Origin of the sequence: Streptomyces sp. NPDC048352 (assembly GCF_040651895.1) — a bacterium.
GTDB lineage: Bacteria > Actinomycetota > Actinomycetes > Streptomycetales > Streptomycetaceae > Streptomyces.
Genome location: NZ_JBEZKZ010000044.1, coordinates 1 through 56,005 on the forward strand (window position 1 = coordinate 1; position 56,005 = coordinate 56,005).

The 56,005-nt window shown below is 74.0% G+C and carries 51 protein-coding genes and 2 pseudogenes (1 of these 53 cut by a window edge); 21 read left to right on the forward strand and 32 right to left on the reverse strand.

Annotated elements, in window-relative coordinates:
* From AB0D45_RS22055 to AB0D45_RS22065, 3 genes are all read right to left on the reverse strand, one after another.
* The coding region (locus AB0D45_RS22055; protein WP_362461614.1) for an ATP-dependent helicase at window positions 1–3,089 on the reverse strand (3,089 nt) is incomplete at its 3' end.
* Window positions 3,090–3,132: 43 nt separating this feature from the next.
* Window positions 3,133–6,963, reverse strand: coding sequence for a UvrD-helicase domain-containing protein (locus tag AB0D45_RS22060; protein WP_362461617.1), 3,831 nt, complete (start codon window positions 6,961–6,963; stop codon window positions 3,133–3,135).
* A 222-nt stretch (window positions 6,964–7,185) separates the two neighbouring features.
* Complete coding sequence (locus AB0D45_RS22065; RefSeq protein WP_362461620.1) at window positions 7,186–7,533, reverse strand: MGMT family protein; 348 nt, start codon at window positions 7,531–7,533, stop codon at window positions 7,186–7,188.
* A gap of 119 nt (window positions 7,534–7,652) precedes the next feature.
* Between AB0D45_RS22065 and AB0D45_RS22070 the strand changes: the two genes are divergently transcribed.
* Window positions 7,653–10,355, forward strand: a complete 2,703-nt coding sequence (locus AB0D45_RS22070) for a lysylphosphatidylglycerol synthase transmembrane domain-containing protein (protein WP_361601440.1) — start codon at window positions 7,653–7,655, stop codon at window positions 10,353–10,355.
* 269 nt (window positions 10,356–10,624) lie between these two features.
* The gene (locus tag AB0D45_RS22075; protein ID WP_362461623.1) at window positions 10,625–12,178 is read left to right on the forward strand and encodes an alpha/beta hydrolase; all 1,554 of its coding nucleotides are present in this window, start codon (window positions 10,625–10,627) and stop codon (window positions 12,176–12,178) included.
* A gap of 106 nt (window positions 12,179–12,284) precedes the next feature.
* Here AB0D45_RS22075 and moeZ read toward each other — a convergent pair whose 3' ends face one another.
* The 7 genes from moeZ to AB0D45_RS22110 form a co-directional block, all read right to left on the reverse strand.
* Window positions 12,285–13,463 (reverse strand): adenylyltransferase/sulfurtransferase MoeZ, encoded by a 1,179-nt coding sequence (moeZ, locus tag AB0D45_RS22080; protein ID WP_361601446.1) that lies wholly within the window; start codon window positions 13,461–13,463, stop codon window positions 12,285–12,287.
* Window positions 13,464–13,525: 62 nt separating this feature from the next.
* Window positions 13,526–14,281, reverse strand: coding sequence for a spherulation-specific family 4 protein (locus tag AB0D45_RS22085; RefSeq protein WP_362461626.1), 756 nt, complete (start codon window positions 14,279–14,281; stop codon window positions 13,526–13,528).
* The gene (locus tag AB0D45_RS22090; RefSeq protein ID WP_362461629.1) at window positions 14,269–15,306 is read right to left on the reverse strand and encodes an NAD-dependent epimerase/dehydratase family protein; all 1,038 of its coding nucleotides are present in this window, start codon (window positions 15,304–15,306) and stop codon (window positions 14,269–14,271) included. Before AB0D45_RS22090 ends, AB0D45_RS22085 begins: the two co-directional genes overlap by 13 nt.
* A 31-nt stretch (window positions 15,307–15,337) precedes the next feature.
* Window positions 15,338–16,336: a hypothetical protein gene (locus AB0D45_RS22095; RefSeq protein ID WP_362461632.1), complete on the reverse strand. Its 999-nt coding sequence runs from the start codon at window positions 16,334–16,336 to the stop codon at window positions 15,338–15,340.
* Window positions 16,333–17,958, reverse strand: coding sequence for a DUF3492 domain-containing protein (locus tag AB0D45_RS22100; protein ID WP_362461635.1), 1,626 nt, complete (start codon window positions 17,956–17,958; stop codon window positions 16,333–16,335). Before AB0D45_RS22100 ends, AB0D45_RS22095 begins: the two co-directional genes overlap by 4 nt.
* A gap of 185 nt (window positions 17,959–18,143) precedes the next feature.
* Complete coding sequence (locus AB0D45_RS22105) at window positions 18,144–19,571, reverse strand: DUF3152 domain-containing protein (protein WP_362461638.1); 1,428 nt, start codon at window positions 19,569–19,571, stop codon at window positions 18,144–18,146.
* Between the two features lie 4 nt (window positions 19,572–19,575).
* The gene (locus tag AB0D45_RS22110) at window positions 19,576–20,571 is read right to left on the reverse strand and encodes an alpha/beta hydrolase (protein ID WP_361610570.1); all 996 of its coding nucleotides are present in this window, start codon (window positions 20,569–20,571) and stop codon (window positions 19,576–19,578) included.
* A gap of 132 nt (window positions 20,572–20,703) precedes the next feature.
* Here AB0D45_RS22110 and AB0D45_RS22115 point away from each other — a divergent pair, with 132 nt between their 5' ends.
* The 4 genes from AB0D45_RS22115 (at window position 20,704) to AB0D45_RS22130 (ending at window position 22,496) form a co-directional block, all read left to right on the forward strand.
* On the forward strand, window positions 20,704–20,919 hold the full coding sequence (locus tag AB0D45_RS22115; RefSeq protein WP_361610568.1) for a hypothetical protein: 216 nt from the start codon (window positions 20,704–20,706) through the stop codon (window positions 20,917–20,919).
* A 156-nt stretch (window positions 20,920–21,075) separates the two neighbouring features.
* Window positions 21,076–21,714: a TetR/AcrR family transcriptional regulator gene (locus AB0D45_RS22120; protein WP_361610566.1), complete on the forward strand. Its 639-nt coding sequence runs from the start codon at window positions 21,076–21,078 to the stop codon at window positions 21,712–21,714.
* A 120-nt stretch (window positions 21,715–21,834) separates the two neighbouring features.
* Window positions 21,835–22,065, forward strand: a complete 231-nt coding sequence (locus AB0D45_RS22125) for a DUF3107 domain-containing protein (RefSeq protein ID WP_361610564.1) — start codon at window positions 21,835–21,837, stop codon at window positions 22,063–22,065.
* 128 nt (window positions 22,066–22,193) lie between these two features.
* Window positions 22,194–22,496, forward strand: coding sequence for a hypothetical protein (locus AB0D45_RS22130; RefSeq protein ID WP_361610572.1), 303 nt, complete (start codon window positions 22,194–22,196; stop codon window positions 22,494–22,496).
* Window positions 22,497–22,553: 57 nt separating this feature from the next.
* Here the strand turns inward: AB0D45_RS22130 and AB0D45_RS22135 are convergent, their stop codons facing one another.
* On the reverse strand, window positions 22,554–23,312 hold the full coding sequence (locus tag AB0D45_RS22135) for a ferritin-like fold-containing protein (RefSeq protein ID WP_361610562.1): 759 nt from the start codon (window positions 23,310–23,312) through the stop codon (window positions 22,554–22,556).
* Between the two features lie 485 nt (window positions 23,313–23,797).
* On the opposite strand from AB0D45_RS22135, the gene AB0D45_RS22140 reads away from it, so the two are divergent.
* From AB0D45_RS22140 to AB0D45_RS22150, 3 genes are all read left to right on the forward strand, one after another.
* The gene (locus tag AB0D45_RS22140) at window positions 23,798–25,768 is read left to right on the forward strand and encodes a DEAD/DEAH box helicase (RefSeq protein WP_362461643.1); all 1,971 of its coding nucleotides are present in this window, start codon (window positions 23,798–23,800) and stop codon (window positions 25,766–25,768) included.
* Window positions 25,769–25,865: 97 nt separating this feature from the next.
* Window positions 25,866–26,723 (forward strand): alpha/beta fold hydrolase, encoded by an 858-nt coding sequence (locus AB0D45_RS22145; RefSeq protein ID WP_362461646.1) that lies wholly within the window; start codon window positions 25,866–25,868, stop codon window positions 26,721–26,723.
* A gap of 95 nt (window positions 26,724–26,818) precedes the next feature.
* Entirely contained in the window at window positions 26,819–26,971 is a 153-nt protein-coding gene (locus AB0D45_RS22150; protein ID WP_183067205.1) for a hypothetical protein, read from the forward strand.
* Between the two features lie 66 nt (window positions 26,972–27,037).
* Here AB0D45_RS22150 and AB0D45_RS22155 read toward each other — a convergent pair whose 3' ends face one another.
* The 5 genes from AB0D45_RS22155 to AB0D45_RS22175 all read right to left on the reverse strand — a co-directional run bounded on the left by AB0D45_RS22155 (window position 27,038) and on the right by AB0D45_RS22175 (window position 32,065).
* Window positions 27,038–27,643 carry a MarC family protein gene (locus tag AB0D45_RS22155; RefSeq protein ID WP_361603154.1) on the reverse strand — a complete coding sequence of 202 codons (606 nt, stop codon included), beginning with the start codon at window positions 27,641–27,643 and terminating at the stop codon, window positions 27,038–27,040.
* 61 nt (window positions 27,644–27,704) lie between these two features.
* Window positions 27,705–28,571, reverse strand: a complete 867-nt coding sequence (locus tag AB0D45_RS22160) for a PHP domain-containing protein (RefSeq protein ID WP_362461649.1) — start codon at window positions 28,569–28,571, stop codon at window positions 27,705–27,707.
* Between the two features lie 580 nt (window positions 28,572–29,151).
* Complete coding sequence (locus tag AB0D45_RS22165) at window positions 29,152–30,165, reverse strand: hypothetical protein (protein ID WP_362461652.1); 1,014 nt, start codon at window positions 30,163–30,165, stop codon at window positions 29,152–29,154.
* Window positions 30,166–30,784: 619 nt separating this feature from the next.
* Window positions 30,785–31,423 (reverse strand): DUF6758 family protein, encoded by a 639-nt coding sequence (locus AB0D45_RS22170; RefSeq protein WP_361603163.1) that lies wholly within the window; start codon window positions 31,421–31,423, stop codon window positions 30,785–30,787.
* Window positions 31,424–31,480: 57 nt separating this feature from the next.
* Window positions 31,481–32,065: a suppressor of fused domain protein gene (locus tag AB0D45_RS22175; protein ID WP_361603166.1), complete on the reverse strand. Its 585-nt coding sequence runs from the start codon at window positions 32,063–32,065 to the stop codon at window positions 31,481–31,483.
* A gap of 377 nt (window positions 32,066–32,442) precedes the next feature.
* Here AB0D45_RS22175 and AB0D45_RS22180 point away from each other — a divergent pair, with 377 nt between their 5' ends.
* Entirely contained in the window at window positions 32,443–33,558 is a 1,116-nt protein-coding gene (locus AB0D45_RS22180) for a magnesium and cobalt transport protein CorA (RefSeq protein WP_362461655.1), read from the forward strand.
* A 44-nt stretch (window positions 33,559–33,602) separates the two neighbouring features.
* Window positions 33,603–34,115 carry a hypothetical protein gene (locus AB0D45_RS22185; protein WP_362461658.1) on the forward strand — a complete coding sequence of 171 codons (513 nt, stop codon included), beginning with the start codon at window positions 33,603–33,605 and terminating at the stop codon, window positions 34,113–34,115.
* 16 nt (window positions 34,116–34,131) lie between these two features.
* On the opposite strand, the gene AB0D45_RS22190 is transcribed toward AB0D45_RS22185, so the two are convergent.
* Window positions 34,132–34,938, reverse strand: a complete 807-nt coding sequence (locus tag AB0D45_RS22190) for a hypothetical protein (RefSeq protein WP_362461661.1) — start codon at window positions 34,936–34,938, stop codon at window positions 34,132–34,134.
* A gap of 179 nt (window positions 34,939–35,117) precedes the next feature.
* On the opposite strand from AB0D45_RS22190, the gene AB0D45_RS22195 reads away from it, so the two are divergent.
* From AB0D45_RS22195 to AB0D45_RS22205, 3 genes are all read left to right on the forward strand, one after another.
* On the forward strand, window positions 35,118–36,389 hold the full coding sequence (locus AB0D45_RS22195; RefSeq protein ID WP_361603178.1) for a CBS domain-containing protein: 1,272 nt from the start codon (window positions 35,118–35,120) through the stop codon (window positions 36,387–36,389).
* A 166-nt stretch (window positions 36,390–36,555) separates the two neighbouring features.
* Window positions 36,556–37,062, forward strand: coding sequence for a DUF1003 domain-containing protein (locus AB0D45_RS22200; RefSeq protein WP_362461696.1), 507 nt, complete (start codon window positions 36,556–36,558; stop codon window positions 37,060–37,062).
* 88 nt (window positions 37,063–37,150) lie between these two features.
* A complete protein-coding gene (locus AB0D45_RS22205) occupies window positions 37,151–38,266 on the forward strand; it encodes a P-loop NTPase (protein ID WP_362461699.1) in 1,116 nt (371 codons plus the stop codon).
* A gap of 87 nt (window positions 38,267–38,353) precedes the next feature.
* Here the strand turns inward: AB0D45_RS22205 and AB0D45_RS22210 are convergent, their stop codons facing one another.
* From AB0D45_RS22210 to sigE, 5 genes and pseudogenes are all read right to left on the reverse strand, one after another.
* Window positions 38,354–39,094, reverse strand: coding sequence for a hypothetical protein (locus AB0D45_RS22210; protein WP_361603181.1), 741 nt, complete (start codon window positions 39,092–39,094; stop codon window positions 38,354–38,356).
* A gap of 133 nt (window positions 39,095–39,227) precedes the next feature.
* The gene (locus tag AB0D45_RS22215; protein ID WP_362461664.1) at window positions 39,228–39,677 is read right to left on the reverse strand and encodes a sec-independent translocase; all 450 of its coding nucleotides are present in this window, start codon (window positions 39,675–39,677) and stop codon (window positions 39,228–39,230) included.
* A 136-nt stretch (window positions 39,678–39,813) separates the two neighbouring features.
* Complete coding sequence (locus AB0D45_RS22220; protein WP_362461665.1) at window positions 39,814–41,127, reverse strand: trypsin-like peptidase domain-containing protein; 1,314 nt, start codon at window positions 41,125–41,127, stop codon at window positions 39,814–39,816.
* Window positions 41,128–41,406: 279 nt separating this feature from the next.
* A pseudogene (locus tag AB0D45_RS22225) lies at window positions 41,407–41,868 on the reverse strand (zf-HC2 domain-containing protein); the annotation flags it as partial.
* Window positions 41,865–42,662, reverse strand: a complete 798-nt coding sequence (gene sigE, locus AB0D45_RS22230) for an RNA polymerase sigma factor SigE (RefSeq protein ID WP_361603190.1) — start codon at window positions 42,660–42,662, stop codon at window positions 41,865–41,867. The gene sigE and the pseudogene AB0D45_RS22225, both read right to left, overlap by 4 nt.
* A gap of 167 nt (window positions 42,663–42,829) precedes the next feature.
* On the opposite strand from sigE, the gene AB0D45_RS22235 reads away from it, so the two are divergent.
* Window positions 42,830–43,492 carry a class I SAM-dependent methyltransferase gene (locus AB0D45_RS22235; RefSeq protein ID WP_361603193.1) on the forward strand — a complete coding sequence of 221 codons (663 nt, stop codon included), beginning with the start codon at window positions 42,830–42,832 and terminating at the stop codon, window positions 43,490–43,492.
* Window positions 43,493–43,625: 133 nt separating this feature from the next.
* On the opposite strand, the gene AB0D45_RS22240 is transcribed toward AB0D45_RS22235, so the two are convergent.
* The gene (locus tag AB0D45_RS22240) at window positions 43,626–43,793 is read right to left on the reverse strand and encodes a DUF3117 domain-containing protein (protein WP_003966491.1); all 168 of its coding nucleotides are present in this window, start codon (window positions 43,791–43,793) and stop codon (window positions 43,626–43,628) included.
* 332 nt (window positions 43,794–44,125) lie between these two features.
* Here AB0D45_RS22240 and AB0D45_RS22245 point away from each other — a divergent pair, with 332 nt between their 5' ends.
* Window positions 44,126–44,929 carry an enoyl-CoA hydratase-related protein gene (locus AB0D45_RS22245; protein ID WP_362461668.1) on the forward strand — a complete coding sequence of 268 codons (804 nt, stop codon included), beginning with the start codon at window positions 44,126–44,128 and terminating at the stop codon, window positions 44,927–44,929.
* Window positions 44,930–44,933: 4 nt separating this feature from the next.
* Here AB0D45_RS22245 and AB0D45_RS22250 read toward each other — a convergent pair whose 3' ends face one another.
* Window positions 44,934–45,515 carry a DNA-3-methyladenine glycosylase I gene (locus tag AB0D45_RS22250; RefSeq protein WP_361603199.1) on the reverse strand — a complete coding sequence of 194 codons (582 nt, stop codon included), beginning with the start codon at window positions 45,513–45,515 and terminating at the stop codon, window positions 44,934–44,936.
* A 47-nt stretch (window positions 45,516–45,562) separates the two neighbouring features.
* Window positions 45,563–45,847: pseudogene (locus AB0D45_RS22255) on the reverse strand (DivIVA domain-containing protein); the annotation flags it as partial.
* 76 nt (window positions 45,848–45,923) lie between these two features.
* Here AB0D45_RS22255 and folP point away from each other — a divergent pair.
* Window positions 45,924–46,784: a dihydropteroate synthase gene (gene folP, locus AB0D45_RS22260; protein WP_361603205.1), complete on the forward strand. Its 861-nt coding sequence runs from the start codon at window positions 45,924–45,926 to the stop codon at window positions 46,782–46,784.
* Window positions 46,785–46,825: 41 nt separating this feature from the next.
* On the opposite strand, the gene AB0D45_RS22265 is transcribed toward folP, so the two are convergent.
* Window positions 46,826–47,593, reverse strand: a complete 768-nt coding sequence (locus AB0D45_RS22265) for a TIGR00730 family Rossman fold protein (protein WP_362461672.1) — start codon at window positions 47,591–47,593, stop codon at window positions 46,826–46,828.
* Between the two features lie 64 nt (window positions 47,594–47,657).
* Window positions 47,658–48,737: a succinyl-diaminopimelate desuccinylase gene (gene dapE / locus AB0D45_RS22270; RefSeq protein ID WP_362461675.1), complete on the reverse strand. Its 1,080-nt coding sequence runs from the start codon at window positions 48,735–48,737 to the stop codon at window positions 47,658–47,660.
* A gap of 87 nt (window positions 48,738–48,824) precedes the next feature.
* On the opposite strand from dapE, the gene AB0D45_RS22275 reads away from it, so the two are divergent.
* Together AB0D45_RS22275 and AB0D45_RS22280 are read left to right on the forward strand one after the other, a co-directional pair.
* Entirely contained in the window at window positions 48,825–49,826 is a 1,002-nt protein-coding gene (locus AB0D45_RS22275) for a hypothetical protein (RefSeq protein ID WP_362461678.1), read from the forward strand.
* A 278-nt stretch (window positions 49,827–50,104) separates the two neighbouring features.
* The gene (locus AB0D45_RS22280; RefSeq protein ID WP_361603217.1) at window positions 50,105–50,446 is read left to right on the forward strand and encodes an ATP-binding protein; all 342 of its coding nucleotides are present in this window, start codon (window positions 50,105–50,107) and stop codon (window positions 50,444–50,446) included.
* Window positions 50,447–50,540: 94 nt separating this feature from the next.
* Here the strand turns inward: AB0D45_RS22280 and dapC are convergent, their stop codons facing one another.
* Window positions 50,541–51,635, reverse strand: coding sequence for a succinyldiaminopimelate transaminase (gene dapC, locus AB0D45_RS22285; RefSeq protein WP_361603220.1), 1,095 nt, complete (start codon window positions 51,633–51,635; stop codon window positions 50,541–50,543).
* 111 nt (window positions 51,636–51,746) lie between these two features.
* Window positions 51,747–52,079, reverse strand: coding sequence for a ferredoxin (gene fdxA, locus AB0D45_RS22290; protein WP_007266339.1), 333 nt, complete (start codon window positions 52,077–52,079; stop codon window positions 51,747–51,749).
* Between the two features lie 116 nt (window positions 52,080–52,195).
* On the opposite strand from fdxA, the gene AB0D45_RS22295 reads away from it, so the two are divergent.
* On the forward strand, window positions 52,196–53,182 hold the full coding sequence (locus AB0D45_RS22295; RefSeq protein ID WP_362461682.1) for a GNAT family N-acetyltransferase: 987 nt from the start codon (window positions 52,196–52,198) through the stop codon (window positions 53,180–53,182).
* Window positions 53,179–53,970 carry a transglutaminase-like domain-containing protein gene (locus AB0D45_RS22300; RefSeq protein WP_362461685.1) on the forward strand — a complete coding sequence of 264 codons (792 nt, stop codon included), beginning with the start codon at window positions 53,179–53,181 and terminating at the stop codon, window positions 53,968–53,970. The genes AB0D45_RS22295 and AB0D45_RS22300 overlap by 4 nt, the downstream gene beginning before the upstream one ends.
* Window positions 53,971–54,015: 45 nt before the next feature.
* Here AB0D45_RS22300 and AB0D45_RS22305 read toward each other — a convergent pair whose 3' ends face one another.
* The 3 genes in view from AB0D45_RS22305 to AB0D45_RS22315 are tightly spaced (at most 4 nt apart) and all read right to left on the reverse strand, a layout consistent with a single transcriptional unit that may run on beyond the window.
* Window positions 54,016–54,642: a response regulator transcription factor gene (locus AB0D45_RS22305; protein WP_361610756.1), complete on the reverse strand. Its 627-nt coding sequence runs from the start codon at window positions 54,640–54,642 to the stop codon at window positions 54,016–54,018.
* The gene (locus tag AB0D45_RS22310) at window positions 54,639–55,889 is read right to left on the reverse strand and encodes a sensor histidine kinase (RefSeq protein WP_362461688.1); all 1,251 of its coding nucleotides are present in this window, start codon (window positions 55,887–55,889) and stop codon (window positions 54,639–54,641) included. The genes AB0D45_RS22305 and AB0D45_RS22310 overlap by 4 nt, the downstream gene beginning before the upstream one ends.
* 4 nt (window positions 55,890–55,893) lie before the next feature.
* Window positions 55,894–56,005, reverse strand: partial view of an ABC transporter permease gene (locus AB0D45_RS22315; protein ID WP_361610760.1) — the 3' portion only. The gene runs 653 nt beyond the window's last position; 112 of the gene's 765 nt are visible here — the last part of the coding sequence; the start codon falls outside the window, past its right edge — the gene reads right to left on this strand; it ends in the stop codon at window positions 55,894–55,896.

Below are 56,005 nucleotides of genomic sequence, written 5' to 3' on the forward strand. Positions count from 1 at the left end.
GCGGGGACGGCGCTCACCGCGTGCTCCACCGAGGGCAACAGCGGCGCCGGCAGCCCGGCCGGCTCTACCCCCACCCCGCCCCTTCCCGAAACCGGGGCTCCGCCCCGGACCCCGGCGGGGACGGCCCCGGCTGCGCCGGGGAGGCCGCCCGGGGCTCCGCCCCGGAGCCCGGCGGGGTACGCGGGGGTCACGGCCCACGGGTCGGCCGCGTCCTCGGCCGCCCAGAGGTCGGCGTCCGCCGCGGGGGACCCCGGCCGGGGGCTGGTCGCGGCCTCGGCCGCCCAGGGGTCGGCGTCGGCTGCGGCGGGCCCCGGCCGGGGATCCATCGCCTCGGCCGCCCAGGGGTCGGCGTCGGCTGCGGCGGGCCCCGGCCGGGGGTCCATCGCCTCGGCCGCCCAGAGGTCGGCGTCCGCTGCGGGGGGTGCCGTGCGGGGGGCCGGTACGGCTTCGGCCGGCCAGTCGTCGTCCGGCGTGCCGGGCTCGTCGGCGTAGGACGGGTCCTCGCAGTGCGGGGGCCACAGGTACGGGTCGTCCGCCCCGTCCGGTGGCGTGGCCGGGGACGGGATGCGGCCCCGCGCCGTCAGGTGGGATTCGACCAGGGCGGCCGCCTCGCGGCGCAGGGCCAGGGAGGCCGGGTCCAGGGGCAGGGGCCAGGAGTGGTCGGGGGTGGAGTCGGTGGCCAGCGCCGGGTTCTCGGCGTCGGCGGCCGGCTCCTCCGCCCAGACTTCGATCTCGCCGGAGCCGGAGGCGCAGTGGTCGTGGAGGGCCGTCAGGAAGGACGACGGGCCCCGCCGGCGCTTCTGGGTGGGGCCCCACCAGTGGCCCGAGGCCAGCAGCAGGGAGCGGGGCCGGGTGAAGGTGACGTAGCCGAGGCGGAGCTCCTCCACGGCCTTGTGGTCCTTCAGGGCCGTCCTGAAGGACTTCAGGCCCGCCGAGGTCCACTCCGGGTCCCCCGGCAGGGTCGGGGCGTCACCGCGCAGGGCGTACGGGAGGACCTTCGGGTACGAGGTCCAGGCCTCCGGGGCCTTCTCCTTCGGGAAGGACCCCGCGCAGAGGCCGGGGACGACCACCACGTCCCACTCCAGGCCCTTGGACTTGTGCGCGGTCAGGACCTTGACCGTGTTCTCCCCGCCCGGCAGGGCGTGGTCGAGGCCCTTCTCGTACTGGGCGGCGGTGCGCAGGAAGCCCAGGAACGCCAGCAGGGTCGCCTCGCCGTCCAGCGCCGCGAAGCCGGCCGCGACGTCCATGAAGTGCGAGAGGGTCTCGCGCCGGCGGGCCGCCAGCGCGTGCGGGGAGGCCGACAGCTCCACGTCCAGGCCGGTCGTGGCCAGGACCCGGTGCAGGACGTCCATCAGCGGGTCGGAGAGCGAACGGCGCAGGTCCCGCAGCTCCTGCGCGAGGTGCGCGAAACGGACCCGGGCGGCCGCCGAGAACGGCAGGTCCTCGGCGGCGGAGCCGTCCAGGAACGTCTCCAGCGCGTCGGCCAGGGAGACGACCTCGGCCGGGTCGACCCCCTCGACCGCCGCCGCCAGCCGGCCGTCGGGCCCGGTGTCGGCGCCGGGGCGGGCCACCAGCTGCCGGGCCCGGCGCCCGAGCAGCGCGAGGTCGCGGGCGCCGATCCGCCAGCGCGGGCCGATGAGCAGGCGGACCAGGGCGGCGTTGGCGCCGGGGTCCTGGAGCACCTCGCAGACGGACACGAGGTCGGCGACCTCCGGGAGGTGCAGCAGGCCGGACAGGCCCACGACCTCCACCGGGACGTCCCGCTCCACCAGGACGGCCTGGATCTGCGCGAAGTCCGCGGCGGACCGGCACAGCACCGCGATCTCGCCCGGCTCGGTACCCGTGCGCACCAGGTGCGCGACGGAGTCCCCGAGCCACTCCAGCTCTTCGGCGTGGGTGTCCAGCAGCGCGCAGCGGACGACGCCGTCGCGCTCGGCGCCGGGCGCCGGGCGCAGCGCCTCGACGCCCTCGTGCAGGGCGCGCAGCGGCGCGGCGAGGCCGTTGGCCAGGGCCAGCAGGCGGCCGCCGCTGCGCCGGTTCTCGCTGAGCGAGAGGCGGGTCGCGGGGCGGCCGTCGGCGTGCGGGAAGTGCTCGGGGAAGTCGTCCAGGTTGGCCACGGACGCGCCGCGCCAGCCGTAGATGGCCTGGCAGGGGTCGCCGACGGCGGTCACGGCGTGCCCGGTGCCCGCGCCGAAGAGGCCGGACAGCAGCAGCCGCTGGGCGACGGAGGTGTCCTGGTACTCGTCCAGCAGGACCACCCGGAACTCCTCGCGCAGCAGGGCGCCGACCTCGGGGCGGGTGGTGGCGAGCTGGGCGGAGAGGGCGATCTGGTCGCCGAAGTCGAAGAGGTCGCGGGAGCGCTTGGCGGCGCGGTAGCGGGAGACCAGTTCCAGCAGCTCCAGGCGGCCGCGTACCGCCTCGGGAACCTTGCGCAGGTCGTCGTTGGTGAGCTTGGCGCCGGCCAGTTCGTCGAGCAGCGCGGTGTCGTACGCGCGCAGCGCGGCCGGCTCCACGAGGTGCTCGGAGAGCTCCGCGTCGAGCGCGAGGAGGTCGCTGACCAGGTCGGGGACGGATTTGGTGAGGGCGGGGTAGGGCCCGGGGGCCTCGCGGAGCACCTTCGCGGCGAGCTGGAAGCGGGTGGCGTCGGCGAGGAGGCGGGCGCTGGGCTCGAGGCCGATGCGCAGGCCGTGGTCCTTCAGGAGCTGGCCGGCGAAGGCGTGGTAGGTGGCGATGCGGGGCTCGCCGCCGGCCGCCCCGGTCTCGACGTCGGCCGGGGAGGGGTCCGGGTCGGTGATGCCGGCCCGGGCGAGGGCCTTGCGCACGCGCTCGGCCAGTTCCCCGGCGGCCTTGTTGGTGAAGGTCAGGCCGAGGACCTGCTCGGGGGCGACCGTGCCCGTGCCGACGAGCCAGACCACGCGGGCGGCCATGACGGTGGTCTTGCCGGAGCCGGCGCCCGCCACGATGACCTGGGGGGCGGCCGGGGCGGCCGCGCAGGCCAGCTGTTCGGGCGTGAACGGGATCCCGAGGAGCTCCTTGAGCTGCTCGGGATCGTCGAGGACGGGGGCGCGCCCGGTCACGTACGCGGTCACCTCAAAAGGCTAGCCGCACCCGCCGACAGTCCCGGCCGGCGTCTCACTCCACGGTCTGACGGCCCTCGGGCAGGGCGCTGCACGCGCTGCGGAAGGTGCAGCGGGTGCAGTGTTCGCCGGTGGCGGGGGCGAACCGTTCGTCCAGTACCCGGCCGGCGGCGGTGGCGAGCAGGTCGCCGACCCATTCCCCGGAGGTGCCGCCGGACAGGGCCTCCTGGGCCTGGATCTTCGGGACCTGGTCACCGCCGTCGCGCTTCGCGGCGCCCTGGCGCAGCTGGACGAGTTCGGCGCCGCCCGGTTCGGGGCGCCGGCCGTCGAAGACCTCGTCGACGGCTCCCTCGCGGACGGCGAGCTGGTAGACGGCGAGCTGCGGGTGGCGGGCGACCTCGTCCCTGGTCGGGGCGCCCTTGCCGGTCTTGAAGTCGACGACGTAGGCGCGGCCCTGCGGGTCGGCCTCGACGCGGTCCATGGAGCCGCGGATCCGTACGGCGTACTCGCCCGCGTCGAGGGTGACGTCGAAGTCGTGCTCGGTGGCCACGGCGGTCCGGCCGCCGCGGTCGGTGGTGTGCCAGCGCAGGAAGCGTTCGAGGGCGGCGCGGGCGTTGTCCTTCTCCTGGCGGGACTTCCAGGGCGCGTCGAAGGCGAGGGCGTCCCAGACGGAGTCGAGGCGCTCCATGAGGACGGCCAGGTCGGCGGGGGTGCGGCCGGAGGCGACCTCGTCGGCGAGGACGTGGACGACGTTGCCGAAGCCCTGGGCGGCGGTGGAGGGGGTGTCGGCCTTGACCTCGCGGCCGAGGAACCACTGGAGGGAGCAGGTGGTGGCGAGCTGCTCCAGGGCGCTGCCGGAGAGGGCGACGGGCCGGTCCCGGTCGCGGAGCGGGACGGCGGAGCGGGTGGGCTCGTACAGGCCCCACCAGCGCTGCGGGTGCGCGGCGGGGACCAGCGGGCGGTCCTCGTCGTCGGTGAGCGCGGCGAGGCGGGCGAGGCGCCGGGCGGCGGCGTCGCGCAGGGCGGGCGAGGCGTCGGGGTCGACGGTGGTGGCGCGGAGTTCGGCGACGAGCGCCGGGACGGCGAGGGGGCGGCGGGGGCGGCCGGTGACGTCCTTGGGGGTGACGCCGAGTTCGGTGAGGAAGCGGGAGGGCTGGTCGCCGTCCTCGGCGGGGGCCTTGACGGCGGTGACGACGAGGCGGTGGCGGGCGCGGGTCGCGGCGACGTAGAAGAGCCGCCGCTCCTCGGCGAGGAGGGCGCCGGGGGTGAGGGGCTCGGCGAGGCCGTCGCGGCCGATGCGGTCGGCTTCGAGGAGGGAGCCGCGGCGGCGCAGGTCGGGCCAGAGCCCTTCCTGGACCCCGGCGACGACGACGAGGCCCCACTCGAGGCCCTTGGAGCGGTGCGCGGTCATCAGCCGTACGGCGTCGGGGCGTACGGCCCGGCCGGTGAGCGTGTCGGCGGCGATGTCCTCGGCCTCGAGCTGCTCCAGGAAGTTGAGCGCGCCGCGGCCGCCGGTACGTTCCTCGGCGCGGGCGGCGTTGTCGAAGAGGGCGCAGACCGCGTCGAGGTCGCGGTCGGCGTTGCGGCCGGCGGTGCCGCCGCGGCGGGCCTGGCGTTCGAGGCGCTGCGGCCAGGGGGTGCCGTCCCACAGGGCCCACAGGGCCTCTTCGGCGGTGCCGCCGCCCTGGAGGAGCTCGCGGGTCTTGCGCAGCAGCAGGCCGAGGCGCTGCGCTCCGCGGGCGTAGGCGGGGTCGTGCGCGGTGAGCCGCTCGGGCTCGGCGAGGGCGCGGGCCAGCAGGACGTCGGACGGCGCGGGGACGGTGACCCCGGCGGCCCGCTCCTCGTCGCGCAGCGCCCGCCCGAGCCGGCGCAGGTCGGCGGCGTCCATCCCGCCGAGCGGCGAGGTGAGCAGCAGCAGCGCCCCCTCGACCCCGACCCACCCTTCGCCTCCGGCGGTGGCCTCGGCCCCCTCGGAGTCCGTGCCGGGGGAAGCGCCGTCGCCTCCGGCGGTGGTCTCGGCGCCGGGGGCCGGGGGAAGGTCCCGCCCGTCCGCTCCGGGCGTGCGAGCAGGCTCGCGCACCCGGGCGCCTGCGTCGCCGGACCCCTCCGGGGCTTCCTCGCCCGGAGCGGGGCCGCCCGCGTCCCCGGAGGACGCGGACTCGGCGGCCTCCGGCAGGACGGTGGACACGGTGGGAGCACCCGGCAGCGCGGAGGCCGAGACGCCCGCGCCGGGCACAGCGGCCTCACCCGCGCGCGCCAGCCCGGCCGCCGACGCCGGGACGGAAACCCCGTCCGCGCCGGCGCCGGGCAGGGCACCGGCCGCCGACTCCGGCTCCGACTCCAGGAGGGCAACCGGGCCCTCGTCCGCGCCCGGCAGGGCACCGGCCACCGACTCCGACTCCGACCCCGGCTCCGGCTCCGACCCCGGCTCCGACCCCGACTCCGGCTCCGGCTCCGGGAGGGCAACCCCGTCCGCGCCCGGCCGGGGACCGGCCGTCGGCTCCGGGGCGGCACCCCCGTCCTCGTCCGCGTCCGGCAGGGCGGTGGCCGCCGTCGCCGTGAGGCGGAGGGCCGTCAGGAGGGGGGCCACCGCGGGCTCGTGGCGGAGGGGGGTGGACGCGGCGTCGGTCTCCGCGGGGACGCCCGCCGCGATCAGGGCGCGGCGCATCGCCGGCAGGGTGCGGCCGCCGGCCCGGACCAGGACGGCCATGTCCCGCCAGGGCACCCCGTCCTCCAGGTGCGCCCGGCGCAGGATGTCGGCGATGTTGTCGAGCTCGGCGCCCGCCGTCGGGTACGTGTACACCTCGACCCGCCCGCCCTCCCGGGCGGGCTCCAGCGCGCGGTGGGCCCGGACGGCGGCGGCGGGCAGGCGCGGCACCGGCATGCGGGTGGTGAGGAGGCGGGTGGCGGCCAGCAGGGCGGCGCCCGAGCGGCGGCCGACCGTCAGGGCCCGGACCCGCGCGCCCGGGAAGGCCGACTCGAAGTCGAGCACGTTGTTGATGTCGGCGCCCCGGAAGGCGTAGATCGACTGGTCGGGGTCGCCGAAGGCGACCAGCGTCCCGGCGGGGCCGTTCAGCGCGCGCAGCAGCCGCAGCTGGGAGGCGTCGGTGTCCTGGTACTCGTCCACGTAGATCACGTCGTAGGCCGAGGCCAGGGACGGGGTGGTCTCCGCCAGGAGGACCGCGCGGTGCAGCAGTTCCGCGTAGTCCAGGGAGCCCTGGAGGTCGAGGACGTCGAGGTACTCGGAGAGGAACGCGGCGGCCGCCTTCCAGTCGGGGCGCCCGATCCGCTCGGCGAAGGAGGCCAGCGCCTCCGGTCCCAGGCCCAGCTCGCGGGCGCGGGCCAGGACGGCGCGGACCTCGTCCGCGAACCCGCGCGTGGTCAGCGCGGCCCGCAGGTCGTCCGGCCAGCGGATGGAGTTCAGCCGGCGCTGGCCCTCCAGCAGGGTGCGGACCATCACGTCCTGCTCGGGTCCCGACAGCAGCCGCAGCGGGTCGGCGAAGAGCTCGTGGTCCTGGTGGGCGCGGACCAGGCCGTAGCAGAAGGAGTGGAAGGTGGTGGCCTGCGGGGCGCGGGCGCCGCCGAGCCGCAGGGCGGCGCGGTCGCGCAGCTCCACGGCGGCCTTGCGGCTGAAGGTGAGGATCAGGATCCGGGCGGGGTCGGTGCCGGCCTCCACCCGGGCGGCGGCCGCCTCGACGAGGGTGGTGGTCTTGCCGGTGCCCGGTCCGGCGAGCACCAGCAGCGGTCCCGCGGTGTGGTCAACCACCGCGCGCTGCGCTGCGTCCAGCACAGGGATGACCACCTGCTGCGGCCCGGTCCGCACCAGGCGGTACGCGTCAGGGGTCCGCGTACGCCGCTCGGAGCGGCCGGGAGAAGAGGTGATCACGTGGGGTGCCGGTCCTGGTGGGTCTGCGGTTGCTGCGGTCGGGCCGGCGGCCGCGAAGGTCGGGAGGACCACGGCCGCGTACGCCGAAGAGGCAACGCTACGCCAACCGCGCCGGCTGCCGCAGTCCGTCCCGCCGGGGCCCGGCGTCGCCCCGGAGGCCCCCGGTGTCGTCCTCCGTACGGGCCTTCGACCGCCCGTCCGCACTCCGGATGGCCGAAGCTGTCAGATGTGAGCCTCGTCGCCCCCGTCCCCCGCGCCGCGCCCGTCCCAGCGCGCCCTGCGCATGGCCAGCCGCGGCTCGCCGGAGGGCGTCTCGCGCAGCGGCGTGCCCTCGCTCCGGTAGTGCTCCAGGGCGCGCCGCTCGCTGCCCGGCAGGGGCACGCCGTCCGCCCGCACCACCCGCCACCAGGGCACGGCCGCGCCGTACAGGGCCATGACACGCCCGACTTGGCGCGGGCCGCCCTCGCCGAGCCACTCGGCGACGTCCCCGTACGTCATCACCCGGCCGGGCGGAATCCGCTCGGCCACCTCCAGTACCCGCTCCGCGTAGACGGGCAGCTCTTCGCTCATTCGGCACATGGTGCCGGACGCTCCGGACGGTCTGGTGGAAGCCTTCCTTCCGTACCGGCGCGCACCCTGCTGCCCCGCACGGACGTCGGTCCGTGCCACCATCTTCCGGGCGGTGACTGGTGATACGTGATCAAGAAGAGACGGATGTGACGGCGAAGGAGCGGGTTGTGAGCCCTCCGGACGGCGCGGCGAGGGGCGATGACGCGCGCCCGGACGAGCCGCACCCCGACGACCCGCCCGGCCACACGCCGACGGCGGCCGACCGCGTCGAGGTGGACGAGCCGCTGCTCGCCGCCCGCGTGCACCGGCCCTCCGACCTCGTACGCCTGTTGGCCGGGATCCTCGGCGTCGCGGTCGTGCTCGGCATCGCCGCCTTCGCCCACGGGACCACCGCGGGCCTGGAGCAGGACATCACGCAGGGCACCGGCCAGGCGCCCGACGTGCTGATCAAGGTCGCGGGTCTGGTGTCCAGCATCGCGGTGCTCCTCGTACCGGTGGCGTTCGCCATCGAGCGGCTGATCAAACGCGACGGACTGCGCATCGCCGACGGCGTCCTCGCGGCCGTCCTCGCGCACGGGGTGACCCTCGCGACCGACCTGTGGGTCTCGCAGGCCGCCCCCGAGACCATCCAGGACGCCCTCACCCGCGCCACGGGCACGGCCGGCGCCTCCACCGACCCGGTGCACGGCTACCTCGCGCCGGTGATCGCGTACATGACCGCGGTGGGGATGACCCGGCGGCCGCGCTGGCGGGTCGCGCTGTGGGTGGTCCTGCTGCTGGACGCCTTCGCGATGCTGGTCAGCGGGTACACCACACCGTTCTCGATCATCCTGACGGTGCTGATCGGCTGGAGCGTGGCGTACGGAACCCTGTACGCGGTCGGCTCGCCGAACGTCCGGCCCACCGGGCAGAACCTCCTCGCGGGGCTGCGCCGCGTCGGCTTCCAGCCGGTGAGCGCGATGCGGGCGGAGCCGCCGGACGGGGACAGCGCGGAGACCGGCGACCGGGGCCGGCGGTACCACGTGACGCTCGAGGACGGGCCTCCGCTGGACGTCACCGTCGTGGACCGCGAGCAGCAGGCGCAGGGCTTCTTCTACCGGGTCTGGCGACGGATGACCCTGCGCGGGATCACCACCCGGCGCAGCATCCAGTCCCTGCGCCAGGCGCTCGAGCAGGAGGCCCTGCTCGCCTACGCGGCGATCGCGGCCGGGGCCAACGCTCCGAAGCTGATCGCCACCTCCGAGCTCGGCCCGGACGCCGTGATGCTCGTCTACGAGCACCTGGGCGGCCGCCACCTCGACGCCCTCCCCGACGAGGAGATCACCGACGAGCTGATCCGCAACGCCTGGGAGCAGGTACGGGCCCTCCAGTCGCGCCGGATCGCGCACCGCCGGCTCACGGGGGACGCGCTGGTGGTGGATCGTTCCGGCACGGTGATCCTCACGGACCTGCGGGGCGGTGAGATCGCCGCCGGCGACCTGGTGCTGCGCATGGACATCGCGCAGCTGCTGACCACGCTCGGCCTGCGGGTCGGTGCGGAGCGGTCGGTGGCCTCGGCGGTGTCGGTGCTCGGGCCGGACGCGGTGGCGGACTGCCTGCCGCTGCTCCAGCCGATCGCGCTGAGCCGCTCCACCCGGGCGACCCTGCGCAAGCTGGCCCGGGAGCGGGCCGACCGGCAGCGGGAAGCCGTACTGGAGTCCTCGCGTGCGGCCAAGGCGGCGCGCGAGGCCGGCGCCGGGCCCGCGGCCGCCACTCCGGCCGCTGAGCGCAAGGCCGAGAAGCGGGCGCTGGACGACGCGCTGGAGGACGCCCGCGAGGAGGACCTGCTGAGCCAGATCCGCCAGCAGGTGCTGCTGATCCGCCCGCAGGCGCCGGTGGAACCGGCCCGGTTGGAGCGGATCCGCCCGCGCACGCTGGTGTCCTTCATCGCGGGCGCCCTCGGTGCGTACTACCTGCTCACGCAGCTGGCCCACGTGGACTTCGCGACCATCGTCGGGGAGGCGCAGTGGGGCTGGGTCGGGGCGGCGCTCGCCTTCTCGGCGCTCAGCTACTTCGCGGCGGCGATGAGCCTGCTGGGCTTCGTACCGGAACGGGTGCCGTTCCTGCGGACGGTGGTCGCGCAGGTCGCGGGGTCCTTCGTGAAGCTGGTCGCCCCGGCGGCGGTGGGCGGCGTGGCGCTGAACACCCGGTTCCTGCAGCGGGCCGGGGTCCGGCCCGGGCTCGCCGTGGCGAGCGTCGGCGCGTCGCAGCTCTTCGGGCTGGCCAGCCACATCCTGCTGCTGCTGGCCTTCGGCTACCTGACGGGCACGGAGAAGACCCCGGAGATGACCCCGTCCAGGACGGTCATCGCCGGTCTGCTGACGGTGGCGGTGCTGGTGCTCGTCGTCACGGCCGTGCCGTTCCTGCGGAAGTTCGTGGTGACGCGGGTGCGGGCGCTGTTCGCGGGGGTGGTGCCGCGCATGCTGGACGTGCTCCAGCGGCCGCAGAAACTGATGACCGGCATCGGCGGGATGCTGCTGCTGACCGGCTGCTTCGTGATGTGCCTGGACGCCTCGATCCGCGCGTTCGGGGGCGGGGAGGCCATCAGCTACGCGAGCGTCGCCGTGGTCTTCCTGGCGGGCAACGCCCTGGGCTCGGCGGCGCCGACCCCGGGCGGCATCGGCGCGGTGGAGGGCACGCTGACGCTGGGCCTCGTCGCGGCGGGCCTCCAAGGCGACGTCGCCTTCTCGGCGGTCCTGCTGTTCCGCGTCATGACCTTCTGGCTGCCGGTGCTCCCGGGCTGGCTGTCCTTCAACTTCCTGACGCGCAAGGAAGCGATCTAGCTCCGCCGGTTGCCCCGGGACGCGCCGCGCCCCACCGGACTCCGGCCATCGAGCCGGAACGCGCCGCGGGGCCGGGCGGCCGGGTCGCGGACGGGCCGCGGGGCCCGGGCGGTCGGAACGCGGACGGGCCCCGGGGCCGGGCGGACGCGGCGGGGCTGGAGCGGCGTGAGCCGGTCCGGATGCCTCGTGAGGTCCGGGGCGCGGGCCCCGCGTCCCCCGGACGGGTCAGCTCGGGGGCGGGGGCGGGGGCGGGCGCACAGGATGGGGGCATGCCGAGAAACGTCCTGCGGGCCACGACCGCCGCCGCGCTCGCCGCCACTCTGCTCACCACCGGCGCCTGCTCCGACGGCGGCGGCAGCGGCGCGAAGAGAACCGGAGCCGGAGCCGCCAAGCCGGCGAAACCCCTCTCCTGGGGCGGGTGCAGCGCTCCCACGGCCGCCCAGGGCGGCGGACAGGCACCCGGCCAGGACTGGGAGTGCGCCACGCTCGACGTGCCGCTCGACTACGCCCAGCCGGAGGGCGAGACCATCCCCATCGCCCTGATCCGCGCCAAGGCCCGCAAGAAGGCCGAGCGGCTCGGCTCGCTGGTGTTCAACTTCGGCGGGCCCGGCGGGTCCGGCATCTCCACCCTGCCCGGCGCCGCCAAGGAGTACGAGGCCCTGCGCGCCCGGTACGACCTGGTGAGCTTCGACCCGCGCGGGGTCGGCCGCAGCGTCCCGGTGCTGTGCGAGAGCGACCGGCAGCTGGACGCGTACTACGCCCAGGACTCCTCCCCCAGCACCCCGGCGGAGGAGAAGGCCTACGTCGACGGCATCCGCACGTACCAGAAGGCCTGCCAGGCGAGGTCCGGCAAGGTGCTCCCGTACGTGGGCACCGACAACGCCGCCCGCGACCTGGACCGCATCCGCCAGGCCCTCGGCGACGAGAAGCTGAACTACTTCGGTATCTCCTACGGCACCGAACTCGGCGGGGTCTACGCCCACCTCTTCCCGAAGAACGTCGGCCGAGCCGTCTTCGACGCCGTCGTGGACCCCACGAAGGACGCCCGGCAGAGTGCGCTCGGCCAGGCGAAGGGCTTCCAGCTGGCCCTCGGGAACTTCGCCCAGGACTGCGTGAACCGCGGCGACGAGTGCCGGCTCCAGGGCAGCACCGTCAAGGAGATCGAGGCGAACGTCACCAAGCTCCAGAAGGACCTGGCCGCCAAGCCCATCCCGGGCATCGGCGGCCGCCGGCTCACCGAGTCGCAGGCCACCAACGGCATCGCGCAGGCCCTGTACTCCAAGGAGCTGTGGCCGCTGCTGGAAGAGGGGCTCGACGAGGCGGACGGCGGTCAGGGGCAGCTGCTGATGGCCCTGTCCGACGCCCTCAACGGCCGCGACCAGAACGGCCGTTACAGCAACATCGGCGCCGCCAACACCGCCATCAACTGCGCCGACTCCAAGGAGCGCTACACCCTGGCGCAGACCAAGGCCAGGCTCCCGGAGTTCCGTTCGGCCTCGCCCGTCTTCGGGGACCTCCTCGGCTGGGGGATGCTGTCCTGCACCGGCTGGCCGGTCCCCGGCGCCTGGAAGACCCCGGACGTCTCCGCCCCCGGAGCCGCGCCCATCGTCGTGATCGGCAACACCGGTGACCCGGCGACCCCGTACGAGGGCGCGCGCAAGATGGCGGAGCGCCTCGGCAAGGGCGTGGGCGTGGAGCTCACGTACAAGGGCCAGGGCCACGGCGCGTACAACGGCGGCGACACGTGCGTCCAGGGCGCGGTGAACGCGTACCTGCTGGACGGGAAGGTGCCGCGCGGGGGCACCGTCTGCCCGGCGTCCTGAGCCCGGCGGCAGCAGAAGCGGCACGAGAGGCGGCACGAGAAGGGGGCCGCACCCGCCGAGCGGGTACGGCCCCCCTTCCGGGACTTCCGGAAACCTCCGGGAACGCCTAGTAGACCGGCTTCTCGGGCTCGATCTGGTGGACCCACCCGATGACGCCGCCGCCGACGTGCACCGCGTCGGAGAAGCCCGCGGACTTCAGGACCGCGAGGACTTCCGCACTGCGGACACCCGTCTTGCAATGCAAGACGATCCGCTTGTCCTGCGGCAGGTCCTGGAGGGCGGTGCCCATCAGGAACTCGCCCTTGGGGATCAGCTTCGCGCCGGGGATCGAGACGATCTCGTACTCGTTCTTCTCACGGACGTCGATGATCTCGATCTTCTCGTCCGCGTCGATCCACTCCTTGAGCTGCTTGGGAGTGATCGTCGAACCGGCGGCCGCCTCCTGGGCCTCCTCCGACACGACGCCGCAGAAGGCCTCGTAGTCGATGAGCTCGGTGACGGTCGCGTTCGGACCGCAGACCGCGCAGTCGGGGTCCTTGCGGACCTTGACCTGGCGGTACTGCATCTCCAGGGCGTCGTAGATCATCAGGCGGCCGACGAGCGGCTCGCCGACACCGGTGAGGACCTTGATCGCCTCGGTGACCTGGATGGAGCCGATGGACGCGCAGAGCACGCCCAGCACGCCGCCCTCGGCGCAGCTGGGGACCATGCCCGGCGGCGGGGGCTCCGGGTACAGGCAGCGGTAGCAGGGACCGTGCTCGGACCAGAAGACGGAGGCCTGGCCGTCGAAGCGGTAGATCGAACCCCACACGTACGGCTTGTTCAGCAGCACGCAGGCGTCGTTGACGAGGTAGCGGGTGGCGAAGTTGTCCGTGCCGTCGACGATGAGGTCGTACTGGCTGAAGATCTCCATCACGTTCTCGGCCTCGAGCCGCTCTTCGTGAAGGACCACGTTGACGTACGGGTTGATGCCCAGCACGCTGTCGCGGGCGGACTCGGCCTTGGAACGGCCGATGTCCGCCTGGCTGTGGATGATCTGGCGCTGCAGGTTCGACTCGTCGACCTCGTCGAACTCCACGATGCCCAGGGTGCCGACGCCGGCCGCGGCCAGGTACATGAGGGCGGGCGAGCCGAGGCCGCCCGCGCCCACGGCCAGCACCTTGGCGTTCTTCAGGCGCTTCTGGCCGTCCATCCCGACATCCGGGATGATCAGGTGGCGGGAGTACCGACGGACCTCGTCAACGGTGAGCTCAGCAGCTGGCTCTACCAGGGGTGGCAGCGACACGGGGACTCCGTAGATGGGTAAGTCGAACGGTGGTTCTTCCCGTAACACTGCCACGCCCTTCTTCATTCCGAGACACCCGGTCCGATACGTGAGACGATTTCGTCCCAGTACGCGGGCATTGACGCCCACGGGTCCCGGTCGCAGGATCCGCGCCGGTCGGTGAACCAGATCGTCCCGGCGCCCTGCCAGCGGGCGATGCGGACCGCCTCCTCCAGATGGGTGCGGGGCACGCTGTGGACCAGGTGGCAGAAGCGCTCGGGCGGGTGGTCGGCCGTCCACTCCGCCACCTGCGACCAGCGGTAGGCGGCCCAGGCCCCCGAGAACGTCACCAGCTGGTCGGCGGCCTCCGCGTAGCCCTCGTACGGGTGCGTGCCGTGGCCCAGCACGATGCGCAGGCCCGTCCCGAGGCCGCGCAGGGCGTCGGTCACCCGGCGGACGGCGGCCAGCTCCGCCCGGTCGGCGGGGGCGCCGGCCAGGTAGAAGCCGCCGACGCCGTACCAGTCGCGGAAGCGGTGCGCGTCGGAGAGCAGCTCCCCGAAGGAGCGGGAGCCGTCCCGCAGGGCGAGATGCCCGAGGACGACCCCGCCCGCGCCCCGCAGCTTCGCCGCCGCCTCGGTGCAGTGCGGGTCGGGCCGGCCGCCCGGCCCGTCGGCGACGTTGAGCACGGCCCAGTGCAGCGGCGTCCCGGGCCGGGTCAGCTCGGCCCACTCCACCGGGGCGACCAGCGGGTGCGCGTAGCCGGGGATGCCCAGGCCGAGCCGGCCGGCCTCGGTCGCGGCCGTCGCCGTCGCCCCCGGCGGGGTGGTCAGATGCGGCACGCCGCCTCCATCCAGATGTCCGCGAGGGACTCCTCCAGGTTGATCCGGGGGCGCCAGCCGAGCCGGTCGCGGGCGGTGCGGACGTCCGCCTGCTGCCAGACGCCGCAGCCGTCGGGGTACGGGTACGCCTGGGGAGTCGCGGCGAGCTGCTCGGCGGTGGCCTCGGAGCGGGGCGAGCCGATGGCGGACAGGCCCTGCGGCCGCCCGCCGAGGCCGTGCCCGTGCCGGTCGCCGTGCCGGTCGCCGGGGCCGTGCCTGTCACCGCCGTGAGGTACGTCCAGCTCGTGCAGGGCGCCGCCGTATCCGGCGACCCGCGCGAGGACGGCCGCCGCGTCGCGCAGCCGGACCGCCCGGCCGGTGCCGATGTTCACGACGCCCTGCGCCGCGGACAGGGAGGCGGCGTGCACGGCCCGGGCGACGTCCCGTACGTCGACGAAGTCCCGCTGGACTCCGAGGCCGCTCAGCTTGAGCTCGGCGTCCCCGGACTGCATGGCCCGCCGCATGGCCTCGGCGAGCCTGCCCAGCGGCGAGCCGGCCGGGGTGCCCGGTCCGACGGGTGAGAACACCCGCAGCACGACGGCGTCCAGTCCGGAGCCGAGGACCAGCTCCGTGGCGGCGAGTTTGCTGACGCCGTACGGTCCGCCGGGTCTCGGCACGGCGTCCTCGGCCGTGGAGGAACCGGGCTGGCTGGGCCCGTACTCGGCGGAGCAGCCGAGCTGGACGAGCCGGGCCCCGCAGCCGCTGCGGCGCAGGGACTCGCAGACGGTGGCGACGGCGACGGTGTTGTGCCGGGTCAGCTCGCGGGCCCCGCCGCGGGTGGCGCCCGCGCAGTTGATGACGACGCCCGGGTGGACGGCGTCCAGGAACCGGGTGAGGGCGCCGGGGCTGCCGGTGGCGAGGTCGAACCGGACGTCGGCGTCGTCACCGCGGCCGAGCGCGGTGAGCTGCACGGCGGGGTCGGCGAGCAGCCGGTCCGCGACATAGCGCCCGAGGTAACCGTTGGCTCCGATCAGCAGCACCCTCATCGCGCAACCCCTTGGTCGATTGGCTGGCCGGTCATCCTGTTTCTCCTTGGTGTCGGTGGGGTCGGGGACGCGCGTGTGCGGAGGCACGGGACAGCGCGAGGAAGGCGTGTACGAGGAGTCCCGCCGCGGCGGCGGGCACCGCCGCCGGGAGCGGGACCAGGGCGCACGCCAGGGCCGCGGCCACCGGCACGCGGTGGGCGCCGTGGCGCAGCAGCAGCCGGGCCAGGAACAGCAGCACCGCGAGCGGCACGGCCGTCGCCGGGGCGGCCGCGGTGAGCGCGGCCGCCCCCGTGGCGGCCGCGGCGAAGAGCAGCAGGACCCCGGCCAGCAGCGGCCGTGCCCCGGCGGCGAAGTCCTCCAGGGCCCGGCTCCCGGCGAGCCGGCGGCGCGCCCGGGCGGCGTAGAGGACGGCGGCGAGGTGTCCGGGGGCCACGGCCAGCGCGAGGGCCGCGCCGAGGGCGGGCCCGTGCCGGTGGACGGCCCAGCCGGCGGCGGCCGCCGCCAGCAGGTGGGCGGTGTGGGGGAAGCGCCCCCCGGCGCTCCGCCCGGGCCACACCAGCGCCGCGGCGGTGAGGAGCGCCGCGAGGGGTCCGGCCCCCGGTGTCCCGGTGGCGGCCGCGCCGAGGGCGAGGGCGCCGGGCAACAGGGCGTAGCCGAAGCCGCGCACCGTCCGGGCCCCGGCCGGCGGCCGCGCGGGCGCGGCGTCGGGGGCGTCGCCGCGCGGGGTCCGCGCGTACAGCTCCTCGGCGAGGGTGAAGACGTCCCGGTGGCGGAAGCGCGCCGCGGTGTGGTCGGTGATGCCGTGCGCCTCCAGCCCGGCGGCGATCTCCAGCGGGTCGACGGCCCGTTCGCAGAGCTCCCGGTGGCGGTGCAGCAGTGCCTTGACGGGGTCCCCGCCGGGCTTGCGGCGGGCCTTCTCCGCCGCGCCGGCCCACGCCGCTTCCGCTGCGGGGCCGCCCTGGCCGGCGGTGGCCGCAGGGGGCAGGGCCCCTGGCAGCGGCGCCGCGCCCGCGGTGTCCGAGGTGGTCATGCCGTCGCCTCCGCGGCCGGGCCCGGCTCCGGCGCCCGGGCGATCCACGGCCCCGGCACCCGTGCCTCCGCCGGACGGGCGAACGGCACCCTCTCCTGCGCCGGCCGGCCGAACGGCTCCTCCCCCGCGCCCGGTGAGGTACCGAGGGCCAGCAGCCGCAGGTAGCTCTCTCCGAAGGCCTCCACGTTCTGTTCCACGGTGAACAGCTCCAGCGCCCGGGCCCGCGCCGCCGCACCGAGCCGCTGGGCCCGTTCGGGGTCCTCCAGCAGGGCGAGGCAGGCCTCGGCCAGCGCCCGCGGGTTGCGCGGCGGGACGACGAGCCCGGTGCCGCCGATGACCTCGCGGACGGCGCCGACGTCGGTGGAGACGGTGGCCCGGCCGCAGAACATGGCCTCGGCCAGGGTGATGGGGAAGCCCTCGATGACCGACGACAGCAGCACGAGCCGTCCGGCGCCGTAGGCGTCGGCCGCCGTGGGGGCCTCCGGCCCGCCGACCTCCTCGAAGCTGACGGGGCTCTCCCCCACCGTCCGCGCGTCGGCGGCCTCGTCGGGGAAGAGCTGCGCGGCCAGCGAGCGGCAGTCGGCGAGGTATCCGGGGGCGGCGGCCGTGGCGAAGATCCGCAGCCGGGTGTGCGGGGCGGCCCGGCGGACCTCCGCGAAGGCGTGCAGCAGGGCGATCAGGTCCTTGGCGGGCTCGATCCGCCCGACCCACACGAGCGTGTCCTGGTCTCCCCGCCCCGTGTCCTCGCCGACGGCGGCGAATCGGTCCGCCTCCATGCCCGGGTACACGGTCCGCAGCCGTTCCCGGGGCGCCCCGCACCGCTCCTGCCAGCGGCGGGCGTGCGCGTTGCCGGGGGTGAGCAGGTCGGCGCGGGCGTAGATCTCCCCGGCGAGGCGGATGTGGAAGGCGGCCAGCAGGGCCCGTACGGCGGGCCGGGTGGCGGCGGGCTGCTCCAGGTAGCGGGCGCGCAGCTGCACCCCGTACTCGGTGACCAGCAGCGGGACCCCGCAGAAGCGTTTGGCCAGCAGCCCGGGCACGGCCGCGACCCCGCCGGACGCGGCGTGGCAGACGTCGGCCCGGCCGAGGCCCGCTTCCTCGTGCCAGTCGAGGGACAACGGCCGCAGCGCCCGCTCCAGTTCGTCCACGAACTCCAGCAGGTCGGGGACGCGCGCCGCCTGGACGGTACGGCTCGCGCCCGGCGCCCGGCAGCCGCCCTCCACCGCCCGCACCGCCGTCTCCGAGCGCAGGGCCGCGTACGTCCCGCCCTGCTCGCGGGCGAGTTCGGCGAGCCCGTACAGCCCGGCGGCGAAGGCGCCCGGGGCGTCGGGCCCGTCGGCGCAGATCCCGCGCACCAGCTCCGCGAAGCAGGCGGCGAAGCGGCGGCGCTCGCGGCGGGAGTACGTCCGCCCGTCATCGGCGGGGGCCCACAGCGGGGCGTTGCGCACGCGGGTCACCTGCGGCGGGAGCGGGACGCGGCCGCGCTCCTCCTGCCCGGCGGTGCGGCTCAGCGCGTAGAGCTCGAACTCGTGCTGCGGCAGTCCGCGCACGAGCCGGTCGCACCAGAGCCTCGCCTCTCCCGCCGCATACGGATAACCACCTTCCGTGACCAGTCCGATCCGCACCAGTGGCACCCCCGATCTCCCGTTCCGGGCGGCCGTCGTCGGTCCGGCGACCCGCCGCGGGAGAACTCAAGCGGATGCGCCGGTGGCGCGACGGACGGTTGTCCGTCGCGCCACCGGAAGGGGTGAAGAGTCGTAACTTTCCCGTACGGTTCGCGTTCGAGCGCGCTAGGAAGGGCGTGGCCCGGTCAACCCCCGGGGAACACCCACGGGTTGGGCTTGCAGGAGATGTTGTCGATGTCGAGCGACTTCGTCTGCTGCTGCATGATCGGCGCGAGCGCGCCCGGGGTCTGGCAGTTCACGTGCCCGTGGCCGAGCCGGTGGCCGACCTCGTGGTTGATGAGCATCTGCCGGTAGGCGAGCATCTGGTCCGCCCCGTAGGTCTGCGAGCCCTGGCCCCAGCGGAAGGCGTTGATCATCACGCGTTCGGTCGCGGCGGAGTCGCAGGAGACGTTGTCGACGGTGGTGTCCAGCCCGGACTTGGCGCACCAGACGCCGGTGGTGCCGGGACTGGCCAGGGTGATCACGAAGTCGGCCTCGCCGCCCGGCACCCGCTCGAAGGTCATCGCGTCGCCGTGGGCCCAGCTGCGCGGGTCGTTGAGGGTGCGCTGCACGGCGTCGGCGAACAGCTGCGGGTCCATGCCGAGGCCCTGCTCCACGTCGACCCGGTAGCGCACCCGCTTCCCCTTCCCCGGGGCCTTGGCGATACCGGGCACCGTGTCGAAGGTGCCCGGCCCGGTGAGCTTCGCGTCGACCGGCAGCTGCTGCGCCATCTGCTGCTCGAACGTCGCCGGCTGCGCGGCCGGGGCCGCGGGGACGTTGGGGGTGGCGCGGCCGTCGGAGCGGGAGGCCGGCGACCGGTCGGCCTGGGTGCGTGCGGGGACGTCGTCGCCGGCGGCGCGGGTGGCGGCGGTGTCGGAGTCGCTGTCGGCGGCGACCTGCCCGGCGACGACGACGGCAAGCACGGTGGTGACGGCCGCCGCGGCCATCCCGGTGTACGTACGGATCCTCGTGCCGCGGCCCCCGCCCGCGGCGGCGGGCTCCTCGGGCCGCCGGGGCCCGGGGACACGGCGGTGCGAGCCGGTCGTGGTGAGGGGGTCGCGCGGCGGGAGGGGCTCGGCTGCCCGGGGGGAGCCGGCCGCGGGGGTTCCGCGCCAGTCCCCGTACACGGCGGCGGGCGGCGGGGCCGGGGCGGTGCCCCGGGCGCCGCCGTCCTCGCGCTGCTCGGGGTGGCCGCCGGGGCGCACCGGGCGGGCGGAGGGCGCGTACCCCTGGTGGACGACGGTGGGCTCGGGGGCCCGGCGCCGGCCGGTGGGCTCGGCGCGGGGCGGGGGCTCGTACGGGTCGGCCCCGTACGGGCGGGGTGCCCGCGGGGCCGGCTCGTACGGACGTGCGGCGCGCGGGGCGGGCGCGCGGGGGCCGCCCTCGCGGGGGCCGGCCTCGTACCGGCGGGCCCCCTGCGGGGCCGGCTCGTACGGGTCCGGCGCGTACAGGCCGTCGCCGTAGGGGCCGGCCGCGTACTCCTGCCGGCCGGAGGGCGGCAGCGGCTCGGGCTCCGGCTGCGGCTCCGGCTGCGGGCGGGCCGCGATGGGGGCCTTGCGACTATGTCGTCCCACGTCCTCAGCCCTTGCCGTTCTCGGTACTTCGGCCGGTTTCCCGGCCGGTGGTGTCGCGCAGCAGGTCCCGGAAGGCCACCGCCACGACGTCTGGGTACTCCATCATCGCCACGTGCCCGGCCTCGGGCAGGCACAGCAGCCGCGAGCCGCGGAAGGCCGCGGCGGCCTTGCGCGCCATACGGTACGAGACCAGGAGGTCGCGGCCGCCGTAGACCAGCAGGGTCGGCGCGAGCACGCGCTGCGCCTGCCGCCACAGTCCGTGCTGGCCGCCGAGGGTGTAGGCGTCGACGATCCCGCGGGAGGAGCGGGTCATCGCGTCCCAGAAGTAGGGGAGGGCCATGCGCCGCTCCATCTCCTCGACGGCGGCCTGGAAGCCCTCCGCCGTCACCCGTGAGGGGTCTCCGTAACAGAGGTCCGTCACTCCCCGGGTGCGCCGTTCGGCCGTCAGGTCGCGCGTGAGCCGCCCGAAGAGGGCGGCGACGCCCGGCAGGGCCAGCAGGGCGGTGGGCACGGCCGACCGCTGCACGCGCAGCTCGGGCAGCGCGGGCGAGACCAGCGTCAGGGTGCGCACCAGATCGGGCCGGACGGCGGCGACGCGGGTGGAGACGGCCCCGCCGAGCGAGTTGCCGAAGAGGTGCACGGGCCCACGCCCGGCGGCGTCGAGGTGCCGGATGACGGCGCGGGCGAGCGCGGTCACCGAGTAGTCCCGGTCGGCGGGCGGCGGGGACCAGCCGAATCCGGGCAGGTCCAGGGCCTCGCCGTCGACGGTGTCGGCCAGGTGCCGCATGAGGTCCGACCAGTTCTGGGAGGAACCGCCGAGTCCGTGGACGAACAGCGCGGGCGGCAGCCCCTCCCGCAGCGGTGGCCGGACGCGTACGTTCATCTCGAGGCCCGGCAGCGCGACGGTGCGCAGCTGCTCCCCTTCGGCCACCCGTACGGCGCCCGCCTGGGGGGCCGCTCCGGCGGTGGACCGTACGCCCGGCGGCTCGGTCGAAGACATGGGCCAATGTTACGAGAGGATCACGCCCGGCCCCTGGTGTTCTCTTGTGTCGGCGGTCACAAGACCGCCTGGCGGTGCCTGCCCGATCCTCCTAGTCTCGTAGTGAGTACGAGCGAAGGCGAGGGGAGCGCGATGACTGTCGATCCTGCGGAACCGGACAGCTTCCGGGAGAAGATCCGGGAAGGCCTCGGAAGCGAGGCTCCGGAGGCGGATGCCGCCGAGCAGCACACCGAGATCCAGCCGCAGGAGGACGACCCGCTCGTCGGCCTGGATCCGGACGAGGCGCCCGAGGCGGACGCCGCGGAGCAGGCCCGGGTGGTCCCCCTGGACGAGGAGGACTACCGCTAGTCGCTCCGACGGCCCCTGACCAGCGTGTCAGGCGTATGTCCGGGTGGTCCGTACCGCGAGAAAACTCGGCTCGAACCCACCAGATTCGGTTACCGAAAAGTACGATGGCGGCGCGGCGCAGAGCGCACTGTGTTCTTAGAGAAAGTGGGAGGCGGCGTGACAGCCATCGAGCAGACCGAGGCAGCGCGTCCGCGGGGCACGCGACTGCCGCGCCGTGCCCGGCGCAACCAGCTGCTGGGCGCGGCCCAGGAGGTGTTCGTCGCGCAGGGCTACCACGCAGCGGCGATGGACGACATCGCCGAGCGGGCCGGCGTCAGCAAGCCGGTGCTGTACCAGCACTTCCCCGGCAAGCTCGACCTCTACCTGGCGCTGCTGGACCAGCACTGCGAGCACCTGCTGCAGTCGGTGCGCGGGGCGCTGGAGTCCACGAGCGACAACAAGCTGCGCGTGGCGGCGACGATGGACGCCTACTTCGCGTACGTGGAGGACGAGGGCGGCGCGTTCCGGCTGGTCTTCGAGTCGGACCTGACGAACGAGCCGGCGGTGCGCGAGCGCGTCGACCGGGTCTCGCTCCAGTGCGCGGAGGCGATCTCGGACGTCATCGCCGAGGACACGGGCCTCTCGAAGGACGAGTCGATGCTGCTGGCCGTGGGCCTCGGCGGGGTCTCGCAGGTGGTGGCCCGGTACTGGCTGTCCAGTGAGAGCCCGGTCGCCCGTGACACGGCGGTGGGGCTGCTGACGTCGCTGGCGTGGCGCGGCATCGCCGGTTTCCCGCTGCACGGCTCGGAGGCCTGACCGGCGGCTGTTCGCTGCGAGCGTGTCCGCCGCGAGCCGATCGTGTCCCCTCTCCGGGCTAATGTGGACCGGGTACGGCGCGGCTGATCGCGCGAACCGGACCGTCGGAGGGACAAAGCCGTGGAGGTCAAGATCGGCGTGCAGCACGCACCCCGGGAGATCGTGCTGGAGAGCGACCTGAGCGCCGAGGAGCTGGAGGCCATCGTGGCCGCCGCGCTGTCCGGCACGGCGCCGCTGCTGAGCCTGACCGACGTCAAGGGCCGCAAGGTCCTCGTGCCGTCCGACCGCCTGTCGTACGTCGACCTGGGCGAGCCGAGCGTGCGCAAGGTCGGTTTCGGGGCGGCGCTCTGACGCTCTTCGAGGCACCGTGAAGCGAAGGCGAACGGCCCGGCGGATGGATCCGCCGGGCCGTTTCCCTTTCTTCCGCTTCGGGTAGGAGCGCTGTGACCCCGATTGCCCTGACGCATGGGAGTGACCAGATGCTGCTGATGGAGGCGCTCGGCTCCGGTCTGCTGGGCCTCGCTCTGGCCGGAGCGGCCTCGCGGAAACTCGCGAAGCGGCTGCCCTCCACCAGAACGGTCCTGGTCAGCGGGGTGGCCGGCGCCTTGTTCGGGGCGTACCTGACCCACATGTCGCTGGGCCCGGGGCACAACAGCCTGTTCGCGACCCTGCTGGGCGGGGCCGGTGTGTCCGCCGTCGTGCTGTCCCTGCTGCTGCGTCCCGCGGCCGGTTCGCGGAGGTCTCCCCGGCGCGCTCCGTTTTCGCTCTCGTCGGGGGGATGACTGACGCTCGCGCCGCGCTGGAGCGGGGCGCGAGCGTTCGTCCGCCGCGGGAGGACGTCAGGCGGCGAGGCCGAGGGCCGCCATGCGCTTGGTGTGCGCCTTCGTGATCCGCGTGAACATCTCGCCGACGGCCGCCAGGTCGAAGCCGGCCGCCATCCCGTCGACACCGCCGACCAGCATGGTGGACAGCGCGTCGCGCTCGGCGACCACCCGCTGTGCCTGGGAGAGCGCCTCGCCCATCAGCCGGCGGGCCCACAGCGCGAGCCGGCCGCCGCAGCGCGGGTCGGCCTCGATGGCGGCGCGGACCTTCTCGACGGCGAAGCCGCCGTGGCCGGTGTCGTCGAGGACGCCGACGACCAGGGCGCGGGTGTCGGTGTCGAGGTGGGTGGCGACCTCCCGGTAGAAGTCGCTGGCGATCGAGTCGCCGACGTACGCCTTGACCAGGCCCTCCAGCCAGTCCGAGGGGGCGGTCTGGCGGTGGAAGTCGTCCACGCCCTTCGCGAAGGGCTCCATCGCGGCGGTCGGCTCGGCGTCGATGGCCGCGAGCCGGTCCCGCAGCCGCTCGAAGTGGTGGAATTCGGCGGAGGCCATCTTGGCCAGCTCGGCCTTGTCACCCAGCGTCGGCGCGAGCTTCGCGTCCTCCGCGAGGCGCTCGAAGGCCGCCAGCTCCCCGTAGGCCAGCGCGCCGAGCAGGTCCACGACGGCGGCCCGGTACTGCGGGGACGCGGAGGCCGTGGCCCAGTCCTGGGCGGCGATGCCCTGCGCCGGTTCCGGGGCGTTCTCGTCGGCGGGAGATGCGTTTTCTACGGTCGACATGCTCCGCACAATAGCCCGCCGAAAGGGCGCACAAGTCACCACACCTGAACGGTGCCCGTGCGTGTAAACACGCCTACCCGGTGAATTCACCCGACACAGCTGCGCGATTCCGGGGTACAGTGGTAATGCGCCTGCCGGATACTCGGCGGGCCATCCGAATGAGGATGCCCGGTCGGTGGCCCGATCGGCTCCAACCGACCGCCCTCGGTGTGGTGGTACGTCCATGCGTACCTGCCCGCACGAGGGGCCCCCTCAGCGGCAGAAGCGCTTGAGCGAAGGCCAGTGGTCCCGCGCAGCTCTGTACGACTCGCCCGAACGTGGGCGCAGTACTGCAAGCCCGGCACGGTAGGACCCCCTCGCCGCCTCGCGCCGCGTCTCACAGAAGAGGCAGCACCCTGACTACGTTCCGTGACCTCGGGATCTTCCCCGAGACGGCCGAGGCCCTCGAAGCCGTCGGCATCGTTTCCCCCTTCCCCATCCAGGAGATGACCCTCCCCGTAGCCCTCTCCGGCTCGGACGTCATCGGCCAGGCCAAGACCGGAACCGGCAAGACGCTCGGTTTCGGCCTTCCGCTGCTGGAGCGGGTCGTCGTCCCCGCGGACGTCGAGGCCGGCCGGGCCAAGCCCGAGCAGCTGACCGACGCTCCGCAGGCCCTCGTGGTGGTTCCGACCCGCGAGCTGTGCACCCAGGTCACCAACGACCTGCTGACCGCGGGCAAGGTCCGCAACGTCCGCGTCCTCGCCATATACGGCGGCCGCGCGTACGAGCCGCAGGTCGAGGCGCTCAAGAAGGGCGTCGACGTGATCGTCGGCACCCCGGGCCGCCTGCTGGACCTCGCCGGGCAGAAGAAGCTCGACCTGTCCCGCGTCAAGGCCCTCGTCCTGGACGAGGCCGACGAGATGCTCGACCTGGGCTTCCTGCCCGACGTCGAGAAGATCATGGGGTACCTGCCCCCCAAGCGTCAGACGATGCTGTTCTCGGCGACCATGCCGGGCGCGGTCATCGGCCTGGCCCGCCGTTACATGTCGCAGCCGACGCACATCCGCGCCGTCTCCGAGGACGGCGAGGGCGCGACCGTCGCCAACATCACGCAGCACGTCTTCCGCGCCCACAACATGGACAAGCCGGAGCTCGTCTCCCGCATCCTGCAGGCCGAGGGCCGTGGCCTCGCCATGATCTTCTGCCGGACCAAGCGCACGGCGGCCGACATCGCGGAGCAGCTGGAGAAGCGCGGCTTCGCCTCGGGCGCTGTCCACGGCGACCTGGGCCAGGGCGCCCGCGAGCAGGCGCTGCGCGCGTTCCGCAACGGCAAGGTCGACGTGCTGGTGTGCACCGACGTCGCCGCGCGCGGCATCGACGTCGAGGGCGTGACCCACGTCATCAACTACCAGACGCCGGAGGACGAGAAGACCTTCCTGCACCGCGTGGGCCGCACCGGCCGCGCGGGCAACAAGGGCATCGCCGTCACCCTGGTCGACTGGGACGACATCCCGCGCTGGCAGCTGATCAACAAGGCGCTGGAGCTGGACTTCCACGACCCGGTGGAGACGTACTCCACGTCGCCGCACCTGTACGAGCAGATGAACATCCCGGCCGGCACCAAGGGCGTCCTGCCGCGCGCCGAGCGCACGCGGGCCGGCCTGAAGGCCGAGGACCTCGAGGACCTGGGCGAGACCGGCGGCCGTGGCGGCCGCGGTGGACGCGGCGGCGCCGCCGCTGCCGCCGTGGTGACCGAGGAGCGTCCCGCGCGCACCCGTACGCCGCGCCAGCGCCGCCGCACCCGTGGCGGTACCGAGCTGGGCGCCGAGTCCGAGACCGAGACCGCGGCCGTGGCGCCCACCACCGGGGCTCCCGCCGTGGCGGCCGTGGCCGCTCCGGCCGAGGACGAGACGCGCCGGCCGCGCCGCCGCCGGACCCGGGTGACCGCTTCGGCCGTCGCCGAGGCCGCCGTGGCCGTCGCCGAGGCCGCCGTGGCCGACGCCGCCGTCGTCGAGGCTCCGGCCGCGGTCGAGGCCCCGGCCGTGGTCGAGGAGGCCCCGGTCAAGCCGAAGCGGACGCGGACCCGCAAGGCCGCCGCCGCCGTCGAGGCCCCCGTGGCCGAGGCCCCCGCCGCTGAGGCCCCCGTGATCGAGGAGACCCCCGAGGCCCCCGTGGCCGAGGAGGCCCCGGTCAAGCCGAAGCGGACGCGGACCCGCAAGGCCGCCGCCGCCGTCGAGGCCCCCGTGGCCGAGGCCCCGGCCGCCGAGGCGGCCCCGGTCAAGCCGCGCCGGGTCCCGACCCGCAAGGCCGCGCCGACCCCGATCCCCGACGTGGTGCGCGGCGTCGTCGCCGACGCCCCCGCCCCGGCGCGGCGGACCCGGACCCGCAAGGCGGCCGCCGCCCCCGCCGCGGCGGAGCCGGACTTCCAGATGGCCCCGGTGGCCGAGCCGGTCAGGACGACCCGCCGGTTCCGCTGACCCGGCCGGGCGCACGCCCGTACGACGGCCCCGGTCCCCTTTCGAGGGGGCCGGGGCCGTCCTCGTACCCGGACCTACGGACCGGTAACCTCGGCCCATGAGCAAGCCGCCGCGCCTCACCCTGCCGCCCGCCGCCCGCGCGTACCGCCTGGCCACCGCCCGCGGCGCCTTCGCCGTGCACGAGGCGGGCGAGCCCGTGCGCGGGACGGCTCTGCTGGTCCCCGGGTTCACCGGCAGCAAGGAGGACTTCATCGCCCTGCTGGAGCCGCTCGCCGCGGCCGGCTACCGGGCGGTCGCCGTCGACGGGCGCGGCCAGTACGAGACCCCCGGCCCGCGCGAGGAGGCCGCGTACGGGCTGGAGGAGCTGGCCCGCGATGTGCTGGCGCAGGCCGAAGCGCTGGGCGGGGGGCCGCTGCACCTGGTCGGCCACTCCCTCGGCGGGCTGATCTCGCGTGCCGCGGTGCTGCGCGACGCCGCGCCCTTCGCCTCTCTCACCCTGATGAGCAGCGGGCCCGCCGCGATCGCGCAGGAGCAGCAGGCTCGTACGAAGCTGCTGGTCGCGGCCCTGGAGGCGCTGCGGGAGGACATGCCGGCGGTGTGGGCGGCCATGCGGGCCCAGGACGCGCCGGACTCCGCGGCCGACTCGCCGGAGCTGACTGCGTTCCTGCGCGAGCGCTGGCTGGCCACCGTCCCCGAGCAGCTGATCGCCACCGGGCGGGTGCTGATCTCGGAGCCCGACCGGGTGGCGGAGCTGGCGGCGGTCCCGCTGCCGAAGCTGGTGCTGTCCGGGGTGGTGGACTACGCCTGGCCGGTGCCGCTCATGGACGAGATGGCCGTCCGGCTGGCTGCTTCCCGGGTGGTGGTGGAGGGGGCGGAGCACTCCCCGAACGCGGAGAACCCGCAGGTCACGGCGGGTGCACTGGTGGGCTTCTGGGAGTCGGCGCACGGGCGGTAGTTAGCCAGGGAAAAAATTTCCTTAGCGTAGGGAATGTTTCTGGTGTGTCCTCCGTTGAACCCTGTGCAAGGAGAACACCGACGAAGGGAGAAGCCGTGCGCTTCGAGATTCTGCGCCTGGACGATGTCGACGGAACCGCCGTGGACAGCACCGTCGTGGACGCGGCCTCCGTCAACCGGATCGTGCAGCAGGCGGCCTCGATCGGCCAGCGCATCCTGATCCGACCGGCCGAGAGTGCGTCCTCCTGATGCTTCCCGAAACGCCCCCGCACCGAGCCGGTGCGGGGGCGTTCGCATGTGCGCGCTCGGCGGGCCTCAGGCGCTGCGGATGACCTGGAGGACGCCGTTGATGATCTGCTGGACGGCGATGGCCGACAGCATCATGCCCGCGAGCCGGGTGACGAGGACGACGCCGCCGTCCTTGATGACCCGGATGATCACCAGCGAGTAGCGCATGGTCAGCCACAGCACCACGTGCATGGCGGCGATGGCCGCCCACACCGAGACCTGGCCGCTGAACCCGTCGGCCTTCTGCACCGCCAGGATCACGGACACGATCGCACCCGGACCGGCCAGCAGCGGCATGCCCAGCGGGACCAGGGCGACGTTGACGTCCTTGGTCTGCTTGGGCTCGTCGGTCTTGCCGGTGAGCAGGTCCAGCGCGATCAGCAGGAGCAGCAGGCCACCCGCGATCATCAGCGCCGGCACGGACACGTGCAGGTAGTCCAGGATCTGCTGGCCGCAGATGCCGAAGACGGCGATCACCCCGAAGGCCACGCAGACGGCCTGCCAGGCCATGCGGCGCTGCACCTTCGCGGGACGGCCGGAGGTCAGGGCGAGGAAGATCGGCGTGATCCCCGGGGGGTCCATAATCACAAAAAGCGTAAGAAAAAGGGATCCGAAGACGGCGAAATCAAACACAGTGATGCCTTGCAGTGAGGGGTGTTACCAAAACGGGAGGGGGGCGGGTGGAGCGCGGCGCTTACGCGCGGGCGTCTCCGCCGGCGCCGGGCACGGGGAAGGCCCCCGCCGCGCGACGCGTGATCTCGCCGTAGATCTCGGGGTCGGTCGTGTACTCCCCGAGACGACAGGTCTTGCGGCTGCCGTGGTAGTCGCTGGAGCCGGTCGTCAGCAGTCCGAGGTCCCCGGCCAGTCCGCGCAGCCGGGCGCGGGTGGCGGTGTCGTGGTCCATGTGGTCCACCTCGATGCCGTCGAGGCCGGCGGCCGCGAGGGCGGCTATCGCGGACTCGGGCACGCAGGCGCCGCGCTTGACGGCGGCGGGGTGCGCGAAGACGGTGACCCCGCCGGCCGCCTTGACGAGGCGGATCGCGTCGAAGGGGTCGAGCTCGTGCTTCTCCGCGTACGCGCGGCCGCCGTCGGCGAGCCAGTCCGAGGTGAACGCGTCGGACACGGTGGGGACGACGCCCAGCTCGACCATGGCGGTCGCGATGTGCGGGCGGCCGACGGAACCGTTCCCCGCGATGCGGGCCACCTGCTCCCAGGTGATGTCCACGCCCAGCGCCTGGAGCTTGCCCACCATGGACTGGGCGCGGGGGGTCCGGTCGTCCCGTACGAGCTCCCGCTCGCGGGCGAGCTCGGGCTCCTCGGGATCGAAGAGGTACGCCAGCATGTGCAGCCCGACGCCGTCGAGGCGGCAGGACAGCTCGGCGCCGGTGACCAGCGTCAGCCCGGCCGGCAGCGCGGCGATGGCCTCGGCGTATCCCCCGACGGTGTCGTGGTCGGTCAGCGCGACCACGTCCAGCCCGGCGGCGGCGGCGTTGCGCACCAGCTCGGCGGGGGTGTCGGTGCCGTCGGAAGCGGTGGAGTGGGCGTGCAGGTCGATGCGCACAGCCGGACTCCAGAGTTCACGCGGACGGGGGACACTCCAGGGTACCGCCCACGGGGCAGTGAACCGGTCCCGCCGGGCGGGGGTCGGCGGTTGCCGGTGGGAGGTGAGCGGTATCCCCTCGGGCGGTCTCAGGGCTGGTTCGGGGGTTTCCCGTCAGTCCCATCGTCATTCCGGTTCGGGCCGGTCCCTCAAGGGCGCTCCTTCGTCGCGTCGCTTCGCGATTTCGCTGCGCTCAACCCTTGACCGACCGCCCCGCCCCGGAAAGCCGAAAGACTGCCAGGAAGCCCCCGAAGGAACGGTCACCGGGCACACATCACAGAGCGGGTCCCTCAGGGACGAGACGAGGGGCCAGGGGCCATGACCCGCCCGGGCATCCGAGCCCCATGCAGCGGTCGGCGCTGGGGCGGGCCCCACACGCACCAAACAGCGACCAGAGCGAGGCGAGCAGCCCCCGTCCGCGACAGATCGCTACGCGCTTCTCCGGTCTCGGCGTCCGACGACCGCCCGTGGCTGATACCCGCACCGAACGTTGATCAGAGCGCTGGAGGTAGCGGACGGACGCATCGGATCGGTCTCCGCGTCAGCGGATGGGTTGGGCCACTCGGGCGAGCAGAGCCGCCGACTCCTCCGGCGCGAGGGCGTGATCGTAGACGACCTCGCCGGTCATCCCGGGGAAGAAGCGGCCGGCGGGCCAGCTCCGTTGGTACGCGGGCGGGTCGAGGACCACGAGCCGGACGCCGTCCACGACGGGGATGTCCGCCGGTTTGCCCTCGTTCCAGATCCACTCACCGTCGGCGCCGACCAGGTTGAAGGAACCCGTGGTCGGCACCATCCCGGCCTGGTCGCGGCAGCAGGCGACCGCCTCACCCGATGGCGCCTCTCCCTGCACGAGGCCACGGCCGATCAGGGCATCGGCAAGGAGCGTGTGCAGCTGGAAGTTGTCGCCGACGCCGGAGGCGCGCAGCGCGAAGCCGGCGCCTGTGGCGCGATCGAGCACGACGAACGGCTCGTCGTCGAGGACCGCGAGTGCGTACGTAAGACACTTGAACGGCTCACCCGACAGCTCCGCCACCCGCGCGACGGCGGCGGCCAACTCCTCGCGACCGGGGACCTCGCGGCGTACCCGGGGGGAATTGAGCATGGCCACACAGGCCATTTCGAACTGTGGCAGCGACTGCCAGGCTACGACGGGCTCGAAGCCGATCCGCTCGAAGTCGGCCTCCTCCAGGCCCTCGCCCTCGTGGTCGGGCAACTCGCCCCTACCCTGAGCCGCCCATCGCTCGCAGAAGACGGCCGCCTGCTCGAAGGCGTCCCGGGCGCCCGCGAACACGGCGGGAGCACAGGCCAACGGGTCGGCACCCCGTTCGACACATGCCCCGGTCAGCACGGCCACGACTGCTCGCGGCCCGGGCGGCAGCTGCCCGAGCAGGGCGGAAAGCCGAGGCCCAGCCGCCTGCAGCTCAGCGTCTGCCGCCTTGCCAAAACCGCGCGTCAGCCGCTCGAAGGCACGCTCTGCCTCGTCGGCGTCCTGAGCATGTACGGCTGCCTCGAAGGTCCCGAGGACAGCGCGAAACCGGCCACGTCCGAATATCATTCGCGCACCCTAGCTGACACCGCAGACAGCCCTCGCGCGTCAGTCCGGCTTCCTCGCCACTAGGCGTCGAAGTCGCACTCCAGGACAACTTTGGGTGCGGGCATCAGCCACGGGCGGTCGTCGGACGCTGAAACAGGAGGAGCGCGTAGCGATCTGTCGCACCTGGGGGCTCCTTGCCTCACTCTGGTCGCTGTTTGGTGCGGGTTGGGCCGGGCCCCGACCCTGGGGGTGGTACAGGGGGCTCGGATGCCCGGCAGGCCATGCCCCCGGTCCCTCGTCTCATCGCTGACGAGGCCGCCCCTGCCGCTCCTGCCCCGTGACCGTTCTTTTGGGGGCTTCCCGGCAGTCTTTCGGCTTTCCGGGGCGGGTCGGTCGGTCAAGGGTGGCCGAAGGCCATCGCGAAGCGACGCGACGAAGGAGCGCCCTTGAGGGACCGGCCCGACACGGAATGACGATGGGACTGACGGGAAACCCCCAAACCGGCTGTGATGCGGTCCGAGGGGATACCGCTCACCCCCCACCGGCCCGCACCCGGGGAGGCGGGTGGGCGAACACCGTCCGGCCCCCACTCCTCGAGGGGGAGATGGCGGGCCCGCGCCGCAAACCGCGTACGCGCCCCCTACCCCATGATCCGCGGGCTCAGCGCCCCGCACGGGAGGAGCTCGACCTCCGAGCCCGCGTCGCGGAGGTCCGTCAGGACCAGCTCGTCGTACATCAGGAGGCCCGACTGTTCCGGCCAGACGATGGCCCACAGCCACAGGCCCCGCGCCTCCCCCGCGAAGACGGCCCGGTCGTCCGGGGCGTTCGAGACGTGCCAGAGCGGCGTCGGGCGGCCCGCGGCGACGACCTTGGCGTGGGGCGCGGACGCGACGTCGATGTACGGGCCGGGGTCGGGGGCGTCGATGCCGGCGAAGCGGGAGCCGAGGCCGACGCCGAGCTCCTCCGCGATCAGCAGCAGCTCCCCGAGGCCGCCCAGGGGGCCGGGGCCCGTGCAGGCCACGGCGGTGGCCCGGCCGCCGCTGCGGTCGTCCCCGGCGCTGGCGACCCCGGTGAAGAGCCACCCGACCGGCAGCGGCCACGGCATCCAGACCGGCACGTTCGCCCGGTTGACGACCACCTCCAGCCCCTCGACGCTGGGCGGGATCACGGGCTGTAGCGGGTGGACGGCGCCGTGCGCCGCGCACTGCCAGGAGTCGGAGAAGAGGCCGGGTGCGCGCACCCGGCCACCGCACTTCGGGCAACTCGGTTCGCCCCTCATATGAAGCACGCTCCTCCCCGCCCGGGGCGTCGTCAAGACGCGATCACCCGTCCGGGCTCAGTCCAGTGCGACGGCCGTACGCAGAGGGTCCCGCAGATCCGTCCCGCGCGCGAGCCAGCGTTCCTGGAGCGCGGCCGCGCCGTGCACCCGCTTCCAGGCCGCCTCGTTCGCCGTCATGGGGAGCAGCGGCAGGAAGCGGACGGGGTCCAGGGGCTCGTCCAGTTCCAGGTCCTCGACCAGTCCGCCGGGCTCCGCGACGAGGACGGAGGTGAACGGCGCCCCGTCCCAGAGCGGTTCGCCCACGTCGAGCGAGGCGCCGGGGGCCACGACGAGCCCTTCGACCATCGGGGAGGCCGCCAGTACCGCGAGCGGCCGCAGCAGCTTGTCGGTGGGGGCCAGTCCGGCCCGTACGGTCAGCACCAGTTCGGCGCGCGGGCCGCGCACCGGATCGGCGACGACCGCGGTCGGGTCGGTCATGGGGTGGGCGGACATGCCGAGGGTCGCGTACCGCACGAGGTCGCCCTCGGTGAAGCGGAGGACCTCGATGCGGTCGGTGCCCAGGAAGGTGACGGAGGCGCGGGCGTCGGGTTCGCCGAGCGCGCTGCGCAGCCGGGCTTCGACGAGGGCCAGAATTTCTGCCATGGAGCGAGCATAGAACTCCTATCCGGCGGGTAAAGGGCGGCCCCTGACCATCCGTCGGCTGATAGTGTTGACAGCTGGTCGGGGCCGCACGCAGAAGCGTTGTTTCAGGGCTCTCGGCGACAGGACGTCCCCCACGGGGGACCGGCCGGAGGAGGTGGGGCTGCGATGGACCGAAGTCGATCGTGCAGTACCAATCGCTCTTCGGCGTCCGTCAAGGGCGGCTCCCGCCTCCTTTGATCTTCTGATCAGCAGAAGAGCGACGGCAGAACTTCGTCCTCCCGTCCTGTTTCCCTCCGTCGGTCCCGGGCTGCCCGCCCCCGGCCACAGGGGGCCTCCCACCCGTACGGCCCACGGCCGTGCGCGAGAAGGAGCCTGCCATGTCGATGCTGCCCTACCTCCGTGCCGCCGTCCGTCCGGCACTGCGCAGGTCCACCCCGGCACAGCCCGGCTACGACACCACCCGCGACCCGTCCGCCAGCAGCGCGGTGGTGGACTGCGCCGTCTACCGCGAAGGCCGGCGCGTGGAGGGCTCGGTCTGCCTGACGCCGCATGAGGCGCTGCGGCGGGTCCGCGACGACGGCGGCTTCGCGTGGATCGGCCTGCACGAGCCGACCGAGGCGGAGTTCGCCGGGATCGCCGCCACCTTCGGTCTGCACCCCCTCGCCGTGGAGGACGCGGTGCACGCGCACCAGCGGCCGAAGCTGGAGCGCTACGACGAGACCCTCTTCACCGTCTTCAAGACGATCCACTACGTCGAGCACGCCGAACTGACCGCCACCAGCGAGGTGGTGGAGACCGGTGAGGTGATGTGCTTCACGGGCCCCGACTTCGTCATCACCGTCCGGCACGGCGGCCAGGGCTCCCTGCGGAGCCTGCGCCACCGCCTCCAGGACGACCCGGAGCTGCTCTCGCGGGGTCCCTCGGCGGTGCTTCACTCCATCGCCGACCACGTGGTCGACGGTTACATCGCGGTCGCGGCGGCCGTGCAGGACGACATCGACGAGGTGGAGAGCGCGGTGTTCGCCGCTCCCGCCAAGGGGGTCGCCCGGGGCGGTGACGCGGGCCGCATCTACCAGCTCAAGCGCGAGGTGCTGGAGTTCAAGCGGGCGGTCTCGCCGCTGCTGCGGCCGATGGAGCTGCTGAGCGAGCGGCCCATGCGGCTGGTGGACCCCGACATCCAGAAGTACTTCCGGGACGTCGCCGACCACCTCGCCCGGGTGCACGAGCAGGTCATCGGCTTCGACGAGCTGCTGAACTCCATCCTCCAGGCGAACCTGGCCCAGGCCTCGGTCGCGCAGAACGAGGACATGCGCAAGATCACCTCCTGGGCGGCGATCATCGCCGTGCCCACGATGATCTGCGGCGTGTACGGGATGAACTTCGAGCACATGCCGGAGCTGCACTGGCGCTACGGCTATCCGCTGGTGATGGCCGCCATCGTCGGGAGCTGCTTCGCCATCCACCGGACCCTGCGCCGCAACGGCTGGCTGTAGCGGCCGGGCGCCGTCTGCGGGCGGCCACCGCCTACCCTGTGCGCATGACTCTCAGCGCACTCGACCTGGCCCTCGTCGAGGAGGCCTCCAAGAAGTCCGGCCTGATCTGGGTCCGCGGCAGCGGTGCCGACCGGGCCCTGTGGCACGCCTGGGTGGACGGCGCCGCGCACGTGCTCGGCGACGGGCCCGGCGAGCAGCCCTTCCCCGGGCTCCCCGACGGCTCCTCGGCGGAGGTGACCGTACGCAGCAAGGACAAGGGCGGTCGTCTCGTGGCGTGGACCGCGGCCGTACGGGAACTCATGCCCGGCAGTGAGCCGTGGGAGGCCGCCGTGTCCGAGCTGAAGGGCAAGCGGCTGAACGCACCCGACTCGGAGGAGATGACGCGGCGCTGGGCCCGCGAGTGCCGGCTGCTGCGGCTGGAGCCGGTGGCGGTGGCCGGGCAGCTGCCGTCCGGTTCGCTGGCCGCGCAGCCCCTGGGCTCCCCGGCCGTCACCCGCCGGCCGGTTCCGGCGGCCCTGCCGAAGCTGCTGCTGAAGCGGAAGAGGGCGAAGGGCTGAGACCGGGCCCGTACGGTCAGCCCGTGGCCGGGTCGGAGCCCTGGCCGGAGGACTTCGAGGGGGCCGGGCCGGCGGAGGGGCCGGCGCCCTTGCCGTCCTTGGTGCTGGGCAGCTGGCTGCCGTAGTCCACGGTCTGGTCCTGCGCGGGTGCCTCCAGCGGGAAGGGCTTGCCCCACTCGAACAGCTCCACGCGGCCCGCGCCGCCCGCGCGTTCCATCAGCAGCGGGTACGGGGTCCCCTCCAGGGACACCGTCAGCTTGCCGCCCTTGCCCGCGTCCGCCGAGACCGGTACCGCCCGGGTGTGCCCGACCGTGGTGTAGGCGCCCTTGCTGAGCTTGCCCTGGAGGCCGAGCAGTCCGTCCAGCAGGACGTGCATGTCGGTGAACCCGCGGAACTGCTTGTAGGAGGGGTCCCCCTCGGGCACCTTGACGTATTTGTCGCCGAGCTTGCCGGCGGAGTCGGACTTCCCCCAGAAGGCGGCGCTGGCCTTCAGGTAGAGCTGCTCGCCGACCCGCAGCAGCTGGAAGGTGTCCTGCGCCGACTTCACCTCGCCGGAGCCGCCGTCCGCCTTCAGCCGCATGTCGAGGGTGAAGGTTTTGCCGCCGGTGACGAGCGTGCCGGAGAGGTGGACGGAGTTCGCCGCGGTGGCGGCCGCCTTCGCCTGGCCCTCGATCTTGTCGGCGCCGAGCTTGCCGACCCCGTTGGTGCCCTTGTCCGGGTCCGTCTTCTCCGCGCAGCCCGTCCCGGCGACGGCGAGGCCCGCGCACAGGGCGCCGATGAAGGCTGCCCGTCGCAGCCGTACTGCGGGGGTGTGGGCGGTCACGGGCGGATGCCTCTCGTCGGGGGTCTGCGGGCAGCAGGCAGCGTACCCGCCCGTGGGTCGGGCCCCGGCGGACCCCCGGACACACCCCGGGCGGACGGCCCCACCAGGACGCCTTCCGCCGTCACGGGCTAGCCTGAGGCACGGCATGACGGTTGACGGACGCTCTAGGAGGCGCACGGATGGTTGCAGGCGCCCCGCGGATCTTCGTCTCACATCTGTCGGGTGTGCCCGTCTTCGACCCCAACGGCGACCAGGTCGGCCGGGTCCGCGACCTCGTCGCGATGCTGCGGGTCGGCGGCCGCCCGCCGCGGCTGCTGGGCCTGGTGGTCGAGGTGGTCAGCCGGCGGCGGATCTTCCTGCCCATGACCCGGGTGACGGGCGTGGAGTCCGGCCAGGTCATCACCACCGGCGTCGTCAACATGCGGCGCTTCGAGCAGCGCCCCACCGAGCGGCTGGTCCTCGGCGAACTGCTGGACCGGCGGGTGCGCCTGGGCGCCACCGGCGAGGAGGTCACCGTCCTGGACGTGGCCATCCAGCAGCTGCCTGCCCGCCGCGACTGGGAGATCGACCGGATCTTCGTACGCAAGGGCAAGGGCGGCGCGCTGCGGCGGCGCGGCGAGACGCTGACCGTGGAGTGGTCGGCGGTCACCGGCTTCTCCCTGGAGGAGGAGGGCCAGGGCGCCGAGAACCTGGTCGCGACCTTCGAACAGATGCGCCCGGCGGACCTGGCGAACGTCCTGCACCACCTGACGCCGAAGCGGCGCGCCGAGGTGGCCAACGCCCTGGACGACGACCGGCTCGCGGACGTCCTGGAGGAGCTGCCCGAGGACGACCAGGTGGAGATCCTCGGCAAGCTGAAGGAGGAGCGCGCCGCCGACGTCCTGGAGGCGATGGACCCGGACGACGCGGCCGACCTGCTCTCCGAGCTGCCGGAGGAGGAGAAGGAGCGGCTGCTGACGCTGATGCAGCCGGACGACGCGGCCGACGTGCGGCGCCTGCTGTCGTACGAGGAGAACACCGCGGGCGGTCTGATGACCACCGAGCCGATCGTGCTGCGCCCGGACGCCACCGTCGCCGACGCGCTGGCCCGGGTGCGCAAGTCGGACCTGTCGCCGGCGCTGGCGGCGCAGGTCTACGTCTGCCGGCCGCCGGACGAGACGCCGACGGGCAAGTACCTGGGGACGGTGCACTTCCAGCGGCTGCTGCGCGACCCCCCGTTCACCCTGGTCAGCTCGCTGGTGGACGCGGACCTGCCGCCGTTGCGGCCGGACGCCTCGCTGCCCGCGGTGACGAGCTACCTGGCCGCGTACAACATGGTCGCGGCGCCCGTCGTCGACGAGAGCGGCTCGCTGCTGGGCGCGGTCACCGTCGACGACGTCCTGGACCACCTGCTGCCCGACGACTGGCGGGAGACGGACTTCCACTCCGAGGAGGCCCTGCGTGGGCACTGAGCGCGGGCGCGGCGATGCGGCGCGCGAACGGCGCCGGGAGCGGCGCGAGCAGGCCCGGGAGGGTCTGTCGGAGCGGCTGGAGGAGGCGGCGGAGCGGCTGCGCAACGAGCGGACGGACCGTTCCGCCGAACGGGGGCGGGGGGCTGCCCCGGCGGGCGCGAGCGCGCTGACGCGTTCGCGCGTACGGCTCGACCAGCCGCGGCCGGCGCGCCGCAGGCTGCTGCCCGAGTACGACCCGGAGGCCTTCGGGCGGCTGTCGGAGCGGGTCGCCCGGTTCCTCGGCACGGGCCGGTTCATCGTCTGGATGACCCTGGTCATCGTGCTGTGGGTGCTGTGGAACATCTTCGCGCCCGACCACCTGCGCTTCGACCGGTACCCGTTCATCTTCCTGACGCTGATGCTGTCCCTCCAGGCCTCGTACGCGGCCCCGCTGATCCTGCTCGCGCAGAACCGGCAGGACGACCGGGACCGGGTGAACCTGGAGCAGGACCGCAAGCAGAACGAGCGCTCCATCGCCGACACGGAGTACCTGACGCGGGAGATCGCGGCGCTGCGGATGGGTCTGGGCGAGGTCGCCACCCGCGACTGGATCCGATCGGAGTTCCAGGACCTGATCAAGGAGATGGACGAGCGGCGGCTGTTCCCCGGTGAAAGTGACGAAGGCGACCGCTGATCGGCTTACCTGAGCCCTGCTGCCGAGCCGTACCATCGGGGGCATGGCTACCGAGACACCCTCCGCCGCCGTGCCGGAGCAGGACGCGATCCTGGACGCGCTGGCGACGGTCAACGACCCCGAGATCCACCGGCCGATCACCGAGCTCGGCATGGTCAAATCGGTGGAGATCGGCGAGGGCGGCGCCGTCGCCGTCACGGTCTACCTGACGGTGTCGGGCTGTCCCATGCGCGAGACCATCACCAAGAACGTCACCGAGGCCGTCGAGAAGGTCCCGGGCGTCGGCTCCGTCGCCGTCACCCTCGACGTGATGAGCGACGAGCAGCGCAAGGAGCTGGCGGCGACGCTGCGCGGCGGCACCGCCGAGCGCGAGGTGCCCTTCGCGAAGCCGGGTTCGCTGACCCGCGTCTACGCGGTCGCCTCCGGCAAGGGCGGCGTCGGCAAGTCCTCCGTCACGGTCAACCTGGCCGCGGCGATGGCCGCCGACGGCCTGAAGGTCGGCGTGGTCGACGCAGACATCTACGGCCACAGCGTGCCGCGGATGCTCGGCGTGGACGGCAAGCCCACCCAGGTCGAGAACATGATCATGCCGCCGTCCGCGAACGGCGTGAAGGTCATCTCCATCGGCATGTTCACCCCGGGCAACGCCCCGGTGGTGTGGCGCGGCCCGATGCTGCACCGGGCGCTCCAGCAGTTCCTGGCCGACGTGTTCTGGGGCGACCTGGACGTGCTGCTGCTGGACCTGCCCCCGGGTACGGGCGACATCGCGATCTCCGTGGCGCAGCTGGTGCCGAACGCCGAGATCCTCGTGGTGACCACCCCGCAGCAGGCCGCCGCGGAGGTCGCGGAGCGGGCCGGTTCGATCGCGGTGCAGACCCACCAGAAGATCGTGGGCGTCGTGGAGAACATGTCGGGCCTGCCGTGCCCGCACTGCGACGAGATGGTGGACGTGTTCGGTTCGGGCGGCGGGCAGAAGGTCGCCGACGGCCTGACCAAGACGGTCGGCGCGACGGTGCCGGTGCTCGGCTCGATCCCGATCGACGTGCGGCTGCGCGAGGGCGGCGACGACGGCAAGCCGGTCGTCCTGTCCGACCCGGACTCCCCGGCGGGCGCGGCGCTGCGCGCGATCGCGGGCAAGCTGGGCGGCCGCGCCCGCGGCCTGTCGGGCATGTCCCTGGGGATCACCCCGCGCAACAAGTTCTGACGCGAGGACGCGGGCGGCCCGGCCGCCCGCTCGGGAGGGGGCACCGCCGGGCCGGCGGTGCCCCCTTTCCCGTCCCCGGGTCCCGGTCTACTCGTACGCCGCCAGGTCGGCGATCGCGGAGAACCCGAGCCCGTAGGCGCTCATCCCCCGCCCGTACGCTCCGAGGTGCACCCCGCTGGCGGTGGATCCGGCGAGCACCCACCCGAACTCCGACTCCCGGTAGTGGAACGGCGTCGGCTCCCCGTCCACCGGCAGCGACAGCGTCGACCAGTCCGGCCCCGCGAGGTCGTCGGCGAGTTCCCAGGCGGCCTCGGTCTGCTGGTCCAGCCAGTCGTCGCGCCGGGTGTGGTCCATCTGCGGCGGCCAGCTGTAGGTCAGCAGCCCCGAGCCGGCCAGCCAGGCCGCCGAGGCGACCGAGGTGGCCTCCAGGACGCCGGTGCCGTCAGCGCTGCGGCGCAGCGGGTTTCCGGCGACGGTGATCACCACCGCGAAGCGGTCCTTCTCGCCGGTGGCGATCTCGCCCCGGGCGGAGGGCTCGTCGCCGTGGCCGGTGGAGCCGTGCTGGACGGTGCCGTCGGCGCCGGTGCCGACCTGCATGAGCCAGCGGGGGCCGGTGAAGGCCCCGTCCAGCCCGTACCAGGGGAAGTCGGCCTTCAGGTATCCCGCCGCCCCCCGGCGGGCCGACGGGACGGGCGCGGCGGTCTCGGGGGCCTGGCCGGGGGCGGCCTCGGCGGTATGGTCCGGGGGCTCGGTCAGCCCGGGTGGCGGTGCGTCTTCAGGGGCTTCGGCAGGGCGTACGCCTACGCGGCCGGTGCTCGTCGTCTCCATGGGCGGCCTCTCGTTCCGTGGGGTCCGGAACGGCCCTCCCCCGCGCTGCGCTGGGGGACCCCTCCGCGGGCGGCCTGGGTCCGGACAGATGGAGGATAGCCATCCGGCCCGGGATCGAGGGGCAGGCTGCGGCTCAGGTGGCGTCGGCGTCGAAGGGCGTACGCGCCTCCTGGGCCGGTGCGGCGGGCTTCTTCAGCAGGTCCGGACCGGTCCCGCCGGCGGGCGTGGCGGACGGCGTGGCGGAGGCCGGGGCCGGTCCGCCCTCCCGGCTGTTGACCGCGTCGGTGACCTCGTTCAGCTCCTTGCGGAGGTCGAAGCTGGTGCGCAGCTCCTGGAGGTCCTCGTTCTCGGTCAGCTGCTTGCGGATGAAGGTCTTCGGGTTCAGGTCCTCGAACTCGAAGTCCTTGAACTCGGGGCCCAGTTCCGAGCGGATGTCCTGCTTGGCGCTGTCCGAGAACGCACGGATCTTGCGGATGAAGCCCGAGACGTCCTGGATCACCTTCGGCAGCTTGTCCGGGCCGAAGACGAGGATGGCGAGCACCACGATCGTGACCAGCTCGAGTGCGCCTATGTCGTTGAACACCTTGCCGCTCCTCGGCTCTCTCCACTTCCGGCCCGGTCAACGGTACCCGGCGTTCCTTGCCCGCCCCTACGCCGGTGCGGGACCGTTCACGGATTCACCCGGGCGTCATCCGGTATTCGTGTGGGGACGGCCCGTCTCAGGAGCCGCTCGCCGAGCCGAGGACGACGTCCAGCGTGCGCTCCTTGCCGTCGCGCAGCACGGTCAGGCCGAGGCGGTCGCCGGGCCGGTGGGCCCTGATCTTGATGATCAGCTCGTCGCCCCCGTGCACGCGTACGCCGTCCACCTTCGTGATCACGTCGCCCGGCCTGATCCCGGCGTGGGCGCCGGGCCCGTCGGCCACCACGGAGGGCTTGCCGCCCTCGCCCTTGGCGTCGACCCTGGCTCCGTCGCCGTTGTACTCCATGTCCAGGGTGACGCCGATGACGGGGTGGGTGGCGCGGCCGGTGCGGATGAGTTCCTCGGCGACGCGCTTGCCCTGGTTGACGGGGATGGCGAAGCCGAGGCCGATGCTGCCGCTCTGGCGGGTGGGGTCGTCGCCGTCCTCGCCCTTGTCTGCTCCGCGGATGGCGCTGTTGATGCCGATCACGTGGGCGTGGGCGTCGAGGAGCGGGCCGCCGGAGTTGCCGGGGTTGATGGGGGCGTCGGTCTGGAGGGCGTCGACGTAGCTGATGTCGCTGCCGTCGCGCTTCTCGCCGCCGGCGGTGATGGGGCGGCCGGTGGCGCTGATGATGCCCGAGGTGACGGTGTTGGAGAGGTCGAAGGGGGCGCCGATGGCCACCACCGGGTCGCCGACCCGGACGTTCTCGGAGTTGCCGAGCGCCAGCGGGCGCAGGCCGCGGACGCCGTTGACCTTCACCACGGCCAGGTCGTAGCCGCCGTCGCGGCCGACCAGCTCGGCGGAGACGCTCTCGCCGGTGCTAAAGGTGACCGTTATGTCCCGGGCGTCGGCGACGACGTGGTTGTTCGTCAGGATGTGGCCCTGCCCGTCCAGGACGAAGCCTGTTCCGGTGCCGCTGCCGCCGCCCCCGCTGACGTGCAGGGTGACCACGCCGGGCAGTGCGGTCGCCGCGATGCCGGCCACGCTGTCGGGGGCCCGGCCCTTGTCGTCGGCGGCGGCCTGCGGGAGCTCCAGGCGGGTGCCGGTGCGCCGCTCGGCGAGGATGCCGAGGTAGCCGCCGGCGCAGCCCGCGAGGAGGGCGATCACGGCGCCGAGGACCGCCAGCTGCCACAGGGCCGGGCCTCCGCGCGCCCTGCCGTGGTCCACGACCTGGAGCGGGGCGGCGGACCAGGGGTCGTAGCGCGGGCCGGCCTGGGGCGTCGCGGAGGCGGAGCCGGAGTCGAGGGCGGGGGCCGCGGGGACCTCTCCGGGCTCCGCGGCCGCCGCCTCCGGGGTGCCGGCGGGCCGGCTCCACCACCGCGGAGCCGGACCGTTGTGCTGACTGTCGGACATGGGCGCTCCCCCGCTGGGCCTGGCGCACCGCGGGGCGGCGCGTGTGCCGCAGATTCAACCAGGTGCCCGGGCCCCTCGGGGCCCGGGTCAGCGGGAGAGCGAGACCGGCTGCGCCGTCGCCGGGGCCGAGGAGGCGGCCGTCGGCAGCTGCCCCACCGGGACCGGGCCGGCCGGCACGCCCGGGGTCGGCTCCCGGTCGCGGACGAAGGCGTCGGTCAGCGGCACGGCGGATCCGGGCCGGGTGGCCGGCGCATCGCCTCGCGCGTTCGGCTCGATCCCGTCCAGCGGCAGCGAGCCGCCGAGCGCGATCGCGGCCAGCGACACGGCTCCCGCCGCCACGAAGGCGAACCGGCGTCTGGGACGGCCCACCTCATGGATACGGAAACCCTCGCTCGGGGCGGCCGCGGGCGCGTACCGGAACGAGGAGAAGGGGTCGGCGCCCGGAGCCGGGGGCGCGAGCGGAGCCCCCGGTCCGCCGCCCGGCCCGGCAGGTCCCTCGGGACCCGCCCCCGGCAGCCCCTGGAGCCGGGCCAGCAGCCCGGCGGACAGCGGCGGCGGGGCGCTCTCCACGAACATCGTCTTCAGCCGGCGCTGCGCATCGGCCTCGGCCTTGCACTTGGGGCAGGTCGCCAGGTGCGCCAGCACCCGCTCGCGCGCGTCGTGCTTCAGTTCCCCGTCCACCAGGGCGGCGAGCCGGTCGCCCAGGTGCTGCTCCGCGGGGGAAGGACTGGCTCCGCTCACTCGGGGCCGCCCTCTCCCCCGGTGCCCGGCGCACCCACCGCCACGCCCGCGAGCGCGCGCTGCTCGGCGCGGGCCGCGGGAGAGCGGTGCTTGAGCGCCTTGCGCAGGTGCGAGCGGCCCCGGTGGATCCGGCTGCGGACGGTGCCGAGCTTCACGCCGAGGGTCGCGGCGATCTCCTCGTACGACAGGCCCTCGATGTCGCAGAGCACCACGGCCGCACGGAACTCGGGCGCGAGGGTGTCCAGCGCCTGCTGCACGTCGGCGTCGAAGTGCGTGTCGTGCAGGACCTGCTGGGGGGACGGTTCACGGCTCGGCAGCCGCTCGGCGGCGTCGTCGCCGAGCGCGTCGAAGCGGATGCGCTGCTTGCGGCGCACCATGTCCAGGAACAGGTTGGTGGTGATGCGGTGCAGCCAGCCCTCGAAGGTGCCCGGCGTGTACGTGGACAGCGAGCGGAAGACGCGGACGAAGACCTCCTGGGTCAGGTCCTCCGCGTCGTGCTGGTTGCCCGTCAGGCGGTAGGCGAGGCGGTACACCCGCGCGCTGTGCGTGCTGACGATCTCCTCCCAGGTGGGAGGGGTCCACGCCGGGGAGCCCGCATCGGCGGCAAAGGTCGCGGTGGTCGCGGTGGTCGCGGTGTGGGCGTTGTGGGCGGTGTGGAAACGGTCAGCGGTGTAGGTCACGGATTTCGGCTCACCCGCCGACCAGAAGAGACGTCTGAGGACGCCGCCACGATCCACAGGCGCAGCCGCACCTCCCCTGTCGGCTCTGGTGGTGTCCAGCGGAGTCCCTACCATAGCCACCCCTCCCGTCAGCTCTGGATAAGCTTTTTTGCAGTAACTTTGCACGGGCCTGGGGGTCCGGACCGCCGATCTGCCCGCAGCCGTCCCCTCTATCCCGCCTCTCACCCTCCCAACGCCCGGTCCCATCTGCGGGTTCCCGACGTCAGCGGATACAGTCACCGTTGCGCCAACTATGGGGACAGGAGAGGGTCATTAGCGGCAACCGGCAGACGAGCTGGGCGTTCGCCGACGCGTTTGTCGCCGAGGACGACGCTCTGCGATGGGCCCGAGACCGGTCCAGGGAAGCGGGCCTGCGGTCCGTGTCCCCCGGCACCGGGGCCGCGCTGCGCCTGCTCGCCGCCACCGCGGACGCCAAGGCCGTCGCCGAGATCGGCACCGGGACCGGCGTCTCGGGGATCCACCTGCTGCACGGGATGCGGCCGGACGGGGTACTGACCACCGTGGACCCCGAGCCGGACCGGCAGGCCTTCGCCCGCCAGGCCTTCCGCGCGGCCGGCTTCGCGGGCAACCGGGCGCGCTTCATCCCCGGCCGGGCGCTGGACGTGCTCCCGCGGCTCGCGGACGGCGGATACGACCTGGTCTTCTGCGACGGCGACCCGACCGAGTCGCTGGACTACCTCGCCGAATCGTTGCGGCTGCTGCGACCCGGCGGGCTGGTGTGCTTCGAGGGGGTCTTCACGGACGGCCGCACCGTCGACTCCACCGCCCAGCAGGCGGAGGTCCTGCGGGTCCGCGAACTGCTGCGCAGCGTCCGCGAGAGCCCGGCCCTGGAGTCCGCCCTCCTCCCGGTGGGCGACGGGCTGCTGTGCGCGGTGCGGCGCTAGCCCCGGCGCGCAAAAACCGCGGCCCGGGCCGTACCGGAGCCGGATGGCCGCCGGGGCCGGGGCAGGCGCGAAACAACGCCGCCCCCGCCGCGGTGGCGGCGGGGGCGGGGTGAAGATCTGGTGGGGCCGAGGCTCAGCCGACGACCTTCTTCAGGGCGTCACCCAGGGCGTCCGCCTCGTCCGGCGTCAGCTCGACGACAAGCCGACCGCCGCCCTCGAGCGGTACGCGCATGACGATGCCTCGCCCCTCCTTGGTGACCTCGAGCGGGCCGTCGCCCGTCCGCGGCTTCATGGCCGCCATGCTCGTTCCCCTTCCTGAAACCAGCTCATCGTCAGCCGACGGCCCCGTTCAGGCGCCTAGTACCCGGCATCGAACACATTGCTTCCCAGCCATTATCCCGCATGTCAGGACCCGATGACCAACATCAGCGGGGAACGCTTGCGCAACGCGCTCGGCCAAAACCACTCATTTCGGGGATCCGCCTGCGATACTTCGCCGCTGCCCCCGGGGGAAGGGCTCCGCTTTGTAGGACGCACATCACATGACCGCCCCCGGTCCCGTCCGCCATGCTGGCCCTTGCACCGGCCGGTACCGGCCGGTAGCCAAGCCCGCGACGAAGGGGGACCCCCGCCATGGCCGACAGCGTGCTCTACGAAGTGAGCGACGGGCTCGCGACCATCACCATCAACCGGCCGGACGCCATGAACGCCATGAACACCGAGGCCAAGGTCGCCCTGCGCGACGCGGTCCGGGCGGCGGCCGCCGACACCGCCGTACGGGCGGTCCTGCTCACCGCCGCCGGGAACCGGGCCTTCTGCGTGGGCCAGGACCTCAGGGAGCACGTCGGGAACCTGGCGGCGGACCGCGAGAGCGGATCCCGGCTCACGATGAGCACGGTCTCCGAGCACTACAACCCCATCGTGCGGGCGCTGACGGAGATGCCCAAGCCGGTGGTGGCCGGGGTCAACGGCGTCGCGGCCGGGGCCGGCTTCGGCTTCGCCCTGGCGGCGGACTTCCGCGTCGTCGCCGACACGGCCTCCTTCAACACCTCCTTCGCGGGGGTCGCCCTGACCGCCGACTCCGGGGTGTCCTGGACCCTGCCCCGCCTGATCGGTGCGTCGCGCGCCTCCGACCTGCTGCTGTTCCCCCGCTCCGTCAAGGCGCAGGAGGCCCGGGAGCTGGGCATCGCGAACCGCCTGGTCCCCTCGGACTCGCTGCACGCCGAGGCCGAGGCGGTGGCCCGTACCCTCGCCTCGGGCCCGACGGTGGCCTACGCGGCGCTGAAGGAGTCCCTCGCGTACGGGGCCTCCCACTCCCTCTCCGACGCCCTGGAGCGCGAGGACGTCCTGCAGACCCGCGCGGGGGCCTCCGAGGACCACGCCATCGCCGTCCAGGCCTTCCTCTCGAAGCAGCCGCCGCAGTACCTCGGCCGCTGACGCCTCACCCCTCGCGGGAGACGCAGCCCGCGAGGTGGTCGTTGACGAGGCCGCAGGCCTGCATCAGGGCGTAGGCCGTGGTCGGCCCGACGAAGCGGATGCCCGCCTTCCGCAAGGCCTTGGCCAGGGCCGTGGACTCCGGGGTCACCGCCGGCACGTCGGCGGTGCTCCTCGGGGCCCGGCCCGGCTCCTCGGGGGCGTGGGACCAGATCAGCTCGTCCAGCTCCCCCGGCCGCCAGCCGGCCAGGACCTTCGCGTTGGCGAGGGTGGCCTCGATCTTGGCCCGGTTGCGGATGATCCCCTCGTCGGCCAGCAGCCGCTCGGCGTCGGCCGGGCCGAACCGGGCGACGGCGGCGATCTCGAAGTCCGCGAAGGCCTTGCGGAACCCCTCGCGCCTGCGCAGGATCGTCAGCCAGGACAGCCCGGACTGGAACGCCTCCAGGCACAGCCGCTCGTACAGCGCGTCGTCGCCGTGGACGGGCCTGCCCCACTCGGTGTCGTGGTAGACGACGTAGTCCGCCGTGGACAGCCCCCACGGGCAGCGCAGCCCGCCGTCCGGGCCCGCCAGCAGCCCGGCGCCGCTCACCGCTCGTCCTTGGTGAGGTCGACCCGCTCCGCCGGGGCCGGGTTCCGCGCCGCCGTCAGCTCCGCGATCCGCGCGTCCCGCTCGGCCAGCTCGGCCGCGAGCCGGTCCAGTACGTCGTCCACCTCGGCCATCCGGTAGCCGCGCGGCGCGACCGGCAGCCGCAGGGCGTCGATGTCGGCCCGTACCACCGGCCGGCTCTCCGGCAGCGCGTCGGCCACCCGGTCCGGCTCGGCCTCCGGCAGCACGGCCTCCGCGCCCGAGCCGATCACCGCGAGGGTGACCGCGGCCACGACCACGACCAGCGCGATCAGCAAGAACCAGAACACGATCAACTCCCCTGAGAGACTCCGGCCACCAGGTTAAGGTCGCAGACGAGGCGCGAGGGTCGCCGAAGGAGGAAAGAGCAGGATGCTGCGACTGGGCAGGCGCGAGTTCGACACCCACGAGCCGGTGATCATGGCCATCGTCAACCGCACCCCGGACTCCTTCTACGACCAGGGCGCGACCTTCCGCGACGAGCCCGCCCTCGACCGGGTGGAGCGGGCGGTGGCCGAGGGCGCGGCGATCATCGACATCGGCGGGGTCAAGGCGGGCCCGGGCGAGCACGTGGACGCGGCCGAGGAGGTCCGGCGCACGGTCGGCTTCGTGGCGGAGGTGCGCCGCCGCCACCCGGACGTGGTGATCAGCGTCGACACCTGGCGGCACGAGGTCGGCGAGGCCGTCTGCCAGGCGGGGGCGGACCTGCTGAACGACGCGTGGGGCGGGGTGGACCCGCAGCTGGCGGAGGTCGCCGCGCGCCACGGTGCGGGGATCGTCTGCACCCACGCCGGCGGGGTCGAGCCGCGCACGCGGCCGCACCGGACCTCGTACGAGGACGTGATGGAGGACATCCTGCGCGTCACGGTCGGGCTCGCGGAGCGGGCCGCGGCCCTCGGCGTGCCCCGGGAGTCGATCATGATCGATCCGGGCCACGACTTCGGGAAGAACACCCGGCATTCACTGGAGGCCACCCGCCGCCTCGCGGAGATGACCGAAACCGGTTGGCCGGTGCTGGTCTCCCTGTCCAACAAGGACTTCGTCGGCGAGACCCTCGACAGGCCGGTCAAGGAGCGCCTGCTGGGCACCCTGGCGACCACCGCCGTCTCGGCGTGGCTCGGCGCGCAGGTCTACCGCGTCCACGAGGTCGCGGAGACCAAGCAGGTCCTGGACATGGTCCGCTCGATCCAGGGCCACCGCCCGCCGGCCGTCGCCCGCCGCGGACTCGCCTGACGGCCGCGCCGCCCGGGGCCCGGGCGGCGCGGACCGAGCCGCTACTTGCCGACTTCCTTGGTCACCAGCGCGATGGCCTCGTCGACGTCGTCCGTGACGTGGAAGAGGTAGAGGTCCTTCTCCGAGGCCTTGCCCTGGGCGATGACCGTGTTGCGCAGCCAGTCGATCAGCCCGCCCCAGTACTCCGTGCCGAAGAGCACGATGGGGAACCTGGTGATCTTCTGCGTCTGGACCAGGGTCAGCGCCTCGAACATCTCGTCCAGGGTGCCCAGTCCGCCCGGCAGCACCACGAACCCCTGGCTGTACTTCACGAACATCGTCTTGCGGACGAAGAAGTACCGGAAGTTCAGCCCGAGGTCGACGTGCTGGTTGAGCCCCTGCTCGAAGGGGAGCTCGATGCCCAGGCCGACGGAGATCCCGTTCGCCTCGCGGGCGCCCTTGTTGGCCGCCTCCATCGCGCCCGGGCCGCCGCCGGTGATGACGGCGAAGCCGGCGTCGACGAGCGCGCTGCCGATCCGCACGCCGGCTTCGTACTCCGGTGAGTCCGCCGGCGTGCGGGCCGAGCCGAACACGCTGATCGCGGGCGGCAGCTCCGCCAGCGTGCCGAAGCCCTCGATGAACTCCGACTGGATGCGCAGGACCCGCCAGGGATCGGTGTGCACCCACTCGGAGGGTCCGGCCGAGTCCAGCAGCCGCTGGTCCGTCGTACTGCCGGCCTGCACCTGGCCCCGCCTGCGCAGCACCGGCCCGAGCTGTTGTTCCTCGGGCCGACGACGTGCAGACCTGTCGGGATTGCCGGGGTTGCCCATGATGTGCTCCCTCCTGCTGATCGTTGGATCAGGGTAGGCGCACGAAGGTGGCCGGAAGAGGAATTTACGAGGTCAGCCAGGCGCGGAGTCGTTCCTCGCAGTGCAGGATCGCCTTCGTCTCGACGCGCTCGTCGACCTTGTGGGCCAGCAGCGCGTCGCCCGGGCCGTAGTTGACCGCGGGGACGCCGAGCGCGCTGAAGCGGGAGACGTCCGTCCAGCCGAACTTGGGCATCGGCCGGCCGCCGACCGCCTCCATGAAGGCCGCCGCCGCCGGGTGGGACAGGCCCGGCAGGGCGCCGCCCGAGGAGTCGTCGACCACGAACTCGGCGACGCCGCAGTCCGCGAAGACCTCCCGTACGTGGGCCAGCGCCTCGGCCTCGCTGCGGTCGGGGGCGTAGCGGAAGTTCACGGTCACCGTGCAGGCGTCCGGGATGACGTTGTTGGCGACGCCGCCCTCGATGCGGACGGCGTTGAGGCCCTCGTGGTACTCCAGGCCGTCGATGACCGGCTTGCGGGGCTCGTACGCGGCCAGCTTCGCCAGGATCGGGCTCGCGGAGTGGATGGCGTTGGAACCCATCCAGCTGCGCGCGGAGTGGGCGCGCTCGCCCTCGGTGCGCAGCAGCACGCGCAGGGTGCCCTGGCAGCCGCCCTCGACCTCGGCGTTGGAGGGCTCCAGCAGCACGGCGAAGTCGCCGGTCAGCCAGTCGGGGTGGGCCGCCGCGACCTTGCCGAGGCCGTTGAGGTCGGCGGCGACCTCTTCCTGGTCGTAGAAGACGAAGGTGAGGTCGCGGTTCGGCTCGGGGACGGTCGCCGCGATCCTCAGCTGCACGGCGACCCCGGACTTCATGTCCGTCGTGCCGCAGCCCCACAGGACGTCGTTCTCGTCCAGGCGGGACGGGACGTTGTCGGCGATCGGCACGGTGTCGAGGTGGCCGGCGAGGACGACGCGCTCGGCGCGGCCGAGGTGCGTACGGGCGACGACGTTGTTGCCGAGGCGGTCGACGGTCAGGTGCGGGAGGGCGCGCAGCGCGTCTTCCACGAGGTCGGCGATCACCTTCTCGTCGCCGCTCACGGAGGGGATGTCGACGAGCCGGGCGGTCAGCTCGGCAGCGTCCAGGGTGAGGTCCAGCTCGGATTCGGGCATGGAACTGACCCTAACGCCCCGGGATGGGCGGGAAGCTGGAGCGTCCGGCCGGTGGACGGTATATCGGCCTCAAGTACGGTGGGCCGCGTGTCCGAGACCGATCGCCCCCGCCCCCGCCGCCGCCGGCCGTTCCGCAAGGCCGTGGGCCTGGCCGTCCTGCTCGCGGTGATCGGGTACTTCCTCGTGCAGCGCGCCTCCAACAGCGGTCCCGCCTACTGCACGGCTTCGGCCACCGGGGCGGGCACCGCGGGTGCGGGGACCGTCCAGACGTACGAGATGACCCATGAGCAGGCGGCGAACGCGGCGACGATAGCGGCGGTCGGCATCTCCAAGGGCCTGCCGGACCGCGCGGTGACCATCGCGCTGGCGACGGCGATGCAGGAGTCGGCGCTGCGCAACCTCGACCACGGGGACCGGGATTCGCTGGGGCTCTTCCAGCAGCGGCCCTCGCAGGGCTGGGGGACGCCGCAGCAGATCATGGACCCGGTGTACTCGGCGGGGATCTTCTACGACCGGCTCGCGGAGATCAAGGGCTACACCCGGCTGCCGCTGACGGTGGCGGCGCAGAAGGTGCAGCTCAGCGGCTTCCCGCAGGCGTACGCGAAGCACGAGCCGGACGCGGCGGTCCTGACGGCCGCCTTCGGCGAGAACGGCATCCCGGCCTCGTTGGCCTGCTCGGGCCCGGCGCCCGCGCCGGGCGACCCGGAGAAGGTGCGGGCGGAGCTCGCGCGGGCCTTCGGCAAGGAGGCCCGGGAGGCGCTGGGCGCGGGCCGGGCGGGCGCGGCGGCCGGCCGCTCGAAGCCGGCCGGCACGGTCTCCGAGGCGGAGGTCGGCCTGCGGCTCAAGGAGGGCGGCGGCCCGGCCGAGGCACGGCGGGGGCGGGCGATGGCCCACTGGGCGGTGGCCCGGTCGAAGGAGCTGGGGATCGTCCGCGTCTCGTACGACGGCTCCTCCTGGGTCGCCGGCCGGGACGGCGGCGCGTGGCGGGGCAAGGGCGGGGAGGGCGGCCGCAAGGGCGGCGCCGGGGACCCGCACGACGCGGCTCCGGGCGAGGTACGGATCTTCGTGGCCCGCGCCACGGCCCACTGAGCGGCCCGCGCCCGGCCCACTGAGCGGCCCGCCGAACGGCCGGGCGGCCCTGGCGGGGGCGGTCAGGCGTACGGTCCGTCACCCGGGAGGGGTGTCCGGGCTTTCGGGCCGTACGGCCCGCGTACGGACAGAAGCGCAGGTGGGAGCGGGTCCGGTGCTCTTGTCACGGAAGCCGATTAAACGATGCGTTACCGATCCTTTACCCGGGGGGTCCGCAACTCCTCCCACCCCGGGAGCGGTTGTACGGGCGTACTCAGCCGCTACCGCTTAGGAGCATCATGACCCTCCCCCTGACCCGTCGGATCGCCCGCGCCGCGCTTCTCCTCGCAGCCGGTACCGCTCCCGTGGTCGGTGCGGCAGGCGCCGCCAGCGCGGCCGACGCCGTGGGCCTGGAGTCCCTGCCGAAGCTGAACACGCTCACCGCGCCGGACACCGGCGCGGCCACCGACGCCGCGCACACCGCCACCGAGGCCCTCCCGGCCGCCGCTCCCGTCGCCGGTCCCGCCTCCGACGTCGTGGGCGGCGCGGCCGGCGCGGGCCAGATGCTGGGCGGCCTGCCGGTCGCCGAGCAGCTGCCGGTGGGCCAGCTGCCCCTCGGCGGCCTGCCGCTGGGCGGCTGACCACCGGCACCGGCCTCCGGTCACCGCGAGAACGCCGAGGGGGTCGGGAGCGCGTGCTCCCGACCCCCTACGGGTGTTCCCGGCGTCCCCGCGCTCAGCCGAGGCGCTTGACCGCGGCCGCGACCCGCTCGTCGGTGGCGGTGAAGGCGACGCGGACGAAGCGCGCGCCGGCCTCCCCGTAGAAATCGCCCGGCGCCACCAGGATGCCGAGCTCGGCGAGGTGGGCGACGGTGTCCCAGCAGGGCTCGTCACGGGTCGCCCACAGGTAGAGGCTGGCCTCGCTGTGCTCGATCCGGAAGCCGTGCGCCTCCAGGGCCGTGCGCAGCGCCTCGCGGCGGGCGGCGTAGCGGCCGCGCTGCTCCTCGACGTGGGCGTCGTCGCCGAGCGCCGCCACCGTGGCCGCCTGGACCGGGGCGGGGGTCATCATGCCGCCGTGCTTGCGGATCTCCAGCAGCTCGCCGAGCACGGCCGCGTCACCGGCGATGAACGCGGCCCGGTAGCCGGCCAGGTTGGAGCGCTTGGAGAGCGAGTGGACCGCGACGAGGCCCTCGTACGAGCCCCCGCACACGTCGTCGTGCAGGACGGAGACGGGCTCGGCCTCCCAGCCCAGCTCCAGGTAGCACTCGTCGCTGAAGACCAGGATCCCGTGCTCGCGCGCCCAGGCGACGATCCGGACCAGCTCTTCCTTCGGGATGACCTTCCCGGTGGGGTTCGACGGGGAGTTGAGCCACAGCAGCTTCACGCCCGCCGGGTCCAGCTCCGTCGGGTCGTCGTAGACCACGGGCTCGGCGCCGCACAGCCGCGCGCCGACCTCGTACGTCGGGTAGGCGAGCCGCGGGTAGGCCACCTTGTCGCCGGCGCCCAGGCCCAGCTGGGTCGGCAGCCAGGCCACCAGCTCCTTGGAGCCGACCACTGGCAGGACGTTGCGGTGTCCGGCGGCGCTCGCGCCGAGCCGGCCCCGCAGCCATCCGGTGATCGCGTCGCGCAGCGCGGGCGTCCCCCACACCGTCGGGTAGCCCGGGGAGTCCGCGGCGCCGACCAGGGCGCGCCGGATCAGCTCCGGCACCGGGTCCACGGGGGTGCCGACCGACAGGTCGACGATGCCGTCAGCGTGGGCCGCCGCCGTGGCCTTGTACGGCTCCAGCTTGTCCCAGGGGAAGGCGGGAAGACGGTCGGAAACTGCGGCCACGGTGCTCTCTGCTCTCTGTGAGGTGCGGGGGCTGTGTCGTACGGAGAAACGGCTCGGTCCCGCGCGGCAGCGGGGCCGTACGGGACCGAGAGGCGCGTCTGCCGAGAACGGTCAGTGCTCGCCGGCGTTGATGTCGGCGGGCAGCGCGGCGACGAAGGGGTGGTCGCGCTCGATCAGGCCGAGCTTGGAGGCGCCACCGGGCGAACCGAGCTCGTCGAAGAACTCGACGTTCGCCTTGTAGTAGTCCTTCCACTCCTCCGGGGTGTCGTCCTCGTAGAAGATGGCCTCGACCGGGCAGACCGGCTCACACGCGCCGCAGTCGACGCACTCGTCCGGGTGGATGTACAAGGACCGCTGGCCCTCGTAGATGCAGTCGACGGGGCACTCTTCGATGCATGCCTTGTCCTTGACGTCGACACAAGGCTCCGCGATGACGTAGGTCACGCTCTCGTTCCTCCTCGGTAGGGCTGTCCATTCGCGCGGGAGCGCGGCGTCGTCGATGCCCGCACCTAGTATCTCCGTTCCCGGGCACGATCCGAACAGGAGGGGCGGACAGAGCTGTGGAAATCACTGCCGGTGGACTGCTGGAGATCCGTATCACCCCGGCTGACGTGGGTAAACGAGTCTCTGTACGACGGGTCGAGGAGGGCGGGAGCGCAGCCCCTTCCTTCGCGGACACGGTCGGGGTTCTCACATCCTGGACCGGGGGTGTGCTGACGATCACACGCAAGGACGGCGTGTCCGTCCACATCGCGGAATCCTCGCTGGTGGCGGGTAAGACGGTGCCCGCCGCGCCGGCCCGCCGCAGGGGTCCCGCGGCCTCCTTCGAGGAGCTGGCGCGGATCACCGCGCGGGCCTGGCAGCCGCTGGAGAGCGAGCCGCTCGGCGAGTGGACGCTGCGGGCGGCCGCGGGGTTCACCCGGCGGGCCAACTCGGCACTCGCCCTCGGCGACCCCGGGATACCCGTCGGCGAAGCACTCGAGCGGGTGACCTCCTGGTACGCGGAACGTGGCCTTCCGGCGTATGTGCAGGCCGCGACGGGCGCCGCCGGGACGCAGGAGCTGCTCTGCGCGGAGCTGGAACGGCGCGGCTGGGTGAACGAGGTCTCAGCGCAGGTGCGCATCGGGGCCCTGGCCCCGGTCGGCGACCTCGACGCGGACGGCGTGGACGCCGTACGGCTCACCCGCGAGCCGGACGAGGAGTGGCTCGCCCGCTACGGCAGGGTCCGGGACCCGGAGCCGGCCCGGAGGGTGCTGGTGGAGGGGCCGTCGGTGTGGTTCGCCTCGCTGGGCGGCGGCCGGGCGATCGGGCGGCTCGTCGTGGACGGCCGCTGGGCCGGCTTCGCCGCGGTGACGGTCGCTCCGGAGCACCGGCGGCGCGGGCTCGCGAGGGCGGTGATGACGGCCCTGGCCCGGCGGGCGCTGGAGGAGGGCGCGTCGGCGGCGTGGCTCCAGGTGGAGGCGGACAATCCGGCCGCCCGGGCCCTGTACGACGGGATGGGCTTCACCACGCACCACGCCTACCACCACTTCCGGGCGGCGGCGTGAGCGCGTCGACGCGGGAGCAGTTCGCGGCGGAAGCCCGCTCCGAGCGGCCGGACCTGGCCCGGCTGTGCCTGCTGCTGGCCGCGGAGGGGGACCCGGAGCTGGACGAACGCGCCATGGACTGGGCCGAGATCGAGCTGGACCGGCTGGCGGGGATGCTGCCGTACGGGCTGCGGGGTGCACGGGCGTGGGCCTCGGCGGTGACGGAGCTGCTCGGGGGCCGGATGGGCTTCCACGGCACCCCGGCCGACTACGACCGGCTGGAGTCCTCGCTGCTGCACGAGGTGCTGCGGCGCCGGCGGGGCCTGCCGATCCTCCTCTCGGTGGTGTGGCTGGAGGTGGCCCGGCGGGCGGGGGCGCCGGTGTACGGGCTGGGGCTGCCGGGGCACTTCGTGGTGGGCTTCGGGGACCCTGAGGAGTCGGTGGTGGTGGACCCCTTCGCGGGCGGCGCGTCGCTGGGCGCGGGCCCGGCGGAACTGGCGTCCTCCCCGAAGTCCCCCGCCCGGACCCTGGACATCGTGCTGCGGATCCTGAACAACATCCGGGTCTGGGCCTCCTCCCGGCCGGAGCACTCGGGGGTCGCGCTGTGGGCGCTGGACCTGTCGCTGCTGCTGCCGTCGCACCCGGCGGCCCTGCGGTACGAGCGGGCGCGGCTGCTGGTGGAACGGGGCGCGTTCCACGAGGGCGCGACCGAACTGGAGGCGTACGCGCAGGTCATGGATGCCATCGACCCGGACTCCGCGTCCCGCATCCGCGCCGAGGCCGTCTCGGCGCGCGCCCTGCTGAACTGACCCCCTTTCCACGCACCGCGCGAGCGGTGCGTGGAAAGGGGCGGGCTAGAGCCAGCCCTTCTCGCGGGCCGTGCGGACCGCTTCGGCGCGGTTGCGGGCCGCCAGCTTCTGGATCGCCGTCGACAGGTAGTTGCGGACCGTGCCCTGCGAGAGGCACAGCCGCGCCGCCAGCTCCGCGTTCGTCGCGCCGAACTCCGCCGCCCGCAGCACCTCCCGTTCCCGGTCGGTCAGCGGGTTCGCGCCCTCCGCCAGGGCCGCCGCCGCGAGGGTGGGGTCGATGACGCGCTCGCCCGCCAGCACGCGGCGTACCGCATCGGCGAGTTGCGCGGCCGGGGCGTCCTTGACCAGGAAGGCCGAGGCGCCCGCCTCCATCGCCCCGCGGAGGTAGCCGGGGCGGCCGAAGGTGGTCAGGATGACGATCCTGAGGTCGGGGAGGGAGGCGCGCAGCGCGGCCGCCGCCTCGATGCCCGTCATGCCCGGCATCTCGATGTCCAGCAGCGCGACGTTCACGTCGTGGGACCGGGCCGCCGCCACGACCTCGTCGCCGCGCGCCACCTGCGCCAGGACCTCGATGTCCGGCTCCAGCCCGAGGAGGGCGGCGAGGGCCTCCCGGACCATCGACTGGTCCTCGGCCAGGAGGATCCGGATCGGGGCGGCGCTGACGTCGGTCATGACCCGGATCCTAGGTCGTGTCGTCGAAGTCCCTCCTGGCCGGTGGGGCCTGCCCTTCGGGCGGCCGGAGCTACTTTGACGACACTCCCTAGGGGGACCCGCGCCAGCAGGCGGAAGCCGGACGTGCCGCCCCGGCCCGCCGGGCCCGCCGACAGGGTGCCGCCGACGGCCTCCAGGCGTTCCGTCAGGCCCGTCAGGCCGTTGCCGGGGACGGCGGCGCCGCCCGTGCCGTCGTCGGACACCGCCAGTTCGACCACCGCCCCCGCGAGGGTCTGGCGGGTGGTCAGGGTGACCGTGCAGCGCCGCGCCCCGCTGTGCCGGACCACGTTCGTCACCGCCTCGCGCAGCGACCAGGCGAGCGCCGACTCCGCCTCCTCCGGGAGCGAGCCGTCCTCGAAGCCGGCCGGCAGGTCCGCCGTCACGCCCGCCGCCGCCAGTGCCGTACGGGCGCCGGCGAGTTCGCCGGGCAGGGTCGGCCGCCGGTAGCCGCTCACGGCCTCCCGTACGTCGACCAGCGCCTGCCGGCTGACCCGCTCGATGTCCGCCACCTGCTGGGCGGCCCGCTCGGGCTGCCCGGGCAGCATGCGGCCCGCCAGCTCGCTCTTGAGGGTGATCAGCGACAGCGAGTGGCCCAGCAGGTCGTGCAGGTCGCGGGCCATCCGCAGGCGTTCCTCGTTGGCGGCGAGCTGCGCCACCGTGGCCCGGGCCTGGCGCAGCTCCGTCGTGGTGCGGATCATGGCCCGGACCCCGACCATCGCGAAGCCGCCCATCAGCGCCGGGACCAGCAGCCCGGCCAGGTACTCGTCGCCGCCCGGCACCGAGAACGCCACCGCCGTCAGCAGCGCGGTCGCGCCCGGCACCGTCCAGCGGGAGTACTCGCCGGGCAGCGCGGCGCCGGAGGAGATGGACACGTACACGAAGAGCACCAGCCACTCGCGGCCCAGGGTCAGCGACAGCACCGCGGCCTGGGTGGCGAGCACCGCCAGGGAGACCAGGACCCGCGCCACCGGCATCAGCTTGGCGGTGCGGAACACGAGCACCAGGTACCAGCCGGTGAAGGCCAGCAGGCCCAGGCCGCCGAGCAGCCGGGCGGCCGTGCCGTGTCCGCCGCGCACGAGGTCGGTGACGGGCGCGCTGAGGTAGAAGAGCCAGATGCCGATCCACAGGCTCTTCACCACCTTGTGGGTGGTGCTCTCCGGTGCCTGGCCGATCCGGCTCAGGCCGTCGGGGTCCTGCGTCAGCGCCACGGGTTCATGCCTTCAGGGAGTCCTTGCGGTACAGCCAGGCGGCCGCACCGGTGAACAGTACGAAGTACACGGCGAGGATCGCCACGTCCTTCGCGTGCGGCGCACCGCCCAGCTCG

Bases quoted from the DNA above. Each gene is read 5' to 3' on its own strand.
- AB0D45_RS22065 (WP_362461620.1), bottom strand. From the start codon at position 7,533: ATGAGCGAAGAGCTGCCCGTCTACGCGGAGCGGGTACTGGAGGTGGCC.
- AB0D45_RS22095 (WP_362461632.1), bottom strand. From the start codon at position 16,336: ATGACCACCTCGGACACCGCGGGCGCGGCGCCGCTGCCAGGGGCCCTG.
- AB0D45_RS22110 (WP_361610570.1), bottom strand. From the start codon at position 20,571: ATGTCTTCGACCGAGCCGCCGGGCGTACGGTCCACCGCCGGAGCGGCC.
- AB0D45_RS22075 (WP_362461623.1), top strand. From the start codon at position 10,625: ATGCCGAGAAACGTCCTGCGGGCCACGACCGCCGCCGCGCTCGCCGCC.
- AB0D45_RS22305 (WP_361610756.1), bottom strand. From the start codon at position 54,642: ATGACCGACGTCAGCGCCGCCCCGATCCGGATCCTCCTGGCCGAGGAC.
- AB0D45_RS22220 (WP_362461665.1), bottom strand. From the start codon at position 41,127: ATGTCCGACAGTCAGCACAACGGTCCGGCTCCGCGGTGGTGGAGCCGG.
- AB0D45_RS22170 (WP_361603163.1), bottom strand. From the start codon at position 31,423: ATGAGGGGCGAACCGAGTTGCCCGAAGTGCGGTGGCCGGGTGCGCGCA.
- AB0D45_RS22210 (WP_361603181.1), bottom strand. From the start codon at position 39,094: ATGGAGACGACGAGCACCGGCCGCGTAGGCGTACGCCCTGCCGAAGCC.
- dapE (WP_362461675.1), bottom strand. From the start codon at position 48,737: ATGCCCGAATCCGAGCTGGACCTCACCCTGGACGCTGCCGAGCTGACC.
- AB0D45_RS22165 (WP_362461652.1), bottom strand. From the start codon at position 30,165: ATGATATTCGGACGTGGCCGGTTTCGCGCTGTCCTCGGGACCTTCGAG.
- AB0D45_RS22195 (WP_361603178.1), top strand. From the start codon at position 35,118: ATGGTTGCAGGCGCCCCGCGGATCTTCGTCTCACATCTGTCGGGTGTG.
- folP (WP_361603205.1), top strand. From the start codon at position 45,924: ATGCTGCGACTGGGCAGGCGCGAGTTCGACACCCACGAGCCGGTGATC.
- AB0D45_RS22185 (WP_362461658.1), top strand. From the start codon at position 33,603: ATGACTCTCAGCGCACTCGACCTGGCCCTCGTCGAGGAGGCCTCCAAG.
- AB0D45_RS22145 (WP_362461646.1), top strand. From the start codon at position 25,866: ATGAGCAAGCCGCCGCGCCTCACCCTGCCGCCCGCCGCCCGCGCGTAC.
- AB0D45_RS22140 (WP_362461643.1), top strand. From the start codon at position 23,798: ATGACCCTCCCCGTAGCCCTCTCCGGCTCGGACGTCATCGGCCAGGCC.
- AB0D45_RS22135 (WP_361610562.1), bottom strand. From the start codon at position 23,312: ATGTCGACCGTAGAAAACGCATCTCCCGCCGACGAGAACGCCCCGGAA.
- AB0D45_RS22175 (WP_361603166.1), bottom strand. From the start codon at position 32,065: ATGGCAGAAATTCTGGCCCTCGTCGAAGCCCGGCTGCGCAGCGCGCTC.
- AB0D45_RS22265 (WP_362461672.1), bottom strand. From the start codon at position 47,593: ATGGGCAACCCCGGCAATCCCGACAGGTCTGCACGTCGTCGGCCCGAG.
- sigE (WP_361603190.1), bottom strand. From the start codon at position 42,662: ATGGTAGGGACTCCGCTGGACACCACCAGAGCCGACAGGGGAGGTGCG.
- AB0D45_RS22240 (WP_003966491.1), bottom strand. From the start codon at position 43,793: ATGGCGGCCATGAAGCCGCGGACGGGCGACGGCCCGCTCGAGGTCACC.
- AB0D45_RS22130 (WP_361610572.1), top strand. From the start codon at position 22,194: ATGCTGCTGATGGAGGCGCTCGGCTCCGGTCTGCTGGGCCTCGCTCTG.
- AB0D45_RS22180 (WP_362461655.1), top strand. From the start codon at position 32,443: ATGTCGATGCTGCCCTACCTCCGTGCCGCCGTCCGTCCGGCACTGCGC.
- AB0D45_RS22280 (WP_361603217.1), top strand. From the start codon at position 50,105: ATGACCCTCCCCCTGACCCGTCGGATCGCCCGCGCCGCGCTTCTCCTC.
- AB0D45_RS22245 (WP_362461668.1), top strand. From the start codon at position 44,126: ATGGCCGACAGCGTGCTCTACGAAGTGAGCGACGGGCTCGCGACCATC.
- AB0D45_RS22115 (WP_361610568.1), top strand. From the start codon at position 20,704: ATGACTGTCGATCCTGCGGAACCGGACAGCTTCCGGGAGAAGATCCGG.
- AB0D45_RS22090 (WP_362461629.1), bottom strand. From the start codon at position 15,306: ATGAGGGTGCTGCTGATCGGAGCCAACGGTTACCTCGGGCGCTATGTC.